Source organism: Marinifilum fragile JCM 15579, assembly GCF_001310955.1.
GTDB lineage: Bacteria > Bacteroidota > Bacteroidia > Bacteroidales > Marinifilaceae > Marinifilum > Marinifilum fragile.
This window is the reverse complement of sequence record NZ_BAZX01000003.1, coordinates 1-57,671: the sequence shown is the minus strand read 5'-3', so window position 1 is coordinate 57,671 and position 57,671 is coordinate 1. Positions and strand designations below refer to the sequence as shown.

Here is a 57,671-nt window from a genome sequence, read left to right as displayed (position 1 = left end):
GAATTCTTCCCAGGCCATCATTTCATTTTCAAGATCTTTCTTGGCATCCTCATATTTGATAAAAAGAGATTGATCTTGCATTTTCTCTGGATTTGAAAGTAGATCTTCCATTTCAGCAATTTGCGCTTCAAACTTGGCTATATTTTCCTCAGCCTTGGCAACATTGCGTTCCATTTTGGTAATTTTCTTGCTTAACTCTTTTCTTTCCAGGTAATTCAATTTATTTTCCGAAGGAGCCTCTTCAACTTTCTCTTGAACCATCGCTTTTTTCACTTCCAACTCCTGAAGGTTTTCCATGCGTTTAGCTCTTAAGAAGTCATAAATCCCACCCAAGTGTTCTTTTATTTTTTTGTTGCCAAACTCATAAACCTTCGATGCCAATCCATCCAAGAATTCACGGTCGTGAGAGACTACAATAACCGTTCCTTCAAATTGTGACAAAGCCTCTTTCAACACATCCTTTGATTTCATATCCAAATGGTTGGTAGGCTCATCGAGCACCAATAAATTCACAGGCTCCAAAAGCAATCGAATCATAGCCAATCGAGATCTTTCTCCTCCCGAAAGCACTTTAACCTTCTTGTCTACATCCTCGCCGCGGAACATGAAAGCTCCTAGAATATCTCTGATTTTGGTTCGTACATCACCAACGGCAACATCATCAATTGTATCTAAAACCGTTTTGTTTTCATCCAAAAGTTGAGCCTGATTCTGCGCAAAGTATCCAATTTTTACATTGTGACCAACCTTGCAGATTCCCGTATGCTCCAACTCTCCCATCAACACTTTTACCAGAGTCGATTTTCCTTCTCCATTCTTCCCTACAAAAGCAAGCTTCTCACCTCTTTCAATTACAAATTCCAGCTCGCTTAAAACCAAATGGTCGCCATAAGCTTTACTCAAGTTTTTGGCTTCGCAAACCAAATCACCAGAACGGGGAGCAGGAGGAAATTTCAAGTTCAATTTCGACATATCTTCCTCATCCACCTCAATTCTATCAAGCTTTTCAAGTTGTTTGATTCTAGACTGAACCTGAACCGCCTTCGTAGCCTTATACCTGAATCGTTCGATAAAATCCTCAGTATCCTTAATCAGCTTTTGCTGATTGGTGTAGGCTTTCATCTGCTGTTCTCTGCGCTCGGCATGCAAAACAACATATTCAGAATAAGGAACTTTGTAATCATATATTTTTCCAACCGAAATCTCAACAGTTCTGTTGGTAATATTATCCAAAAATGCACGGTCGTGCGATACCAATACCACAGCACCTGGATATACTTTCAAAAAATCCTCTAACCACTGAATTGACTCAATATCCAAATGGTTGGTAGGCTCATCCAGGAGAAAAACATCCGGACGACGCAAAAGAATTTTAGCCAATTCGATACGCATTCTCCAACCACCACTAAATTCGTTGGTCTGACGAGTAAAATCGCTACGCAAAAAACCAAGTCCCATTAAGGTTTTCTCCGCTTCAGCATCAACATTTTCACCCCCCATCATGTGGTAACGGTCATTTTTATCGCTCAATCGATTAATCAGCTTCATGTAATCTTCCGATTCATAATCGGTACGCTCAGCGATTTCAGCATTAATTTTTGCAATCTCTTTTTCAAGACCCAACACCTCTTCAAAAGCAGAAAGAGCTTCCTCCATCACCGTTCTGCCATCAAAGTGGTTCATTTGCTGTGGCAGATAACCAATCTTAATCTCGGAAGGAACGGAAACATTTCCTTTTGTGGCTCCCTGTAACCCCGCAAAAATCTTAAGCAAAGTTGATTTTCCAGCTCCATTTTTTCCAACAAGGCCAATTCTGTCTCTCGAATTCACAAGAAAACTCACCTCTTTGAAAAGAGTAAAACCACCAAATTCAACTGTAAGATTATTTATAGAGATCATATTAATTCCGTTTTAAGATGTGGCGACAAAAATAATGAAGAATGAGCAATTAATAATTAGTAATGAATAATTAAATCATCTATCACAAAATATAAATTGCTCTTCAGAAATTCTAATTCGATAACTGCACACTGTTCACTGATGACTGTTCACTGATAACTGCCTTTTTCAACATTTCCGACTGAATGATATTCTCCTTCACCTCAGTCATTACAATATTTTCAGCTTCAGCAAAAGAAATATCATAAACACGATTTACTTTTGCATATTCTTTAGGGAAACGAGCCAATAGTTTGTCGTACAATCGATCAAGATCTTGCTTTTTAGGATTATGAAACTCCATTTTCAGTTCGAATCTGCGAATCAAAGCCTCATCAATCATGTCAATTTGATTGGTTGCTGCAATCATTACTGAATTCTTTGGCAAGTGATCCATCATCTGAATCATACCATTCACAACACGTTTCATCTCACTACTATCGGTATTGTCATAGTTTCTTTCCTTTCCCAAAGAATCAAACTCATCGAAAAACAAAACGGCTTCTTGCGTTTCAATCATTTTAAAAGCCGAAGCAATATTTCTTGAGGTCTCTCCTAGTTTCGAAGAAATAATATTGCCAAGATTTATAGTTTTGATTTTCTTATTCAATTTATTGGCAATTGCCTTTGCTGTCATGGTTTTACCACAACCAGATTTTCCGTATAACAAGATCTTATTGACTACTGGCAATCCATACTTTGTCAGAATTTCAACATGTTCGTACTCTCTTAAAAACTGAGAAATCTGTGAAAAAAGTTGTTCGTCAAAAACAACGTCGTTCATATCAACTTTCCCTTGGTTGGGTATAAAAAGATGATTCATGCTTAAATTTTGTATTTGTTGTGTTTTGTTGTTGTTTAGTTTTATGCTGCAAACTTAGTATTTTATTCTTAATCATAAGCAAGAGCATTTTGAGAGTTTTATGCATCAATCTGATTTCGATTAAAAATATCACATTAAAGAAAGAGGAGAACATTTTAAGTCCTCCTCTTTCTTTTATTTCTTCTGCGAATAGTCTTTATGAATCGCTTTTTCAAATTCTATCCAATGCTCACTCGTCATCCTATCAGGTGTGAACAAGCAAATTCCTGTAGCACCATTCACCATCGATTGACGAATGCTTCGCCAATTTCCTCAGGCAACAAACCGTGATTTTCAGGATCAGCTTCTTTTGATTTTCTATCTGGATTGGGACAAATAAACAAACCACTGTAAACGGGTCTTTCACCATTCACACTCTCTACAGATTCCTTACACATTTTGCCTATCCATTCGGTTCCTTCCAAGTAAAAATCATTGTAATTCATTGGCAAAAATGCATCCAAATTCCACTGATTCCATTCCTGACGAACCATTTTAACCGCATGTGAATATGGTCCTGGAAATACTGCTGCCGTAATGTCTTTACCTTGGGCATGCACATCTTCAACCAAACGATTTACGATTTTTGTGATCAAATCCTGACGAAACTTTTTCCACTCTTGCAAATCTCTTGCCATAGCCTGATCAGTAATTTCAAGCCCTGTTTTTTCTTTAAAATCAGACTTACACTTATCGCAATAGCAATAATCAAATTCTGGATATTCCTTATCCATTACCAATCCGTACTTATCCCACAATCCTTTTGCAAGAATTACATCCGGGAAACGAATATAATCCAAATGCACACCATCAACCTCTGGCAATCGAGCAATAGTTACATATAGGTTTGAAAGATATTTGTATACCTCCTCCTTGTTAGGACACAAAAAAGTATAATGATCTACATAGGCTGGTTTGTCGTAGGCCGACTCTCCATTTCCATTTACGGCATACAATTCTTTTGGAATATTTTTATCTCTGCCTTGAACCATTGTTGGTATCCAGGTATGAAATTCCAATCCTACCTCTTTGGCAATCTTTCCCACTCGTTGATATACGGCTGGATCATGACCTCCATTGTACATCAAACCATCAATTCCTTTTTCTTTTAAATCAGTGAATTTTTGTAAAAGTTGGACATCGGTTTCTTCGCCCGGACCTCCAAGCCATGCAAAACATGGAACTTTAGTTGACTGTTGTGTACCGCACGACACCAACAACAACAAACTGATAACAGCAAGTAGCTTGTTCATAGTTAAATTATAAAAAAGATTTTTGGCTTTGGAATACTGGCTAAAGATAGCAAATTTAAAGTAAGAAGTATTTGAACAGAGTATCAGAAAATGTAATACGACTTTTTGACTATTTGACTTTTTGACTATTCGACTTTTCGACTATTCGACTTTTTATATCTTTGTGCCCAAATTAAAATTCTAAGACAAGTGGGAAGAAAAAGAAACAGAAAACCCCTTCTGCAAAACATTAAAATTGAGAAGTTAGCCGCCGAAGGAAAGGCCATCGCAAAAGTGGATGAAAAAGTATTGTTTGTAACAAACGTAATTCCAGGCGATGTAGTGGATGTACAGGTTACCAAAAAACGCAAAAGTTATATGGAAGGTAATCCTGTTTTCTTTCACGAGCATTCTTCATTAAAACAAGATGCTTTTTGCGAGCATTTTGGTGTGTGTGGTGGATGCAAGTGGCAAAATTTACCTTACAAAGAACAATTAAAGTTCAAGCAACAAGAAGTAATCGACAATTTGGAAAGAATTGGTAAAGTTGAATTGCCTGAGGTAAATCACATTTTGGCATCAGCCAAAACCGAATTCTACCGTAACAAATTGGAATATACTTTCTCTAGTAAAAGATATTTAACCAATGAGGAAATTGCCAGCGGTGAAGATTTAAACCGTACTCCGGCTGTTGGTTTTCACGTGCCTCGATTGTTCGATAAGGTTGTTGACATCAACAAGTGTCACCTGCAACCAGAACCATCGAATGCCATCAGAATGGCCATTAAGGAATTTGCTTTTGCCAATGATTTAAGCTTCTTCGATATCCGCAATCACGAAGGATTCTTAAGAACCTTAATCATTCGAACTGCATCTACAGGCGAGAATATGGTAATTGTTACTTTCTACCACGAAGATGTGGAAAAGAGAGAAGCATTACTGAATCATTTGGTTGAAAAATTCCCTGAAATCACATCTTTAATGTATGTGATCAACGAAAAGGCAAATGATACCATTACCGATCAGGAGGTAGTATTGTTTAAAGGACGCAATCATATCTTCGAGCAAATGGAAGATTTGAAGTTTAAAATTGGTCCAAAATCCTTCTACCAAACCAATTCCGATCAAGCTTACGAATTGTACTGCAAAACTCGAGAATTTGCTCAGCTAACAGGCGACGAAGTAGTTTACGATTTGTACACAGGAACTGGAACCATTGCCAATTTCGTAGCCAAACAAGCCAAGCAGGTTATTGGTATTGAATACGTACCTGAAGCCATTGAAGATGCTAAGGTAAACTCTGAAATCAACGGAATCAACAATACAAAATTCTTTGCTGGCGACATGAAAAAGGTACTGACCAAAGAATTTATCGAGCTTCACGGTCAACCTGATACCATGATTGTTGATCCACCACGTGCCGGAATGCATATTGATGTTGTGGAAACCATTCTACACGCAGCTCCAAAACGCATTGTTTATGTAAGCTGTAACTCGGCGACTCAAGCTCGCGATTTAGCACTAATGGACGAAGCCTACAAAGTAACCAAAGTACAAGCTGTCGACATGTTCCCACACACTCATCATGTGGAGAACATTGTGCAGTTGGAGAAACGTTAAGTTTTTCATCCTTAAAATATTAAAAGCTCGCAGAGATATTCTTTGCGAGCTTTTCTTTTTATACAGTATGATATAAAGTATCATCAGATACTTCCAATAATCTTACAACAGTATTTAGTTGAAAGGAGACTTTTATATTTCATTAAATTATCATTTTCAATTATTACAAAAATAATAAAAGACTAGCCCATGTTTATCACTGAATTATTAAATTTGATTCACACACTAAAATCCATAAGCAATGAATAATATTAAAATTGATTTTGCTCCTACCAAACAACATTTAAAAGAAATAGAAAATTGGTTAATCGATGAAGATTTAAAAACAGATGAAGGATTTTATTGCAATTGGGATACAATAGTTTATCATTTTGAAAACAATGAATTAATAATCGCAATATTAGACAATAAAGTTATCGGTTTCATTGTATATTATTTTAAAGAATATTCCGCATATATTGACATTGCTGAAATACATCCTGACTATAGAAAGAAAGGATACGGGACATTTTTAGTGAATAAATCATTAGAGTATTTTATTTCTAAAGATTCAATGTATGTGGAATTACATTGCAGCCCTGACTCATCAAATACATATTGGCAATCTATTGGTTTTACCATGTTCGACATGATAGGTAAAACAATGGCATTTAAACCTCTTATTAAAACTTTAGAGATAGCTAACGAAATATCAGATAACAGAATAGAACTATATTGTGTTAGAGGTTATAATCCAAACAGACATACAACAAATTTAATCTGGAATTTGGAATTTAAAGAAGGCACTAAACAATTAATAAATCCTATTATTTATCCAAGTATGAGTTTTTACGTTTTGAGATGGATTAAAGACGGTAAACCCATAGAAACTGATGAAGTTAAATATTTCCAAAACAGAAATATAATAGTTAGTAGTTGCGTGATTATAAAAGAATTGAATGAAAATTTAATCAATGACTATGCATACTAACGAAGAAATTTTTAAAAGAAGAAAAAAAATATTTTATGGTACTATGTTAGAGTTTGATATGCTACTTTCAAAACTTAAAGTTGTAACCGAAAATAACGATTTAAAAGATAAAAGAGTCGGCATATATAATCATTGCTTAAAATTTTATAATTGCATTGAAGACTTAATTGTTTTATCCGAAAACAACGGTTCTATTCAATCTCTAATAACCTTAAATAGAATGATAGTAGATAATTCTGCTATCTTATATTTATTGACTTCCCACTCTACTAAAAATGAACAATTACTAAGATATTATTTATATCTTTTTGATGCTTTAAAAACACGCTCACAATCATTATCTGATTTTTTCGAAAAGTGTAGTGGTTTGCCCCCAGAACCAATTTATAATAATGTAATATCAGCCTTAGAACAAGATTCAAAGGATATGAAACAAATTATTGAAATGCTAACAAAAGGTGGCATTTATGATATGGTTGACCCAATAATAATAGAAAAATTAAACTGGAAATTTAAACTCTCAAAACAAGAATAGTAGAAATCAATTTAGTTGGGTTGAACTGTACCAATTAGCAAGGATACCAGAAAACTTTTCATTAATGATTCAAAAGTACCACTCCCAACATGTACACGGTCTTGGAATTAGCTTAATGATGAAAAAAAATGATAACAATATTTCAATGTTAATCTCTGTTTTTGATGTTACAAATGCTTTATTATGGAATACACTTAAAATCCTTCTAAATACATATAGCGATATAATAAGCAAAGATATTCTACATGAAAAGACTGTTAGAATGATAAATACATTTTGGAATGATTCTTCTAATCAAAAATAAATCAATACGCCTAAAGACTCTGAAAGATTATACACCTCGCCTAAAGAATATTTAACCCATAAATATTGCACTCTATTATTTTTTTCTTAATTTAGTTTATCAATATCATTAACAACGCAAAATAACTACAAAACTAACCAACACTGCTACAATATTTACAAATGAAACACACAATTAACATAGAAAAATACACCTCCACCCCCAATCAAAGCATAAACTCAAATACTGTTTCCCAAAAACCATTCCTTGTATTACCAAACGAGCGTCCTCCAAACTTCATCGCTTAGTATTTGTACAAGGAAACACTGCCTTTTAGCATCATCACCTATCTTTTGCCCAAAAGCACACTGCCTTTGTACAAAAGAACGCTGCCTTTACCAAAGGGAACGCTGCCGCAATGCAAGAGCACCTTGCCTTTGTACATGGGAACGCTGCCTTTACACATGGGCACCTTGCCTTTACCCATGGTAACGCATCGTACATATACCTTTAAAAAACAACCCTTTAATCATACAATTACTAACCAGTTAAATGTTGAATTTAAAATTTTAAACAATGAACAAAAGAAAAACCCGTTCAGAAGTTCAGGTACTGGAATCGTACCGAATTGCTTTAACAAATGTTGAACTGCAACCAGAAATTGCTGCTACCATGGCAGAGTTTGGCTATACTACCGAAGTAATAGCCGAAGGGAAAACATTATTAAGCGAAACCCAAAATGCATGGAACTTTAACAAGCAAGAAGACAACGAAACCCTCGAGGCTTATGCCATTTTCAGCGAAAAAGACAGTGCATTAGATGGATCTTACAACCTACATCGCAAAAAAGCGAAAGTGGTTTTCCGCAACGATAATGTGATGCTACAAAAATTGGCCTTAAGTGGTCGTACTCCAAAAGCTTATGCCAGCAAAGTAGCTACAATGAAAACATTTTATTCTGAAATTATCGCTGATACCGAAATTCAAACAAAACTGGCTCGTTTAAAATTCCCAAAGGAAGAAGCAGATGCTGGAATGACAGCAATTTTGGAACTCGAAGCCTCACGCACAGCCTACTTGCGCGAAACCGGAGAATCGCAAGAAGCAACTCAAGCCAAAGATGCTGCTTTTGACAAACTAGATAAATGGATGCAGGAATTTTACGCGGTTGCGAAAATTGCCATGGATGACAAACCACAATTACTAGAAGCTTTAGGAATTTTAGTTCGAAACTAACAGTACATTTTTTTTTATTTTTCAGATAAAAAGTAAACCGAAACCTTCTGACAATTGTCATCTTGGTTTCGGTTTATAAATTTATTTTAATACCAAAGTTTTTATTCTCCCGCTCTTTTCGGGATTGTGAAACTAAATTTTGAACCTTGTCCAACATCCGATTCTACCCACAATTCACCTCCCAATAACTCAACAATATCTTTCGAAATAGATAGTCCCAACCCTATTCCACCATGTTGTCTGGTAAGGTGGTTTTCGATCTGTCTAAAACGGCTAAAAATAATCTTCTGATGCTCCGGAGATATTCCTATTCCTGTATCCTGCACATAAAATAGAAAACTATCTTTTAAACTTTCACAACCAATAATAATCTCACCCTCTTTGGTAAATTTAATGGCATTACCAATCAAATTATTTAAAACCTGTAACAGTTTACCTTTATCAGTATATATTTCCAAATCCGAATTAAACATGTAATCCAACTTTACACTTAACTTCTTTTTTTCAGCCTCAACAGAATGAAGATTTTTTAGCCCAAATAAAAATGGATCAAGATAAATACGATCTACATTGATTTGTAATTTCTTTGCCTCCAACAATGAAGCATCCAATATATCATCCATAATACTCATTAGCTGATTTCCACAATCTTTTATTATGGTAGCATATTCTTTTCGCTCTTCATTTGTTAAGTCTACATTACCAATAAAATCGGCAAATCCAAGCAAACCATTTAGTGGAGTCCTAACTTCATGACTAAGATTAGCCAGGAAAGCCGTTTTAAGCCTGTCATTTTCTTCTGCCTTAATCAGTGCTTGTGTTAATTTAGCTTCAATATGCTTTTTTTCAGTAATATCTAATCCAACTTTTAGATATCCTACAATACAATTCTCATCATCAAACACAGGTGAAATGGAAGCCGATTCCCAAAAATAACTAGAGTCTTTACGTTTGTTATAAAATTCTCCTTTCCACTTTTCTCCTGATGATATTTTCTGCCACAAATCTTTGTAAACAATAGCCGAATGTTTGCCTGATTTTAAAATCCTTGGATTTTCTCCTATTAGCTCTTCCAAATCGTACCCAGTTACCTTGCAGAATATCGGATTTACATATTCTATCTCCCCATTGGTGTTTGTAATTACTATTGCTGCCGGACTTTGCTCAACCGCATTTGATAGTTTAGTTATTTTAAGCAAGTTCTTATTTCTCTCAGTCACATCTCGTATTACAGAATGCAAAAGTTCTTTCCCATCAACCATTACAGCACCTGATGAAACTTCAACATCTTTAATTTCTCCCGATGCAATGCGATGTTGAGCTTTAAAAATTGTTTTTGAGTTCGTTTTAGCTTTCTCAATATTATCCCAAACAGAAATTTCTCCTGCAATATTTAAATCCCAAATTTTAAGATTTAACAATTCTCTTTTTGAATAGCCATAGAACTCACAAGCACTTTCATTCACATCTTTTATCAGCCCATTTTCTGGCGATACAAGCATCATTACAGATGAACTACCGTAAAAAATATTCTTGTACCTATTCTCCACCTCACTTAACTTCTCCTTTAATTTTACCTTATCAGTTAAGTCAACCGCCGAAATCACAAACTCCTTATCATTTATAGGGAAAGAATCTACGTAAATGTATTTTCCTATATCTGAATGATAAGAATAAAAACTAGTGCTTTTGAAATCATTGATCACCGATTTAAAGTAAGCAATCCATTCAGGTTCAGTATTTGGAAACAATTCCAACATAGTCCTTCCAATAGCATAGTCTTTAGAGATTTCTATAATTTCTTCATTTGCCTTATTCATATCCTTGTAAAGTAAATCCACCAATTCTCCTAATTCATTCCTAATTGGTTCAAAAATTGCTATAGCTGAATTTGCCGCTGAAAAAAGTGTTTTGTACTTCATTTCACTTTTTAGCAATTGCTCTACAAGTTTCTTGTTTTCTATTTTATATTCGTCTAAAAAGAACTTATTCTTTCCTTCCTCATACAATGTATTTAAATCAGATTCAATGAGCTTTCGGAATCCTCTAAACAAGTTTTTCATATAGGAATCCAATTTTATTTTCTCCTCATCTACAACATATAAAACTCCAAACAGATCTCCATTCGAAAATTTAATAGGATACCCCAGATAGTTTATGTTGTTATAATTTTCCCGTACAAAATCATCAAAACAAATTTCTTTTTTGAAACCTAAAAATTTGTCATGATTCAAAATATCCAACCATCTTTGAATTTCTAACCTTAATGCCTTGTTGTATAAATTGCTTTCTAATAATAGCTCGATATTTGATTTTTTAACCTGAACAATAATAACCTTTGAAATATTGAACGTATTTGAAATGAGATTCAACACATCTTGCCATTTGTTCAAAATACTACTTGAAATCTTATAATTTACAACTTCATACATAATGTATCATTCATTTTAGGAATAGAACAAACTGTCAAATAAGAATAATCACAACGGACACTCAAATCAACACAGACTCTAATTGCCGTCCTAACAATCAATAACAGAATAAAATTCTCATCACCAACAATAATAATTGACACCTAAAGTTAAATAAATACACATGCTATACAAACATAAATTGCAAATAAAATCTATCTGCAATTTACGTCGTATATGCCATTGTACCTTTAATAAATACATATCTCCACCCCAAAATACATTCAGATCCCTTCATTATAAAAGTTCAACCTACAATTTTATATTTTGCTGATTATATCGAGATTGCATTCTACACCTCTAAGTCTAAACCCTCTTCAACTTCCACCTTCCGGTTTTAAACCAATACAAAGCAATTAATGTTAAAATTGCTTCTGAAATAATGATGGCATAAAATACGCCATTTTGGTTCCAGGCAAAGTGAATTGCCAGCAAATAAGCAACAGGAATTTCTACAATCCAGAAACTAATCAGGTTCAATAGTGTTGGAGTTTGTGTGTCGCCAGCTCCATTAATAGAGTTCAGCAAAACCATCCCCATTCCGTAAAAAATAAATCCGCAGCTAATAATTTTTAGCGCTTGAATTCCATTTACTACAATCCCCTGATCATCGGTAAATAATTCAATAAAATAAGCTGGGAACAAGAAAAATATTATTCCTATTAAACCAAGAAACGCAACATTAATTCTTCCTGCAGCCCATACCGATTTTTCGGCACGTTCCGGTTGATTAGCACCTAGATTTTGTCCCACCAAAGTAGCTGCTGCATTGCTCAATCCCCAGGATGGCAAAAGAATAAATATCAAAATACGGATTGCAATGGTATAACCCGCAATGGCAGCACTACCAAACTCTGCCATAATCCTCATCAAACCAATCCAACTTGAGGTTGCAATAATGTTCTGTCCTATTCCTCCAAGCGACAGTTGAACCAGTTTCTTTATGGTTTTCCATCGCAAGCTAAAATGCTCTATTTTGATGTGTATCTTTCCTCTTCCTTTAATCAGGAGAACAAACTGGTATATCACAGCCAATCCTCTACCAATGCTAGTTGCAATTGCAGCTCCTTCAACGCCCATCGCAGGAATTGGTCCTAAACCAAAAGTCAATAATGGATCAAGAATGATATTTAAACAGTTGGCAATAATCAAAACACGCATGGAAAGGGCAGCATCTCCCGCTGATCGGAATATCGCATTGTTAATAAACAGCAACATGATAATCATGTTACTGCTCAGAATAATGCTTGCATAACCCGACATCTCATTCACAATGGTGGAATTTGCTCCCATTAATCGCAGCAAGTCTTTCGAAAAGAAAATTCCTACTATCGCGATAAAAACTGATGCTATCGCTCCGGTTACAATGGCCTGTGCTGAGACTTTTGCAGCTTTCTCGAACTTCTTTTCACCAACTCTTCGAGCTACCAAAGCTGTTGTTGCCATCGATAAACCAAATCCTATGGCATATACAATGGTGGTTATCGATTCAGTAATCCCTACAGTTGCGACTGCATCATCGCCAAGTTGGGATACAAAAAAGATATCAGCTATAGCAAAAACCGATTCAAAGACCATTTCCAATACCATGGGTATAGCCAGCATAAATAATGCTTTCCCAATTTTCCCATTGGTATAATCTCTTTCTTCGCCCGATATGGCATCCTTAATTATTTTCCACAATTGCCTCCCTCGGTCAATTGCTTTTACTCGTATATATTTCTCTTTTAAATTGCTATAATGTTGCATTTTCGTTTTCGCTTATGATGATGAATTAAACTCATTATTTTTACTTTTTCCTCGAAACATTTTCCTGTTTCAAATTTCACGAGCTCCACAAATGGGGCACAATAATTCATAGTTGTGCTCATAATTTTTCCTCCATTAAATTTTTAGGTGTACAAAATTCGTATCGGGCGGCTTACGCCTCCGTTACTTCTTAATTAATAATATCTATAGAATAAGGAAAGCCTAAGCTGTTTAGCTCAGATAATTGCAAGGTGAATTTGTGACAAATATATTCATAGCTTTCCTCCGTTTTTGCGTGAGTACCACAAATATAAATCAATTTATCCAAATCGCAACAAATATTTCTCCAATACTGTTAATTTCAGTCAGAAACATGACCTAAGCTAACAAATATTCTTTTTTATGCTCTAAATTTTATGTAGTATTGAGGTCTTGCAACAAACCAAATAAATCGTAATAAAAATGAACAAGATCATTGTATCAGCCTTGGCTATAATACTAAGTGCAAATCTTTGTTTTGCTTCCTCAACCAAGGATAACAAACAAAAAACAATTAAAAATTGGTTGATTTCGGATGCTATAGAACTACACCTTCCTGCATTCAACACTACCGAGGATTTTAGCGGAAGTACTTTCGAACTAAAAAATCTTTTACAGGAAAACCAAATGGACCTTTGTAAAATTGCTCCTAATGAATCGGACAAACTGAACTGGAACAATGAGCAATTGACCTGGAAAAAGAAAAGTGCCAATTCTAAAGGTTTTCTTTCTTTACCAAATAAGGAAAACAAATTGTACTATCTGGTTTCATACCTAAACACTGATCAGTGGAGTGAAGTTGAGCTATCGTTGAAAAGCTTCCCTATGATTGAGGTTTATGTGGATGGCGAAAAGCAATTGTCGCAATACAAGCATGAAGCCGATAAAGCCAAGGAGTCGAGCAAAAGTTTAAAACTGGAGCAAGGACACCACAAAATTGTTGTGAAAATTCTGAGCAGTTCTAAGAACAATCAGTTTCAACTTGCTTTAAAATCAAAAAATGATGCAAAAGTTGATCATTTTGAATTGAGCCTTTCTCCAAAGCAATTTATGGATATCAACAAAGTTTTGGATGGCACAAAAGTGCAAAGCACAGCTGTATCATTTGATGGCAAGTATGCCCTAATTTCTTACAGCCGCACCTTACCCCCATCAGACAAAAGTGAGAACTGGAAAGAAATCCAAGAAATTGAAACAGGTAAAATTCTTTACACCTTCAGAGGAACACAACTTTCAAACATCAACTGGTTACCAACCGGAAATCAAATTTCTTATACCCAGAAATACAACGACAAAGCATCTATTTTTGTTTTCGATTTTGAAAAGAATACCGAAAAGCAAATTGCTGAAAATATTGAAGATTTCTCTTCTTACACTTGGGCTCCAAACGGAAAATTTATTATCTACAGCGTAGGAAAAAGCAATTCTGAAGACTGGAAAATGAAGAAATTCCAAGGAATGGAAGACCGCTTACCATGGTACAGATACAGATCATTCCTGTACAAATTGGATGTTGCAAGTGGTGTAAAACAACGCCTAACTTACGGAACTTTAAGTACCGATTTAGCTGATATTAATGCTGATGGAAAGAACATCCTGTTCACAACTTCGCGTCCTGATTACAGTGGCTACCCATATTTTAAGCAGAATCTTTACCAAATGAATATTGAAACTTTTAAGGTGGAAAGCATTTGGGAAGACAAGTTGACCGCTGGTCAGGCTCAATATTCTCCTGATGGCAAACAATTGTTGGTGCAAGGAGGTCCTTCTTGTTTTGGTAAGATTGGTGAAAATATTGGCAATCATCCAATAGCAAACAATTACGATGGACAGCTTTACATTTACGATTTGACTTCGAAAAATGTAGATCCTATCACCTACAATTTTGATCCTGCAATTGATGCAGCAATTTGGAATAAATCTGATAATAAGATTTACATTAAAGCACAAGACAAAGACTACGTAAAACTATTCAGCTATGATATTGCGTCGAAAAAATTCACTGAATTGAATTCGAATTCGGATGTGGTTCGTGGTTTTGACCTATCGAAAAATGGAAAAACAATAAGCTATGTGGCATGTGGAATTTCAAGCCCATATAAAGCATTTACTTATGATATTGCTTCTAAGGCAAATCATGTAATCGCAAATCCTGAAAAGAATCATCTGAAGAATGTGATGTTCGGCAAAACCGAAGATTGGAACTTTACCAAAGAAGATGGAACTACGATTATTGGTCGTGTTTACTATCCTCCTAATTTCGATTCCAATAAAAAATATCCTCTGATTGTAAACTATTACGGCGGAACTTCTCCTGTAGAAAGAAGCTTTGGAGGTCGTTATCCTCTAAATATGTATGCAGCTATGGGCTATGTGGTATACCTACTACAGCCTAGTGGTGCTACCGGATTTGGACAGGAATTCTCGGCTCGTCACCAAAACAATTGGGGAATTATTACGGCTGATGAAATTATTAATGGAACCAAGAAGTTTATCAAAGAACATTCTTTTATCGATGCCGACAAAGTTGGATGTATCGGAGCTTCATATGGTGGTTTTACCACTCAGTTGCTACAAACCAGAACCGATATTTTTGCAGCAGCCATATCTCATGCTGGCATTAGTGATATTACTAGCTATTGGGGCGAAGGATATTGGGGATATTCCTACAGCATGAATGCTACAGGTAAATCATTCCCTTGGAACAGAAAAGACATTTATGTAGACCAAAGCCCATTGTTTAATGCAGATAAAATTACAACTCCAATGTTATTGCTTCATGGCAGCCAGGATACCAATGTACCATTGGGGGAAAGCATTCAAATGTATCAGGCTTTAAAATTGTTAGGAAAAGATGTGGAATTTGTACAGGTAAAAGGTCAGGATCACTTGATTCAGAACTACAACAAACGCATTCTTTGGAACAATACCATTTTTGCATACTTTGCAAAATACTTAAAAGATCAACCACAATGGTGGGATGAATTGTATCCTGATAAGAATTTATAAACCTTAATATCAAAAGAGATTGGCAAACGTTAATCTCTTTTTTTTTAACTCAACTGTTTTGGGGAAGTCATTTTTTTTTCAGAATTGCCTTCCCCAAGTTGGGGAGGGTCTCTTTTTTTTTTAAAACAAGCTTCCCCAAGCTGGGAAATGGCCATTTTTAAAAACGATACCCTTTCCCAGTTTGGGGAAAGGCCCTTTTTTCTACAATCACGTTTTCCCAGCTTGGGAAAGGTCTATTTTTTTTCAATTCTAGCTTTCCCAACTTGGGGAAAGCTTTTATTTTTCAGTTTGCATTTTCCCAGCTTGGGGATGGTTCTTTGATTAGGAGAGTAGGTTTCCAAAAATAAGAATACATCCATTTTCTCATAGACAGAAACTAAGTCATTATCAATAATGATAAACTCTATTGATGCTTATGTGAATAATACTTACTTTTAAGAATCAAAAATTAAAAGAACAGAATATGTTAATAGTTATATCACCTGCCAAAACATTAGACTTTGAATCTCAAGTAAAAACAGATATTTATTCGGAAGCAAGTTTTACGAAAGATGCTGAACAATTAATTAAAATTCTTCGCAAACTTAAAGTTGATGAAATTGGAGATTTCATGGGAATCAGCCCCAAGCTGGCTCAGTTGAATTTTGAACGTTTTCACCAATGGAACTTGCCTTTTACACCCGATAATGCCAAACAAGCATTACTGGCCTTTAAAGGCGACGTTTATACCGGAATTGATGCAGAAAGTTTAAGCGATACTGATTTTGAAAATGCACAATCGCAATTGCGTATTCTTTCCGGTTTGTATGGTGTACTAAAACCTATGGATTTAATTCAGGCTTATCGCTTGGAGATGGGTAAAAAACTCGAAAACAAAAAAGGGAAAGACCTGTATGAGTTTTGGGGAGATAAAATCACAAAATCCATTAACAAAGATTTAAAAGAATACGACCACAAGCATTTAATTAACCTGGCATCGAATGAGTATTATAAATCGATAAAGGCAAAACAAATAAATGCCAAAATCATTACCCCAGCTTTTAAAGATTTGAAGAATGGACAATACAAAATGATCAGCTTCTTCGCTAAAAAAGCACGAGGATTAATGACTCGATTCATTATTCAGAATGAAATATCCAATCCTGAAGACCTAAAAGCTTTTGATTTAGATGGATATATCTATAACCCAAACTTATCAAAAGATAATGCTCCTGTTTTTACTCGTGATCATTAGAGAAAATTTACATTATTAAAAAGAGTTTTAAGTCTTGTTTTTGCTCTCAATTTTTACTATGTTTAAGTATAAGACAATCCGAGTATTAACCCCATAATCCTTCTGCATATGACCACTGAAAACTATGTTGTAAAGTATGGTAGTCTTCTAAAAGAAGAAACCCTGGAAGTTATTGATGATAAAATATTGCCTAATACCATTGTTTTGGAAGCAACAAATCCGTTTCCTGGATATTATGAGTATTACGATGGTTTTCAGAAAGATGTTCAACCTCATTATATTTATTTGGTATTAGATAGAAGATATGATTTAGAAGAGTTTACTCGAGCTACGCAAAAAATAATGAGCTATTTCGAGGCAAAGTTCCACGCTGCAATTGGTAACATTACCATTTATAACAGTGTGTACTATGTAATTCGTATCAGAAGACTTAGTAATTACGATCAAGTTAAAGAATTACAGGAGTGTTATCAATCTGAAGGAATTATTTTTAAGACAAATGGTTCTATTCCTCACAATTCTAAAGCAATGATTCAATTGGATAAGTTTTTTGCTTTGGATATAATCGAGGATGGATACTTTAAAGATCATATTGAACCAAATCATGGATATTTTACCATTCCACAAAAGCTAAGCTGGAAGCAATTTGAGCAATTAACCAAAAAAGTGAAATACAACATGGAGATGATTCATTTCGATGTTTCTTTGGGCTTTATTTATGACCACTTTAAAGCTGTTGATATGATCAGAGTTTATGCTGAGAACTTGAATCTGGATTTAATGAAGAAAATTAGAGACAAATACATTGAAAGAATAAAATAGAGAATACAAAACAAAAAGGAGGTTTTCAAAATTGAAAACCTCCTTTTTTATACAATATTTTCTTAAAATACTGGTGCTCGAACTGCTTTAATTCTTTTTCGTCTATCCTTGGTGGTAACAAGCGGAAAAGAGAATGATATTTCATGCGCTCCAGTATTCGTATGAATTAACTTAGAAATGGCGTAATCGTAGCTGTAAGCAACTTTAAAGCGCTCGGTAACGAATCCTGCCATGGCAATAAAAGAGTCGTAATTTGGCTCAAAATTCTGATTAAACCACAATCCGAAAACTATAGAACTCTTACTTGCATACAATCCATAGTTCATCTGAGAAAAATCTCCTTGTTGCTGATAAAGCAATGCTGGGGCAAGAATCCAATTATCGGCATATCTTCTGCTTCTTCCTCCCAACACAAATTCGGCACCAGCATGAACTGTATATTTGGTTTGCAATTTGTCTTCCTGTTCGTCATCAAAACTTAAATCTGGTTTAGCCAAGTGATGAGCTGCAATACCAAAATAAAAATCTCTGTAGTAAGCTATCGATCCCAATGAGAAATCCCATCCATCTTTTCTCCTGTTTATAGGGTCACCTGAAGAATTGTGTGGAAATATGTTCCCATAAATAGGAGAAACCTGATCAGGAAATACAAGGTTCTGCCAATCTACCTTTTTTTGCATAAAAGCTGCCTGAATCGCTGGACGAATTACAAAATCATCAGTTATTCTCAAATAGAATGAGTACATCCCTGCAAAAGTGGTTGTTTTTAATGCTCCATCTCCCTGATCATCCTGAATAACCATAACGCCTACTCCCCCATTTAAAGTCTCGTAAAAGTTATCGAATGCTACACTGTAAGTAACGTACGGAAGATCTAAATTAGGCCATTGGTTACGATAGTTTAAGCTAACATTTGAGTTATTTGTAGATCCTGCCAAGGCTGGATTCAGATAAAGTTTATTTGCATAAAACTGAGAAAATCGGATATCTTGAGCAAAGCTTTGTACCAACGATCCAACAAATAATACGCAAAAAACAATCAGAGCTTTTTTCATCTATTCTCAATTTATAACTCTAAAGAGTTATTCAAGTTAAAAAGTGATTCGGACCATTGGTTATAAGTCCGAAATCACTTGTAAAATAAATTTATTTTATTGATAAAATAAAACCTTTTCCCAATTATCTGATCAACATGAAGGTTCCCTGGTTGGTAAGGTCGCCATTAATAAACACCATCCAAACATATGCTCCTGCCGGACAAAGCTTGCCTTTGTATTTACCATCCCAACCACCGTTGCGACCAACCTCGTTGGTCTTATACATTAATTCTCCCCAACGGTTATATATATACATTTCAAATTTCTCAATATCGTAATTGATATCTTTCAAATAAAATTTGTCGTTATCATTACTCGAATTTGGAGTAAATGCATTAGGAGATTCAATACCTACAGGTTTCACTTCCACATCCACAGAATCTTTGGAAATACAGCCTAAGTTATCTGTTACTGTCAATTTATATTTACCTGTTTCGGACACCTCATATCTTTGAAGAATACTACCTTCCTTGCCATCTTCCCATTCAAAGTTGTAAGGAGAATATTCCAAAGGAAGATTTGGAGCTAATGTTACAGTTTGTCCTTCAAAAATTGTTACTGGTCGGTCTTTGACAAGTTCAATCTCTCTAGGTCCAGTATAAATCAAATTATTCCTTAAATCTGGTTTTGGAGTTGGATTTATTACAAAATTTTGTTCATCGCCACAACCATATTTGTTCTCTACTGTTAACAAGTATTTACCTGGCTGATCAATTGTTCTATTAATATCCGTATAACCATCTTCCCAAATAGGATTTTCCATTCCTGCGATATTCACTTCGAATTTTTCACCCTCACAAGCAAACTTATCTTCTTCCAATTTAGGATCAGCTACCATATTTACAATAACCTCTCCTTCGGCATCACAACCATAAAGGTCGGTCACACTAATCTTATAAGTATACGTTCCTTCAGGAGCATTTACAATCTTTGGACTTCTTGTATTAGGATCATCTAAATGATCTGGATTCGTCCAGGTAATTTCACCTGCATCACCTACAATATCGGTTAGCAATTGTAATTGGTTACACTGACCAACTGTGGTGTCGGAAATCGTGGTTACAATAGGTAGAGGAGATACTGTAAGCTCAACTAAATCCATATTTGTACAACCATGTTCATCCATAACTGTTGCAACCAACACCTGCGATTTTCCGGGAGTAAATGTGGGAGTCATCGAATTCGCATCATCCAAATCTGCTGCCGGTGACCATTGAATATTACTTTCCTCCGTTTCTGCACTTAATTTAAAAGGCTTACAGCTACCAATTGTAATATCATCCGTAATGTTAACGGTTGGCAATGGATCTACACGTAAAATTGTTTTTGATGTTACATTAGAACATCCGTTTTCATCTGTATAAGAGTAATGAACATTATAGGTTCCTGCTCCTCTTTCTGCAGGATCAAATACTTCTTCTGAAATATCATCTACCCAATAAATACCACCTTCAGGGTATCCACCTGATAGAAGCTTACTTGGATTACAAACACCTCTTACTGGATCTACGAGAGCAAGATTAACATCTGGCAAAGCATGTAAGGTTACCAATGAATCAACTTTCGATTCACAACCTGTAACAACATCTGTAATCATGATGGAAAGTTCTCCATTATCCAGTTCACCCCAAGTTATGCGAGTACGTAAACCTTTATCTGGTCCGGCAAATATACCGCCTTCTACTCCCCAACCATACTCAATTTCAGGCATTGCATCGGTTGTATATGTAACTCTATCTTCCTTCGCACAAAGTACCATTCTACCTAAAATTCTTGAGTTTGGTAATTCATGAACTTTTAATTCTGTAGGTTTTGTTGATCTTGAATCTGTACATCTATCAGAAACAATACATGTGTAGTATCCACTATCGTCAGGGCTTGTTTTACCCAAATTCAATATCGATGCATTTTCTCCAGTTAAGTCAACCCCATCCAACTTCCATTGATATGTTACATCATTTCCTTCAACATCCGTTGTAAGAGTTACCTCTTCACCAGAACAAACCTCAACATCTACCATTTCAGATAAAATTCTCAATTGAGGAATTACCTTAAGCGTCATTTCATCACTAATGGCTTCTGCACATGAATTATAAACTTTGCAAGTATAATTGGCTTCATCATCAAGCTGAATGGATGTTAGGCTCAATACAGGTGAAGTTTTTCCTGCTATATCAGTTCCATTTTTTCTCCACTGATATTTCAGTTCTTCTCCAGTAGCACTTACACTAAATTCTACCAATGATGTATTTTCACAAATTTCTACATTGTCACTAACAGAAATAATTACTGGCAATTCAGTTACCTCTAAGCTTCCTCTTGTTGTAACATTACCACATAAACCTGTTACTTGTACTTCGTAATTTCCTTCATGCGTTAATAGTGTTGGATTGTAATTCAGAATTTTTTGATCTGAAATCTCAACCCCACCAAAGAACCACTTGTATTTAATATTGGCTGCTCCTTTTACATTTGGAATCCATTCTAGTCCCTGGCCTTCACATACTGTTTTAGTCCCAAGAGCAGCTAGAAGCGTTGTATTCTCGTATACGCGAACCGTTGTTTCTTCAACGATACCATTAACTGGAGCTCCTTCTCCTTCAATCTTACAAGTATAAACTCCTGCATCAGTTGCTTTAAGTTCTGCAATATAAAGGGTCAATTTTGTTTCACCTGGAATTTCAAATCCATCCTTGAACCATTTAATCGATGATATTTGACCAGTGGCATCTATACTTAAACTTAATGGCTCACCAACACATTTTTCTTCCAAACTAACCAATCCATCTATAATAACAACTGGTTCCTTAACGGTTAACTTACCTGTTGCCAATCGAGTTGCACAAGTACCTTCAATTTCGCAATTGTAATAACCTTCATCAGAAAATTGAATATTTGTTAGCGTTAGTGAATTTGTTTTTTCAGATAAGGTAGTAGTAACACCATCTTTTACATGAGTCCATGTATAAGTTAAATTGTGACCAGTAGCATCAACAGTCATTGTGTAATCTTGTCCAACAAATCGCACTACATTTTTTAAAGTAGCTAAAATTATTGTTGAAGGGTTCACTGTCAATTGAGCAGTCTCTACTAATGTTTCTCCACAACCATTATCGTTGGTAACAGTGCATTCTACAGTATATACTTTTGGAGTAAATTCATCTGCTGGAAGTACATCAGTACCACTAATTAATAGTGTAGCAATAGCAGAAGGTTGAGGGATTCCATCAATTTTCCATTGGTAATTTAAATCACGTCCTGTAGCTTTTGCTCTAAACACAACATCCTCATTCTCACAAACAGTTTGATCTGCGATTGGGCTTAATGTTGGTTTTGGATTAACAACCTGAGTTCCTACTGAAACATCAGATCCACATTTATTTGAAACTTCAACTTTGTAATTTCCTTCCATTGCTGTTGTTGCATCTCCTAAATTCAACTGAACTCCAGCAACAGTATTTGTCGATCCATTATTTAATGTCCATTCAATAGCATCGTATGATCCAGTCACACTTATCGTTCCTAATACCAAAGGATCTCCTTCACAAACAGCAATAAGCTTTTCAATACCATCTCCATCAATTGAAGGGGCATCCATAATTGTAATATGACTTGTATAAGTATAAGTATTACCACAATGATCCTCAACAATACATTGATAAGTTCCTGCATCTGCGTTAGTAACAGCAGCAACCAAATAGTTTGTTGTTGCTGTTATTGGATTTCCATTATGAGTCCATGTGTAAGATTTTACATCGCCTGTTACATCAACTTCCAGGTTCAGTTCACTACCAACACAAATATCATCTGGATCTACCCATTTATTTACAGTAGTAACCGATTCATATACATTTACATATCCAGACACAAATTTTGCAGAGCAGCCATCAGACACTTCTACTTTATATTGTCCTGATTCGCTCTTATCTACCGGAGTAAAAGTGTAATCAGCATTCGTTGCTCCTGGAATTTCTCCACCATCTTTATACCACTTGTATGATAAAGTTAAAGCTGGATCGAAACTCTTAACACTTACTGATAATGTTTCTAAACTACCCAGACAAAATTCACTACTATTTGACCAAGCATTCAAGCTTAACTGTGAACGATGAACAACTGTAAAATCATCACTTACGTCAGGACAAACTCCATTACCAACCGTTAAGTGATAATTTCCATTATCACCAGTTCCGATATTTACAATCGCAGTTGTAGAAACTTCTGTAGCATCTTTGGTCCATGAATAAGTCAATGGTGTAGTTCCTGCAGTAACGTCCAATTTTATTTGCTTACTCTCATCGAAACACAATATCTGATCATCGACAGGTGTGAATACTACTGGTTTAAAAACTTCTACTTTTACTTCATTTGAAATATCATCTGCACTTGAACCATCTTTTACAATACACCTTACTCCCCAGGCTTCCATTGTCTGACTTGCATTGGCAATTGTATAAGTTGAGACAGCGCCAACAGTTGATACATCTGCAATATTTGCATCCACAAATACATTATCACCCGTATGGTATTGCCATTGGTAAGTCAATCCTGTAGTCTTGCTTCCTGTTACTGTAAATACAATATCTTCTCCCTCACATACTACCTGATTAGTTGGCTGAACTGCAATCTTATTAACTGCTAATATTGTTAGTGTCGCAAAATCACTTTCATCAATTGCCGAACATGTGCTACTCCAGGCCTCACATTTATATTGATTGGCATTCATGGATAAGGATACCGGATCAATAGTTAAGTTTGCCGTACTTACTCCACTGTAAATTCCACCCTCTGCCAACACTGTCCATACTCCACTTGGTGTTTTCTCATACCATTTGTATTCAATTATTGGTTCACCTGTAGCACTTACACTAAAGGTTACACTCTCCCCATCCGATGCTGTCTGATCCCATGGATCCGTAATTACAACTTCTTCGTAAACCGTAAGATTAGCAACATTCGTAGTTGCACTATTACATACATCCCCTGATACTACACAATAATAGGATTGTCCATTCTCAGGATTTGATGCAATCGTCAATGTCTTAGTGGTTCCTACTAAATTGCCACCCTTATCGAACCATTCATAAGTAACCGTACCTTCTGCAGTTCCATCTGCTTCAAAGAATACCGGCACATCTGATGCACAAATTGCTTTATCCAAAGGATGCAATTTGATTTTTGCATTTTCCTGAACAGTTACATTATATACGATATTTATATTGTTACAATTCTGATCATTATAAACCTTGCAAGTATAAGTGCCTGATTCTGCCAATTCTGCATTACCAAGATTTAATACTGATCCGGTTTGTAAAACTGTTCCACTACCTGATTTTGTCCACTCATACTTAATTTTCTCTCCCGCCGTTGCATCTACCGTTAAACTTAAAGGTGAACCTTCACAAACAGTTAGGTTATTGGTTAAAGCAGTAGCTACAACTATATTTTCCCACACATCAACTCCAACTTCATTAGATGGCTGATCTGAACTTGAACCATCTTTTACAATGCATCTTACTCCCCAGGCTTCCATTGCCTGACTTGCATTGGCAATTGTATAAGTTGATACAGCTCCAACAGTTGATACATCTGCAATATTTGCATCCACAAATACATTATCACCTGTATGGTATTGCCATTGGTAAGTCAATCCAGTCGTCTTGGTTCCTGTTACTGTAAATACAATATCTTCTCCCTCACATACTACCTGATTAGTTGGCTGAATTGCAATCTTATTAACTGCTAATATTGTTAATGTTGCAAAATTACTTTCATCAACTGCCGAACATGTGCTACTCCAGGCCTCACATTTATATTGATTGGCATTCATGGATAAGGATACCGGATCAATAGTTAGATTTGCCGTACTTACTCCACTGTAAATTCCACCCTCTGCCAACGCTGTCCATACTCCACTTGGTGTTTTCTCATACCATTTGTATTCAATTGTTGGTTCGCCTGTAGCACTTACACTAAAGGTTACACTCTCCCCATCCGATGCTGTCTGATCCGATGGATCCGTAATTACAACCTCTTCGTAAACTGTAAGGTTGGCCACATCCGTTGTTGCACTATTACATACATCCCCTAATACTACACAATAATAGGATTGTCCATTCTCAGGATTTGCTGCAATAGTCAAGGTCTTAGTGGTTCCTACTAAATTACCACCCTTATCGAACCATTCATAAGTAACCGTACCTTCTGCCGTTCCATCTGCTTCAAAAAATACCGGAACATCTGATGCACAAATTGCTTTATCCAAAGGATGCAATTTGATTTTTGCATTTTCCTGAACAGTTACATTATATACGATATTTACATTGTTACAATTCTGATCATTATAAACCTTACAAGTATAAGTGCCTGATTCTGCAAATTCTGCATTACCAAGATTTAATACCGATCCGGTTTGTAAAACTGTGCCACTACCTGATTTTGTCCACTCATACTTAATTTTCTCTCCCGCCGTTGCATCTACCGTTAAACTTAAAGGTGAACCTTCACAAATAGTTATGGTATTGGTTAAAGCAGTAGCTACAACTATATTTTCCCACACATCAACTCCAACTTCATTAGATGGCTGATCTGAACTTGAACCATCTTTTACAATACACCTTACTCCCCAGGCTTCCATTGCCTGGCTGGCATTGACAATTGTATAAGTTGATACAGCTCCAACAGTTGATACATCTGCAATGTTCGCATCTACAAATACATTATCACCCGTATGGTATTGCCATTGGTAAGTCAGTCCAGTGCTCTTGGTGCCTGTTACTGTAAATACAATATCTTCTCCCTCACATACTAACTGATTAGTTGGCTGAATTGCAATCTTATTAACTGCTAATATTGTTAGGGTTGCAAAATCACTGGTTGCGCTTGAAGAACAAATTGTTCCATCGCTAATTACAACACATCGATATTGATTTCCATTAAAATCAGCTTTAAGTGCATTGGTAATTTTTAGTTCAGAAGTTTGAGTTCCTGAATATTTATCAACATCATTAATGTCTTTCCATGCTCCATCAAAAACCTGCCATTGATAAGAATAGTTTGGTTCACCAGATGCAACAACACTAAAGGTAGCATCAGCACCATCAGCGATAATTAAGTCTACTGGATTTGTAACGGCAACTTCCTTAATTACAGAAAGTGTTGCTTTTTCAGATGTTGCGGTTCCACAACTTCCAACTGTTCCAGTCACTTCACAATAATAATTTTCACCATCAACCAAAGTAGTTTCGGTATAAGTTGCAGATGTTGCTCCAGCAATTTCACCTGCACTATTGTACCACTGATAATTTGCTCCATCTTGCGCATCTCCTGTAACTGTAAAATCAACTGAAGTTTCGGTTTCACAAATTATTTTATCAGATGGATTTGTAACAGTTGGAGTTTTATTTACCACAACATCAAATGATAGTGTTTGATTACCACATCCCAAATCATTATACAATTCAACTTTGTAAGTTCCAGCTTGTGTTAAATCAATATTGCTGATATTATAAGTTGGTTGATCCGACAATGTTGTACCTGGTTCTGTTTCCTTATACCATTTGTAATGAATCTCATCTCCACCTGCATTTGCAGTAACAAATAAACTTACCTCTTCATTTTCACAAAATGTTGTTGTTGCAGGAGATTTACCTGTTACAGCAATATTATTTCTAACATCCAAATTAATAGAAACCTGATTATCACCACAATAATCAGAGCTTACCTTTGCAACATAAATTCCATCGTCATCAGGACTTGTTGCTGGATTAATTACAAAATCAGTTGCAACTGCATTACCATCAGTTACTAAAACTCCATCTTTCCACCAACTAATACCATTATGCTCTCCACTTTCTGTGATTTTTAACTCAATGAGACCAGCGCATTTGTTTACATTGTTATCAATGGTACTTAATATTGGCTTCTCGTGAACTTGAACAATATACTTTTTCTCCAAATTATCACAATTTCCAAGACTTGTTACTTTTGCTTTGTAAGTATAAGTTCCTGGTATATCGTGTTTACTTAATTGTACCTGATTTACATCGCCAAATCCAACTAGTGGATTATCAACATCATCGGTCCAACTTACAGTATAAATATCTGCATCTCCATTCACTTCAATATTAAGAACTGGTTGTTCTCCTTGACAAATATGGATTGTTTCATCAGCAGGAGAAACTATAGAAACATGTTCGTGTACAATAAGTTCTCTTTCGATATTAATTTCATCGCCACATCCTAAAATAACTTTACAGTAATATACTCCAGCATCACTTGTTGAAACTGATGGAATTTCATAGAAATCTGCATTACTAATAACTGCTCCCCAAGGGTCATTAAATCGCCATTCGAATATAGGTGTTCCAGTATAGGCAATATCAATTCTAAAATCGGTGTCGCCAACGCATTTTTCGATTTCAGTTCCAGTTTTAGAAGTCGTTACTTTTTCAATACTTAAATTGGCTGTTGCAGTTTTTGAATTTCCACACTGATCTGTTACAATACATGTATATTGTCCTAAATCTGCATCCTGAACATTAGTTAGACTCAAGTAGTCCTTATTTTCTCCTACAATGGTTGTATTTGTATTATCTTTCCATTCGTAAGTCAATTCTGACAAAGGTGAAACATCTTTAACATCAACCACAAAGTCAACATCTCTTCCAATACAGGTAGCAACATCATTCATCGAAACTGCACCAAAATCAGGAATCAGGTTCCATGTAAATTTATGAGTGAAATTATCTCCATTGCAATTTGGCACAGCAATAAATTCCCAGGCTCCTTCGGTTGTTGTATTCACTTCGAATGTGTATGGATTTGTGATTGCAATTTCAGAACCATCTGGTTTTTTAGCCCTATAGTCAGCAACGGCTCCATTATCATCAAAAGTCACCGTTACATTTGTTGGACTACAGAATGGACCAGTAGCACTGGTTGTTATGCCATTCACAATCATCTTTGGCACCACTGTTAAATTTGCAACAGACTCCTTAGAATCACATCTATTAGAAACAGCAACCTTATATTGTCCAGCATCTGCAAGCTTAATTGGAGTAATAATTTTCTGAGCAGTTACTCCATCGACATCTACACCATCTTTTTGCCATGAGAAATTATAGAATGATTCTGGTTGAGAAAGCGATACCGAAAAAGTATGATTTCCACTTCCTTCACACAGATTTGCATCTTCTAAAGGATCTGTAATTGCTACATTTGGATATATATCTAAATTATCAATTGGAATTGTTAGATCTGAAGGACATTCTACATTTCCATCAACAGTTGTATAAACACTAGTAGCACTTACCGAATAAGAAAGATCTCTGTGAGCCATTGTTGCCGGAAACTTTAAAATTGAACCATGCTCAGACAAATCCGTGGTTCCTTCTTTCCAATTGTAAGCTATCGTTCCATTTCCTGTTGCATCTGCGGTTAAAATAATATCCTTACTCTCGCAAAGATCAGGATTTACAATTAAGGAATTTAAAACAGGTGCAGACAATACTTCCAAGGTAACCTCATCAAATGCCAAACCACATCCATTTTCAGCTTCACATCTAACTGTATATGTTCCTGCATCATATCCCGAAAACACAAAAGGATTTTCCAAAGAAACAGGATCTTCGCCACCATTTACATACCACTTAACCTGACCGGCATCACCTGTTACTAATGCCTTTAAATTAGCTGATGTACCAAAGCAGAAATATGTTTTGTCAGCCTCAATATCTATTGTTGCAGGTTCATCTACTAAAACAGAAAGGTCAACATGTACATCATCTGTCGATGTTCCACAGTTTTTATATTCTTCTTTAAAACTAATTGTACATCTATAATCTCCTTCATCATCCTGTTGTGGATTTAAGAAAATTAACTGATGAGTTTTTGTTCCGGAGAACTCTCCAGCAATATCTTCCAGATCAATATAATTACCAGTCACATCTTCTTTTTTAGACCAAGAATAACTATACCAACTTGTATCTCCATTAGAAACATCAAGAGAGTTTTCAACTCCTTGACAGAATTGAAAGGTTTTGCCATTATTTGAATAGCTGTAGTTAGGAATTACTTTGGCTTCAAATAAATCCTTATCTTCTACTGCTTGAACAAAACTAATACTGTCAATAGCGAAAAAGGTACCCTCACCATTTAAGTTGTTATTTAATATTTTAATAGATGCATTTCTTGCGCCATTAGGTCTCCACAATGCTGATACTGATTGCCAATCATCCGAACGATCAATTCTAAAGTTTTCTACAATTGTCTCGTTATTAATTAAAATTTTAAGAGATTGATTCTTTGCAGCATCACTTTGCGCCAGTCGACCATACATTTTAAATATGTAATTAAATCCACTTTCTACTTCCATTTCTGCAGAACGGTAGATGGTATCATTCTGGTTTTTAGAATATGCCAATAACATCTTCCATCCACCAATAGGATTAAAATCATTTAATATCGGATTTTCATCCTTAGGTCTTCCCGTAATTGCAAATTGACCAGGATCTACCAAATTGTTGGTAACAAGCTCATAATAGGAATCAAAGCCATTGTATCCATCTAAGAAGTCCCCATTAAACAAGATTTCCAAACTTGGATCACGATAATACGCTCTAACTTCCCAAGTTGTATTTTCATTTGGTGCTGGAATTTTTAATGAACTATTTATAAAATTAGGCCCTTCCCACTCAATTTCACCTGAGCTATTTATAACTTCCTTATACCATTCGTAAAAATCAGGATTTCTTCCCGTATTATCTTTTATCGATACAATTATATCATCATCGTAACTTTCACAAATCAAACCTAAATCGGTATCAATATTTAAATCAGGATGAATTGGAGATACTGCTTTAGTAAAACCAGAATAATATCCAGCAGCTCCTAATGTATTCGAGCTTGCAGTCCAAGCAACATTAATGGCTTTATCTCCAGTAAAACGACAATCTCCTGAGATTCCTGAAACCTTATAGTATACCCATTCAGTTGACCCTAGGATATCATTAGGATTAGTTAGTGTAACACCATTATGCTTAACATTTACGTTCTTTTGTGCTAAAACTGTAACTGTAGGATTGATGTAATCTCCACTGGTAATTTGCTCAGCCTTAGGAATCACAACCTCCTTCATTCCTAGTGCAGTTAATGGAGGAATAAAATTAAGCCCAATATTTATCCAATCCTCATTTGTACCACACATGGTCTGATAAACATATACATCTTTGCCTTTGGAATTGATAAATAGAGTTGGAATATCATCAGGATTAACAATGTCATCCAGAATCATAAAATCTCCTGGTTCGGCTAATGTTCCTTTTAAAACTTCATTCACCCAAACCTCGGTATTGGCTTGAGTGGCAACTACAATCGTTCTTTCTTGACCTGCATGATAAGCTGTCGGATCAGGTTCAGCACTCCCCAGTCCTTTCATTACAATGTACTTGTCCCTAACCTGATCAACAGGAACAATCTGATCAAAACCTATATCTTGCGAAGGTTTAGCTCCTGCTGTCCAAGAGCCTGAATTTACAACGATATCCTTTGTTGATGTAATATGCGTACCATTCATTCCATTACGCACCTCTATCGATTCACTTCCAAATTGGTCACTGTGCAAATTTGTTCCAAGCGTATAGGTTTGTCCTTTATTTAAATTTACCGTAATTGTTTCATTTGGGGCAATTGACCTTAAAACCACTTTACCTCCTTCATACTTGGTAATATACTTACACTTTATACCAGAAAATGTAACCGTAGTTACACCATCTTCTACCGCCATTACCGAAATGGAATGACTTCTAATAGGCCTAGTATCTGGATAGTAATAATAATCTAAAGGATCTCCATTTAAAATCGTGTGACCATACAAGTGACCAGAATAAAATTCTTTCCCTTTGGCATAAGCTCCTTTGGCTGACAAAGAAAATCCATGAGTTAAAGCCCCACCTTCACCTCTATTGCTGTAACCATGTCGGATATTTGCAAAGAATGGACCATCGTAAGAGTAAATTCTTAAACCTTGTCCATCCAAGGGTTTATTTAATTCTTTTGGACCAATAATTCCTAATGAATAACTACATCCATCGGGATAGAATTTATTACTATGTTGACTATATGTAGCACCCCCAGGAGTTCTAAACACATATGTATCACTTTGATTTCTATTAATTGTAAATGGTCCTGCTATAGGATTTCCTTGCCCATCTTCAATATAAACATTGATATCTTTCTCTGAGTTTGTTGATAAAAACACCTCCTGCTTTCCAACCTGAGAAGAACAATAAAAGGGTGGTACATAATGCTCATAATCATACTGTGCAAATCCGGACAAAGGAATTGCTAATAGTATGAAAATTGAAATTGACTTTAAAATTTTTTTAAAACGAGTAAAGATTTTATCATTTCTCATATTTATAGATTCAAAGTTATATTCGTTAAGGCTAATAGAATTCTTTGCTAACATTTCAAATCACTTTTTTCCTATCATTTCGAGACAATCCAACAAAGACTATTTCAAGAAGTTAGGGGTAAAGTGTTCAATCCATACTAATTAAATATTTGTATGTACGTTTCAATTTATTACACAAATATACCTTTTAAACTGATAAAAGTACTTATTTGTTACATATTTGTATGAATATTTAGTAAAGCTATGGAAAAATAAACAAGAGGTCAAGAGTAAAAAAAACGGTCTCTCTAAAGAGAGACCGTTAAGTCCATAAAATTTAAAAAATTCATTTATTTCATGATAGCTTCTACCTCTTCAACTGAAATAGGAATTCTTTTACCAATTAACCTATTCCCTGTTTCTGTTACAAGAACATCATCTTCTAAACGAATACCTCCAAAATCACGATACTCGTTAACTCTTTCGTAATTAATAAATTCCGTATATAAACCTTCAGTTTGGAATTTATCAATTAAAGCAGGAATAAAGTAAATACCTGGTTCATTTGTTAAAACAAATCCTGGCTTTAATTCTTTACCCAATCTTAAATATGCTGTTCCAAACTGATCAATTCTTTGAACCTCATCATCGTATCCAACATAATTCTCGCCAAAATCTTCCATATCATGAACATCAAGTCCCATCATATGTCCCAAACCATGTGGCATAAATAAAGCATGAGCACCAGCCTTTACAGCTTCATCAACATCGCCTTTCATCAAGCCAAGTTTTTTCAAACCAGTTGCCAAAACCTTACAAACCTCAAGATGAATACTTTGATAAGTAACTCCAGGACGAATCAATTCATTCCCTTTGTTGATTCCTTCCAATACAATTTCATAGATCTCTCTTTGTTTTTGGCTGAACTTACCACCTACAGGAATTGTTCTCGTATTATCAGAAGCGTAATGAGTATCTGTTTCTGCACCACTATCAACCAATAACAAATCCCCTGTTTTTAAAAGATTTCCATGTTCATGATTGTGAAGTGTTTCACCTCTTTTGGAAACAATAGCTGGGAAAGAAAGCAATCCTCCTGCTCTTAATGCAATAGCTTCACATTCACCTGCAATTTCTCTTTCATAAACACCATCTTTCGCCATTTTCATAGCTGTGGTGTGAATTTCATATCCAATTGCTGCTGCTATTTCTAATTCTTTAATCTCGTATTCGTCCTTAATTTCACGCAATGCAACTACTGCCTTAATAAATTCAACAGAAGCATTTTCTTTTATAGCATCTAGAGGAGTACCAAGCATTTCATGAATTAATATTTTATTCTCAGCTCGATAAACAGGTAAAAAGTGAATTTTACGACCTTCTTCAACTGCATTTGCAACAAATGTTTTCAATTCATTAAATGGAGCTGTATTTTCCAAACCAAATTCTGCGGCTTGATCCACAACACTTGGTTGAGGTCCCATCCAAATGATATCATCAATGTCTACATCATTACCAAAAATATAGTCTTTATTGTTATCAATATCGAAAACACCTGCAAAACCAGGATGATCAATACCGAAAAAATATAAAAATGTACTATCCTGGCGATAATGATAAATATTACCAGCATAGTTCATTGGAGCGTCTGGATTACCAAGAACAATTGCAATTCCATCTTTCATTGATGCACGCAATTTCTCACGTCTGTTTATATAAACTTCTTTTGGAAACATGTTAATAGTATTTAAATTTTAAGATTTTGTAAGATACAAAAATAGCTCGCTTTTAAATTCTTTTTTATGTCATTTATCAGTTTAATACATAAAAAAAAGGCTTCCAAATCGGAAGCCTTTGAATTCTGATCTCAGATCATTATAACTTTATTTCTCTATCTACAGTTTGCTCCAAGGAAATTAGAGTTTCTGTTTTAGATACTCCATCAATATTCTGAAGAGTGTTTATTAATACATCCATTAGATGCTGGTTATCTCTACATAACATTTTTACCAAGAATGTATAATTTCCTGTAGTAAAATGACATTCCACAATTTCAGGAATTGCTTCTATACTATCAACAACCATTTTATATTGATGCGCATGATCTAAAATTATACCTACAAATGCACAAACTTCGTATCCAAGAGCGCGAGGTTTTACAATAAAACGCGAGCCATCAATAATACCAGCATCTTCCAGTTTTTTTACACGCTGATGAATTGCTGCTCCAGAAATCCCACATTCTCTGGCAATTTCAAGAAAAGGTATACGTGCATTTTTGATCAAATAAGACAATATCTTCTGATCTACTTCATCAATTTGAATTTTCATGTTCTAACAATTAGGGTCAATCTAAATGGCTTATAATCATCATCCATTAGATGAATTCTTTACAATTAACTTGCAAGCGTCTTACAAATCATTACAATATCAGCAAAATTAATAATAATTTATAACCATATAAAATCTATTCACCTTTGATTACAAATTTAGAATGATTAAACTCTACATGATTTTAAATCAAGAGTATCTAAATTTGACAATAGGTAATTTCAAATAGAATGTTTAAAAACCAATTCAACTCACCAATAAAAAGCTATTTTTGCCAAAACTAAGGGAAAAGATTGAGCTTAAGATTTTAAACATGAAAAAACTAAAACCTGTAATGTTCGTTGGAACAGGATCTGACGTTGGTAAAAGTATTGTAAACACCGGATTCTGTAGAATTTTAAAACAAGATGGATACAATCCTGCTCCATACAAAGCACAGAACATGTCTTTAAATTCTTATGCTACTCCTGAAGGTTTTGAAATAGGGAGAGCCCAGGCTGTTCAAGCAGAAGCATGCGGTATTGATTGTCATACCGATATGAATCCCATTCTTTTAAAACCAACTAATGATAAAAGTTCTCAAGTAGTTTTAAACGGAAAACCAGTTGGCACTCAAAGTGCATATGATTATTTCATGGGAAATAATAAATCTGCCTTGTTTGAGGAGGCCAAATCTGCTTTTTATCGATTAGAAAAAAGATTCAATCCAATAGTTTTGGAAGGTGCAGGAAGTATTTCAGAATTGAATCTTAAATCCAGAGACATTACCAATATGAAAATGGCAATGGAAACCGATGCGGTTACTTACCTTGTTGCCGATATTGATAAGGGCGGTGTTTTCGCAAGTGTTTATGGTAGTATTGCACTTTTGGATGAAAATGAACGAAATCAAATCAAAGGAATTCTCATTAACAAGTTTCGTGGAGACATCAATCTTTTTGAAGAGGGGAAAAAAATCATTGAAGACCTTACTGGCAAACCTGTGATTGGTGTTCTTCCCTATTTTAGAGATATACATATTGAAGAAGAGGACTCAGTCAGTTTAGAAAAGAAGTTTAGTAATGCACAAGAAGGAAAAATCAACTGTGCTGTTATTCTGCTTCCCAGAATGGCAAACTTCACTGATTTTTCAGTACTTGAACATGATCCTAGAGTCCATTTGTACTACACCAATAACATTCAGGAAATTGAGAATGCCGATATCGTAATTGTTCCTGGAAGCAAGAATACCATTTCCGATTTACAAGAGCTAAAAAACAATGGCGTAGCAATGCTATCATTAAAGCTCGTAAAAATGGTAAGAAAGTAATTGGAATTTGTGGTGGCTATCAAATGATGGGAAATGTAATTTCAGATCCAAAAGGGATTGAAGGAAATATCAAACAAATTAATGGACTTGGTTTACTTCCGATAGAAACCGTTATAACCGATGAGAAGCTAACTGAACAGTGCCAATTTTTGTTTAAAAATTACAGTTCTCATTGCGAAGGTTATGAAATACACATGGGACAAAGTACTGCATTGGTTCCTAACAAACACCTGAATATTTTATCATATGGAAAACAAGAAGGATTCATTTTAGATGATAAATGCTGGGGATCTTATATTCATGGAATCCTTGATAATTCAACCGTCATCAACGACTTGCTATCTGGATTTGAATCTATTGCCAAAGGCGAATTCGATTACAAAAAATTCAAAGAAGAACAGTACGATAAGCTAGCTAATGCAATTCGACAAAGCGTTGATATGAAACTATTTTACGAGCACTTATCTCAAGAATAATCATGACTACATTCAATAGATATATAATTACTGGTGGTCCTGGCTCCGGAAAATCAAGTCTTTTAAACGCATTGATCGACAAAGGATATCAAGGTTTTGAAGAAATATCGCGTATTGTGATTCGCGAACAACACGAAATAAACGGAGATAAACTTCCTTGGGAAAACCTTGCAGATTTTGCTGAAATCTGTTTCGAAAGAATGAGCAAACAACTGAAGGATTGTAAATCAATAAATAACTGTTTTTACGACAGAGGTATTCCCGATATCATTGCATATCTGCGTCGCGGCGGTCTGAAAGTTCCAGAAAAATACTTTGAAAAAAGCAACCAGTATAATCCAATTGTATTTATTGCGCCACCATGGCAGGAAATATTTATAAACGATGCCGAACGACCTGAATCTTTTGATGATTCAATGGAAATTTATCAGTTTTTAAAAGGAACTTATGATGAACTTGGTTTTAAAATTATTGAATTACCAAAGGTATCTATTAAAGAAAGAGTAAAGTTTATTGAAAATTACTTGTCAGCTTGCAAAGATTGAGTTATCCCTTCAATTACAGCCTTAGCCAACAATTCTCCAAATAAAACATGTTTTCCACAATAAATAACTTCAGGTCCATCACCACAAGCAATTGCTGCTGAATCGGTTCCTGTTCCTGTTGCAATATTATCAGAAACACGGCTTTTAACGTTCAAATCCTGCATGCAAGCAGCTTTGGCTTCAGCAACCATCATTACACACTCCACCATAGCTGCATCTGATAAACTAGCGTTTGTAACGATCAAAATATTAATGGTTCCAACCTTCTCACACTCCTCATTTATGAACTTATAATCAGCTATATCACCAGCCCTTCTGGCATTTGAAACTCCTGCAGTAACCAACGCATCTATCCAAACGCCTTGTTCCTCTAAGCGCACCCTTCGAAACGTTTTCATAATTGCTGCTGTCATCATGCCTACACAAACACCTCTCCATGAATTTGCTTCAGCCATTCTTGCAAGAGTTACCTGTGGCTTTTCAAATTCAGTTCGTTCTCCATTAAAATTGGCATCAACCTTTGTATTCAGAAAATGATATGCATTTTGAAATCCACCATTTAGAATTGCAGAACTAAGTATTTTACTTGGAGTATCAAATTCTACATGAAGAAATTGATCGTTATGCTCTATATTGTAATTCATCCTTTATCCACTTTCAGTTGCTGAGAAAAAGCAAATTCAACTGCTTGCTCATACTTTTTTATCCCTACCGATTTCTTTATTGCTTTAAGTACTTTTTTCTCATTTTCGAAATGCGATGAAAAATACTCCCAAAACGGCTTCATTTTTTGCATAATTTGAGTATCCCCTTGCAAATACGAGGAGTACAATTTGAAAATATCATTATGCATATTTTTAAGTTGATTTCTTCTTATATCAGAGCTCGGTAAAGCAATTCCCTTTATTTTATATGGCAGCCAGTAATCCTTCAACAAACCGCGTCCTATCATTACATGTTGTAATTCTGGAAATAAATTTTTAACCTTTTTAAAATCCTCCTCACAACCTATATCTCCATTGTATCCCAAATAAGATTCATATTTTTCATACAAATCATTAAATCGATTTAAGTTTACCGTTCCCTTATATAACTGCTTTCCAATTCGTGGATGAAGTATTATTTCTGAAATATTGTAATCTTTTAAGATAGGAAGTATTGCATCAACTTCAGTATCATCCAACAAACCCAATCGCAACTTAACCGACAATTTTAACTTGTTGTGAAATCCCTTTTCAAGAATTTCTTCCACCTTATTTGGCTTTGGCAACAATCCTGATCCTTTTCCTTTTTTTGTTACCATTGGATAAGGACACCCCATATTCCAATTCATTTTTGAATAACCCAATTCAGAAAAGTAAGCTTCAAAAAAACTTAATTCTTCCGAACTGCCACACAAAAACTGCGGAACCAAATTATTGCATTTATCATCATAAGGTTCTACCTCTCTTTTATGGGCTGTTTTTACGATACCATCATTCTGCAAAACAAGAAAAGGAGTATAGAATTCATCTATACCCCCAATATTTTTTTGATAGGCCTGTCTAAACACCCAATCGGTATATCCTTGCAAAGGAGCAAGCGAAATTTTCATAAAACCTTTTTATCGTCCAAAACTTAATACTCCCAACAACTGTTTTCGCTGACGATAATATCTTAAACCATCATCGGTTGCAATGCTTTTTACAAATTCATCAATCATTGTATCGTATATCGTTCCAAATTTAAATCGCTCAGGCGGATACAACTCAGGATTATGCATATCCTCCAAACGAGAAAGATACATGCGCCCAACCATCTCGCCACTTAAATCACTTCTATACATTCCTTGTGCAATTCCCTTTTGAATATTTATCTGAATTTTATCGAAAATAAATTCCATTCTAGCTTCCATATGTTTTGCATAGATTTCTGGAAAATATTGCTCAAGCTCCATAGTTATTGAAGGCGTAACCTGCTCAAATTTATCATTTATCTCCTGACTAACAATAAATAAGATATCAATTGCATTTTGCCCTTCGAAGTTATACTCAAGAAATATTGCCTCAAAACTCTTTCTCTCATACTCCAGAATCTTCTCTACTAATTCATCTTTAGAATTGACAAATTTCGAAATTTCTTCTTGTGCTATACCAAAATCTTTAATTTTTTCGAACGAAAAGTCCTTTAAACCATTCTTCAGCAGAAAGGTTCTTACTTTTTCTATAATCTGTACAAACTCCTTATCCATATACTCTTATCCCTATAAATTATTCGAAATCACATTAAAACAATTCCTCAATTCAATATAGCCATAAAATTAAGAAAATTCACATGGTATATCTAATACAACTTGTAAATGATTTAAATTTTCAAACAAAACTTCACTAGAGCAGTAACTCTCATCATCTATTGATAAGAATAAACTTTATGCTGAGACTGTTTAAATAAGCTCATATATTCATCAATTTAGGACTCTTCATTGATGAAATTGGTTTATTCGTAAAAATAGAAGTTGCAATGAGGTTGGAATTAAAAACAAATAGTATCTTTATTGAAGAATGGATACTTTTAATACATAGGGTGATTGAAAGTTCTTTTTCATAAGTAAATTTAAGTAGTAGTTTTTGGGCGGCTAGTCACCGCCCATTTTTTTATCCAAATTTTTGATATTTAATTTTATACTGTTTAATTCTAGCGATATCGACAAATTAAAAGAATCAAAAATAGAAAGAACACTACATCCCATCACTTAAATTTCAATACTCGTAAAATGATCTTAGCTAAGATAAACAATTTCATACCGTAATTTTCGAATATATGCCAGAACAACAAATAGGAGATCACTCCTAAAGTAATTTAATATTCCATTTCTAATATATTGAAGACAATAAAATTATCTTGTATCAAGAAAAAGCTGCAAGAATAATACTTGCAGCTTCTCTTTTATAATTTATCTAATTCTTGCTCTATTACTTTTTTCATAGCTGCAAACTCTTGAGGATTAAATAGCCTTGTTAGAAAAATAATTTTTCCTTCCCTATCAATAATAACATTTCGAGTTACCCCACTTTTACGATAGGCATATTTTGCAAAAATATTAGCTCCCTCATCTAAACCAATGGGATAGGTAATCCCTGTTGCTTTGATTAATTTATTGGCCTTTTCAATAGGTTCATCCCTATCAATACCAAATAAAGCAAAATCCTTATTGTTATGAGCCTTCCAGATATCATTTTCAATATGTGGCATCTCTTTTCTACAAACCCCACACCAACTAGCCGTAAATTGTAGCATTACCACTTTCCCTCTATAGTCTGATAATTTAATTGTTGATCCATCTGTTAATTTCATTTCAAAATCAGGAGCCATATCTCCTACTTTTACAATATACCCTCGATCATCCCCTTCTTGCGAAAAACATGTAAACACAAACAATCCCAGTAAAAGTGTAAGCAATGTAATTTTTTTCATTCCATTCAAATCTAATCTGTTTATAATAGGAAGTAAACCTATTCAATTTCAACACAATTTCAAATTTTTTAACGAAATTGAATAATGTTTGGCATAGTTCATGCCAAAATATCTATGAACTAAAAAGTAAAAACATGAAAAATATCAAATTAATAGTTGTAATAATTTGCCTGTTAGCCTCTGCAAACAGTTTTGCTCAGCTTAGCGGAAAAGCTAAAAGGCAACAAAAGAAAGAATTGAAAATGCAGGAAATAGAACAATTGGTAAACAATCAAAAATTCACATTCATTCCGCGTTCACTTACAACTAGTTCTGGGTACACCAAAGACTTAAACTTTTCGTATGAATTGGAATTAAATCAGGATTCTACAAAAGCTTACCTCCCATTTTGGGGAAGAGCCTACATTGCAAAAATTAATGATGAAGGAGGCATTCTTTTTGAAACAACAGCGGATGATTTAGAAATTAAAACTCTTAATGAAAAAGGCTTTGAGGTAAGGTTTAAAGCCAAAGGAAAGGAAGATACCTATCAAATAAAAATGGAGATCTCTAAACAAGGCTATACAAGTTTATTTATTACATCTAATAATAAGAGTCACATTTCCTATTACGGGCAAATAGAAGCAATTAAAAAGAAATAACTACTGCTTTTTTAAAGAAAACACACTTAACATTTTCTTTTTCACCTTATTCTTTTGAGAAGCCAAATACGAAGTTACCGCCCTACGCATCAGCTTATCTTTTACAAGAAATTTCCTGAGAAGATAAGCTGATTCGGCATATGGCAATGCAGCGATTAAGATATCCAAAGACTTTACTTTTCCACGTAAACTATGAGTTATATAAACAAGTTTTGCCATAATATTACCTATTAAAAAAAGAATGGGCGGTGTTAAAACTTTATAATCCACAGCCCCATGAAAAATTGCATATACAATGATTCCAGGAAACAATATCGAATCAATTATTCCAGCTACAATTGCCCAACCTGCAAGAACCGAACTTACATAAAGGATACCAGAGAAACCATTATTGGTAATGGTTTTAACCAGATAATCCTTTTCTGAACTTTCAAAATCTTGCGACTGACTCACATAAATACAGAAAGTACTTTTTGCACATGAACATTTCTCATCATAGCTTAACGAACCATTCATTTTACCTCATTCTTTTTTTTAAGGCATTCTCTATATAGCTGAGGAAAATTGGCTCTCCAAATGAGTATTACACTAAATACTAAAGCAGCAATAGCCATTGCGAACAAATGTCCATTATCCGAAACTCCATCCACAACAACCTTTATTCCCAAAGGTGTAAAAAGATGAAAACCTATAGCTCCTAGCATCAATCCAGCAGTAATTACGGATGCAAACTTCCAATAATTAGGCAAAAAGAAAAGTATTCCAGCAATCAATTCAATTGCTCCAACTCCATATCTTCCCCATGGCTCCATTCCAATGGTTGAAAAAATATGAATAGCCTGTGGATGACCAGAAAATTTAAAATGTAAGGTTTGAATTAAGATTATTGCCGTTACAATTCTTAACAACATCTCAACAGTTCTATATTTTCTTTTCTCTTTCATGATACGCCAACTTAAATTCAACTTAAAACTACAAAAATGAATCAGTTCTTGAAATTCATTTTGATTACAATTGCAAGATAGAACAATCATTATTACTAAATTGTGATTCAGATTACAAAATCAGAATTTCATAAAACCTTCTGAAAGTCCCGAGAAGACCACTTACTTTTGCGAAGGGCGACTTACTAACCAGAAGGGAAGCTTACTTTTACGAAGGACGGCTTACTTTTCAGAAGGTAAACGAACCAACCAGAAGGAATAGTTTTTTAAGCGAAGGACACCTACTTTATGTAAGGACAGCCTTATAGGCTCTCAGGAAAGCATACCATTGCCTAGCAGTAAGTTTAAGCTCTCTATTTTTAATAAATGGGATAAAATGTAAGTATATTTGAGTTTTGAAACTAAACCTAAAAGATGAATTTGAATAAGCTAAGAAAAGCAACTCTATTTCTGCTTACCGGAAGTATTTTTGCATGTAGCAATCCTGAAAAGGAGCTTAAAAAAGCCGAATCGGCTATTTCTACCGAAAGAATGGTAGAATACATTAAAGAATTGGGATCAGATGAGTACCAAGGAAGAAAACCATTCTCGGAAGGAGAAACAAAATCAATCAATTACATTGCCAATCTTTATAAAAAAATGGGATTGGAACCTATAAATGGAGATTCTTACTTTCAGGAAGTTCCATTGGTAGAAGTTACGGTTGATGTTCCTGAAGGTGCAAAATTACAATCTCCTAAAGGCAAATCAGAATTAAAATACCGCGACGATTTCGTGATATTCTCAAGAAGATTGCAAGATGATATTGAGTTAAAAAACTCTGAAATGGTTTTTGCTGGTTATGGAATTGTTGCACCTGAATATGGTTGGGATGATTACAAAGATTTGGATGTAAAAGGTAAAACTGTAGTTGTAATGGTTAATGATCCTGGATTTGGCTCTACAGATAAGAGCTTTTTTAAAGGAAATGAAATGACCTACTACGGACGATGGACCTACAAATACGAAGAAGCTGCAAGACAAGGTGCGGCAGGATTATTAATTATTCACCAAACAAAACCTGCAGGGTATCCTTGGTCTGTAGTTTTAAACTCAGCTTCGGTTCCAAAATTATACCAGCACCCCAAAGATAATTATCAATCACGTTGTGCTGCAGAAGGCTGGATAACATGGAATACTGCTGAAACTTTATTCGATGCTTGTGGTAAGAATTTAAATGAAGAGTTGGAAAAAGCTAAAAAACCAGATTATAAAGGCTTTGATTTCAACACCAAATTATCGTTAAAATTCCACAACAAAGCTCGTTTCGATAAAACCAATAATGTTCTGGGTATTTTGAAAGGAACCGATTTAGCGGATCAATACATTTTTTATTCTGCACATTGGGATCATTTAGGAATTGGTCCTAAAATGAATGGAGATTCAATTTACAACGGCGCTGTTGACAACGGAACTTCACTTGCATGGATGTTTGAGATAGCAGAAGCATTTAAAGCAATGCCACAAAAGCCAAGAAGATCTATCGTGTTTTTTGCCCCTTCTGCCGAAGAATCAGGACTGAACGGTTCTGGATATTATGCCGATCACCCGATTTTCCCATTGAAAAAAACCGTTGCCAATATCAATAATGACTTGATGTTACCATATGGTAAAATGAGAGATGTGATGATTACAGGTTATGGACAATCTGAATTGGAAGACTATGTTGTTGAAGCTGCTAAAAATCAGGATCGCTATATTTTGCCTGATCCAAATGCGCAATCAGGAATGTATTACCGTTCTGACCATTTTAGCTTTGCACGAGTTGGTGTTCCTTCATTATTTGTTAGAGGAAATAATGATCATTGGGAAAAAGGAAAAGAATTCATGTCGGAGAAAGAGCAATATTGGTTGGCAAACCACTATCACAAACCTTTCGATGAATATGAGGACTGGTGGGATTTGGATGGAGTTGTCGATGATGCCAAACTATTGTTTAGAGTAGGCTGGAAATTGGCTAACGAAGATAAATTTCCGAACTGGAAAGAAGGTTCAGAATTTAAAGCTCTCAGAGAAAGCTATATGAACAACTAAAAAATTAAAAGAATGGTTTCCAACCATTCTTTTTTTTGTTTAGCAAAATAAGAAACTGTTTTGTAAGCTTCACTAAAATTTATTATTTTAATAGTACATACTATTAATCAAATACCCGATGGATCAGCCATATACTAACAATACAGCTGAATTACATAAAATAATTGAAAAATTACGTAAACAGATTGATTCGCTAAATAATAGGGAACATGATTTCTTTGGCAATTATCATCATGTTTTATCCAAAGAAAAGATTGTTGCTTTCTCCTGGTCCTTCGATAAAAATCAAATTCATTGGTCGGATTCCGCCGAAACTGTATTCGGTTTAAAAAATACAATTTTCGGAAACACTAAAGAAAGCTTTTTACACTGTATTAAACAGGAGGATAAAGCAAGTTTTATAAACAAACTCTTTGAATGCTTCGGTAAGAAATCAGTAAATTGTGAATCAACCTTCAGGTTTTCCGAAAAAATCAACTCTACCATTTGGATAAAAGCTTCATGCAAAATAGAGTACAATTTAAAGGGAGAACCTAAAGAGTTAAGAGGCATTTTAAAAGACATTACCCCCATAAAAGAAACCGAAGAAGAAAGATACCTTAATAACCTCAGATACCAAACGCTATTCAATTACTCTCCTGTTCCCTTATGGGAAGAAGAGTTTTCTGAACTCTATCAATATCTTGATGAATTAAAGCAAAATGGCATAACAAACTTCAAAGATTATTTTAATGAGCATCCTGAATCCCTTTCTCTCTGTTCTCAAAAGGTTAAAGTAACTGACGTAAACCTAGCAACATTAAAACTGCATGATGCTGGTTCAAAAGAAGAACTATTGGGAAATTTAGATAAAATTTTCACATCAAAATCCTACGAGGTTTTTAAAGATGAAGTTATTGCTCTTGCAAATGGTAAAAAAGAATTTGAAACCGAAGGTGAAATTAAAACCCTAAGTGGTGTTGCCAAGCAGATTTACCTAAAACTATCGGTGGATTACAACTCCTTGAATCGAGCAAAAGCCATGCTTGCAACAATTGATATTACTGATAGGAAAAAATCAGATGCCGCACTTGCCGAAAGTGAAAGAAAATTCCGAACATCATTTGAAGCTTCCGATGTTGGAATGGCAATTGTAGGTGATGACAAAAAATTTCGATCAGTAAATTTCGCATTCTGTAAAATGATGGAGTCCACCTCTGAGGATCTAAAAAAAATTAATTTTATTGATATTACTCACCCAGAAGATATAGAGCTCAGCAAACAACGATATCAAGATTGTATAGACAACAAAAAGGCATTTACAATTGAGAAAAGATATCTAACACAAAATAGAAATCTAAAGTGGGGACTAACCAGCGTAAGTCCGATTTTCGATTCAAAAAGTAAATTTCTTTACACCATTGTTCATGTTCAGGATATCACAGATCGAAAATTTTCTGAAGAAGAACTTTTAAAAAGTAATAAAGAATACGAAGTTTTAGCCAAGGAGTATAAAGAGCAAAACGAAGAACTTATTAAAGCAATTGAAATTGCTGAAAGAAGCGATCGTTTAAAATCGGAATTCCTACAAAACCTATCGCATGAAATTCGGACTCCAATGAATGCAATACTTGGTTTTACAGATTTTCTTGAATTGGAAAGTATCACTCCAATCAAACGCAGACAATACATCAGCATTATCAAAAATAGTGGATTTCAACTATTACGGATTATTGATGACATCCTTGAAATTTCTGCGCTTGAAACTAAACACATAAAGCTATACGAAAGCGAATTCAACCTTAACAACATTTTAACTGAGTTATTTACCATTTTTCAGCCTCAAGCAAAAAAACAAAATCTATCTTTATATCTCCACAAAGATTTAAAGGACGAAAACTGCCTAATTCGTTCAGATGAAGTTAAATTAAAGAAGATTCTAATCAACCTTATTGAAAATTCACTCAAGTATACAAACTCAGGTTCAATTGAAATTGGATATCATGTTAATGAAAATATAATAGAGCTGTATGTGAAAGATACTGGCATTGGCATTGATACTACAAGGCACACACAAATATTTGAAAGATTTTCTCAAGCCGAAGGTAAAATTAGCAACAAACAAGGTGGTTTAGGATTAGGACTATCCATTGTTAAAGAAAATGTAAAGTTGCTCAATGGTGAAATTAAATTAATTTCAAAAATTGACGAAGGAAGTAAATTCATTATTAGATTGAAAAATTGTTTCATCCCAAATCAAGGTAACTACATAAAACCGGGTGAACATGAATACAGTTGGAATATCTTAATTGCCGAAGATGAAGAAATAAATTATCTCTATTTCAAATCTTTAATGGAAGAAATTGCTCCCGAATGCCATTTAGAGCACGCTAAAAATGGAATTGAAGCCATCGAAATATTTAAACAGAAAGAGTTTAAGATTGTTTTTATGGATATAAAAATGCCTGAAATGAACGGTTACGAAGCAAGCATGGAAATCAAAAAGATTAATCCAGAACAGAACATTATTGCTCAAACTGCCTATTCTACCAGCGAAGATAAAATAAAAGCCAGGTTAGCAGGCTGTAGTGATTTCATATCCAAGCCTATTAGCATGAAAACAATGAAAAAAATACTAGCAAAACATCTAATTTCTTAAAAAAGTGAACTGGATATAAAATAATTGGCTCACTTGAATAAAAATTCAAGTGAGCCAATATCTTTTTATCTGTAGGTAAACCCTTTTAAGCTAGCCAAACCTCCGAGAGAGGTTTCTTTATATGACAATGACAAATCTAATCCTGTTTTCATCATAGTCTCAGTTACCTGATCAAAACTAATTCGATGTCTTCCATCAGATAATAACGCGTAAGTATTGTGATTTAATGCACGAGCTGCCGCAAACACATTACGCTCGATACATGGAATTTGAACCAAACCTAAAACCGGGTCACAAGTTAATCCCAAATGATGCTCCAATCCCATTTCCGCCGAATACTCAACCTGATAAATAGTTCCACCATGCAGTTGAGTTGCAGCTCCCGAAGCCATTGCACAAGCAACACCAACTTCTCCCTGACATCCTACTTCCGCGCCAGAAATTGAAGCATTAAATTTTACGATATTTCCAATCAATCCAGCTGTAGCCAAAGCTTTTAAAATATCTTTCTTGCTAAACTTATAGAATTTCTTGTGGAAATAAAGAATTGCTGGTAATACACCACAAGCTCCGCAAGTAGGCGCAGTTACAATTCGTCCTCCTCCAGCATTTTCTTCAGACACGGCTAGCGCATATGCATACAGCATCGCTCTACGTTTCATTGGTCCACTAAATGTTTTGGCTTTTAAGTGGTACAAATGGGATTTACGTGCCAATTTTAAACCACCGGGTAAATTGCCATCACAATTCATTCCTCTCTTAATGGCGCTTTTCATTACCTGCCAAACTTCTTCCAGAAAATCCCATATTTCTTTTCCTTCACAAAGCTCAACAAATTCCCAGATTTGCTTATTATTTTTTTCGCACCATTCCAAAATTTGATTCATAGTGGTCAAATCATAAATCGATTTCGATTCCGTTACAGTCTCATCATCTATAATAGCTCCCCCACCTACACTATAAGCAGTCCATTCTTCTATTAAATTATTAGATGAATCAAATGCTTTAAATCGGACTGCATTGGGATGCCTTTTCAAAACCTCATCGGGCTTCCAAAGCAATTCCATCTCTTTTTTCAAGAATGCCTTCTCAATGGCAACTCCCGTTAAATGACCTTCTCCAGTCGCAGCCAGGCTTCCAAATAGTGTTACCTCATATTTGTCCGCATCCGGCTGACGCTTTAAAAATATTTCAGCAGCCTTTCTTGGTCCCATGGTATGGCTACTTGAGGGGCCACAGCCAATTCTATATAATTCTTTAATCGATTCCATTTCTGTTGTTGTTTTGTTTGCGGCAAATTTAATAAATGCAATGAAAGGAATTACATTTTGGGTAGGTATAAAAAAAGAGAAGCTCAATAATGAACTTCTCTTCTCAGTCGGGGTGGCAGGATTCGAACCTGCGACCTCCTGCTCCCAAAGCAGGCGCGATAACCGGGCTACGCTACACCCCGAAAAAATCCGGTACTCTTTTCGATAACAATGAGAAGTTTTTAACTCCTCAATTTTTCAGTCGGGGTGGCAGGATTCGAACCTGCGACCTCCTGCTCCCAAAGCAGCGCGATAACCGGGCTACGCTACACCCCGAAAATTAGCGGAGAGAGGGGGATTCGAACCCCCGGTACCGATTACTCAGTACGTCAGTTTAGCAAACTGGTGGTTTCAGCCACTCACCCACCTCTCCTGATTGCGGAAGCAAAAGTATGTAAAAATTTCTGATGTGCAAAATATTTTTTTCGCAATAATTAAAGATTTTTCAAGCTCTCATTATAGTAAATTATAAATCAATGAGATTAGATTTTATTTTTTTTGAAATTATTTTTTAAAAAAGCCGAAAAGGAAACAAATCCCTTTCGGCTTTTAAAGAAAATTCATTGAATTTTATTTCTTCTTCCCTTTATCTTTAGGGTTCGCGATATTTTCTCTCATGCTTGTATCAGCTTCAATATTCTTCATACGGTAGTAATCCATGATTCCAAGCTGTCCATTTCTGAAAGCTTCAGCCATTGCTCTTGGCACCTCTGCTTCTGCTTCAATTACTTTGGCACGCATTTCCTGAGCCAATGCTTTATTTTCTTGTTCAGAAGCTACAGCCATTGCTCTACGTTCCTCAGCTTTTGCTTGTGCAATTTTCAAATCTGCTTCGGCCTGATCGGTTTGAAGAACTGCACCAATGTTTTTACCTATGTCAATATCAGCGATATCAATTGATAAAATTTCAAATGCAGTACCAGCATCCAAACCTTTCTCCAATACTACTCTTGAAATATTATCAGGATTCTCAAGAACCGATTTATGAGTTTCAGATGATCCAATTGATGATACAATACCTTCACCAACACGTGCAAGAACTGTTTCTTCTCCAGCACCACCAACCAATTGACGGATATTTGCACGTACAGTAACTCTTGCTTTTGCTATCAACTGAATTCCATCTTTAGAAACAGCTGTTACAGGAGGAGTATTGATCACTTTAGGAATTACACTCATTTGAACTGCTTCGTAAACATCACGACCAGCCAAATCGATAGCTGTTGCCATTTGAAATGGAAGTTCAATATTTGCTTTAGAAGCGGAGACTAAAGCATGCGTAACTTGCGCAACATGACCTCCAGCCAAATAGTGAGCTTCCAATTCATCTCTATTAAGCTTTAATCCAGCCTTAGTTCCTTCAATTAAGGCACGAACAATTACATTAGGTGGTACTTTTCTCCAACGCATAAATACCAATTGAATCAAAGATATTCTAACTCCTGATAACAGAGCTGAAAACCAAAGCGCTACAGGAATAAAGAAAAACAGGATATAAATCCCGACTCCTACAGCAGCAAATATTAGAATTATAGTTCCAATTCCTTCCATTTGTATCGTTTTATATAGGTTTTACAATTACAATTTTATCCATTACGCCAATGACTTCTACTTTGCTTTTCTCATCAATATAAGCACCTGTAGATTTTGCTTCGACAACTGTTTTATTAATTTTTATTTTCCCCATAGGTGCAAGTCGAGATAAACAGATTCCTTTATCACCTACATGTATTTTCTCCTCCTCTAGCTTTTCTACTTTTGAATCTACCTCTGTCTTAAGCATTATTTTATTCCACGTATTAGATTTCAAGGCCAAGACTAAAGATATTCCACAGAAAATAATAGTAGCCAACACAGTTAAATGCCCAATGTTATTTCCATAATGATCATAGGCCAGGTAAATTCCTCCACCAATCATTAATACACCTCCAATTGCCGCCAAGGTAATTCCTGGAATCACCAAAAATTCTAGTAACAAAAGAAGAACCCCTAATAGAATAAGTAATACAATAATTAAAGCCGTCATTAAATTCTAAATCTAAAATTATACAATTGTGACCTTTAATCCCTTCTTCACCAAGCCCTCTCTCATTGGTCTGATAACACTCATTTTTCCTTTTTTTACATCACACTTGCCCTTGTAATGCGTTATATATGCACATTGTTCTGCCTGTTCCGGGTCATGTTGGCAAATATCAACAAGTGCATCTACAACAAAATCGAAAGTGTGATAATCATCGTTATGCAAAAGCAAAGTGTTACGATTTATGATATCATCCAAAACCTCATTTTCCTTACCCAAATATCCTTCATCGTAATTACTCATATCATCATTTTTTTTATTGTCGAAGAATTTCCAATGCTTGCTGAATGGTAACTTTTTCACTTCCAGAATAAGCAACAGTAAAGGCGTCACTTAATCCTGCTTCTCTAAGTTCCATTTTCAATTTACTCACTTTGCTATAAGAATCAAAGCTTCCAACCGTGCAAATTGTATATCCTCTATAATCATTGGTATATTCAATCTTATATTTCGAAAATGCTCTAAGTCTATTCTTCACATCTTGCGGAACATCTTCTGCAAAAGCCCCCACCTGAACCTTGAATACAACTTCTCCACCATTGATTTTTACCGCCTTAGGTTCTACAGCTGGTTTTTGTGTTGATTTTGCCACTACCGTAGGCTGATAATTTTGATCTGTTATTTTTATTGCCTGACCTAAATCAGCTTTCTTTCCATCCTTATAGGCAACTACAAATGCATTTGGGAACAATTGTTTAATTTCATGAATAGATGATTTGGCTGATGCAAATGTTGGATAATTTCCGACCATGTATTTGTATAGTTTACCATTACCTGCCAATTCCTCCTTAACTGGATTTAAACCTTCAAAAAACTTAGGATCTCTCTTACTTGAGAAAACTCCTACCTGTAAATGATAGACATATCCTGCAATTACATTCTCAGATTTTTCTGGAACTTTTTCCGAACTCATTACCAAATGTTCGTTCTTTTCTGTTTGTGCAACAACATCTGTTTCTATGGTTCCTACAATATGCTTGTTCAAATAATCAGATTCAATAGATCTTGCCTGTATCATTTTTTGCTTAGCTTGATTTCCCAAATCGTATGATTTGTCTTCCAAGTTTGAAATTTGCTTGCTTAAATTAGCTTTTACAGTCTCATTAGCGTCTGCCAACTTTGTTCTTAAATTTTCCGTTACACTATAAAGGCTATCAGAATTGAACTTATCATTTTTCGACTGCATAAAAATATTCTTTGCCTCATTCGATTTAAACTCCGTCAAGTAGTGGTAAGTTAATTCTTCACTAATTTGAAAATTAAAGTATGGTAAATTAGCGCTAGTGAATTTAGTCGTATATTTTATCGTATAGGATGGCATTTCAACTGCAGGTTCTTCTGACTGAACTTTTTTTCCTTTTTTTAGCACAGCCAATTCAGGTAATGATTCAGCATTCATTACCACTTTTTGCTCTGGATATTCCGACATCTTAATTTTATAAATCGTCACATCCTTTTTCCCATTCTCACGACTCGAGGCAAAACAAGCAAACTCATCATTTACATCTGTTGCAAAAAAGAAATCATTAGAAGTTGAATTGATTGGAAAACCAAGATTTTCTGGTTCAGTCCAAGTATCGGTTATTTCATTGTATATCGATTTAAAAATATCAAATCCTCCATACTTGTGTGCCCCTGAGAACAGAAATATAATGTTCGGCCATCACCTGCCATATAGGGGTAAATTTCATCCAAATCCGTATTCAAAGCAGTTAGTGTTTCCCACTCACCCCAGCTGCCATTTTTTAAACGCTTGGCACGATACAAATCCCTACCGTTTTTTTTATTTTTCCCATAACTAGAGAAATATACATACTGTCCTTTGTTTGCCAAACATGCCACATCTACATCATCTGTTCCATCATATCTTGATTTAATGCTCTTTGTTTTCTTTGACAATCGATCATCAAAACCATCAATTTTGTAGTATCTGAAAAACTCTTGCTTATCAACTACTTTTTTATCTCGAACATCAAGCACGTAATAAGAATTCACCAAAGGCAAACCATTCTGACACATCACAATCAATTGATCAATACCTGTTGATTTTCTCTTGTAATATTCCTGAAACTTTCTGTAGTAACGAATTGCTGAATTAAATTGATAATTCATATGGAAAGCACGCCCCAAATAATAAGCAACTGACACATTTACATTCTTGGTTGAAGCGATTTTCAGATGCTTAATTGCTTCTGGAATATTTTCATTCAACTCCACCTGGCAAACTCCAAGATAATAATTGTATTCAGGATCCTGAGGATATACATTCATAAGTTCCTGATACAAAGGCATCGCACTTCTGTAGTTCTCCTCATCGAAAAAAGCAAATGCTTCTTCTTCAATTTGCTGTTCAGTTTTTCCTCCGCTAAAGCTTTGGGCAAATGATATTTGGGCAATAAACAAAGCGATTAAAAGCAACGTGCTGCGTAATCTCATAGTATCGTTCATAGAATTAATGTCTTGCTTAAAAATAATCCGAGATATTAATTATTTTATTCATAGCCTGTTCTTAATTTCATCTCTTAAACTCCCTTAAAACAAGGCTTACAATTATAAAATATTAATATAGTAAATATTTATAACAAAGATAATATATAAAGTGTAAGTACGAAATAACCAGAGAAAGATTGAATTAACAAAATATCAGAGCGTAATCTTAAAAAAAAGATCCTTTATTAAATCCATTTCGGTCGCAATTTTTTTTAACTTCATGGGTTAATAACTTTAGCCGAATTAATTCGTTCTGATATTCGGATTAAGGTATATTTGTAATTCAAATTTCTGAAAAATGACACATTTAAAAGAAGGAGATAAAGCTCCCCACTTCAAGGGATTAAACCAAGATGAAAAAGAATTAAGCTTAGACAATTTCAAAGGCAAAAAACTAATTCTTTACTTCTATCCTAAGGATAATACACCTGGATGTACTGCGGAATCGTGTAATTTGAATGAAAATTACGATGCCCTTACAAATTTAGGTTTTGAAGTTGTTGGCGTTAGCCCCGACAAAATTGCATCACATCAAAAATTCATTGCAAAACACAATTTGGCTTTCAATTTAATTGCTGATACCGAAAAAGAAATTTTGGAAGCATATGGTGCCTGGGGAATGAAAAAATTATACGGAAGAGAATATATGGGAGTCATTCGAACTACTTTCGTGATTTCGGAAGAAGGTATTATCGAAAAAATTTTTACGAAAGTAAAAACTAAAGACCATACCAATCAGATTCTTTCTGAAATGAATTTACAATAGCTTAAAGCTTTAAGAGGAAAAATATTTAAAACACATATTATGAGCAAAGACATTGCAGAAATTAACAAGGAAAAGCTGAAAGCACTTCAGCTAACCATGGAAAAAATTGACAAAACCTACGGAAAAGGTGCTATCATGAAAATGGGCGATGCAGCCGTTGAAGATATACCTGCAATTTCTTCGGGATCTTTGTCGCTAAATATGGCATTAGGAGTTGGTGGATATCCTAAAGGTAGAATTATTGAAATATACGGTCCTGAATCTTCAGGTAAGACCACTTTGGCAATCCATGCAATTGCTGAATCGCAAAAAGCTGGTGGTATCTGTGCAATTATTGATGCGGAGCACGCTTTCGATCGTTTCTATGCGGAGAAATTGGGTGTAGATACTGAAAACCTATTGATCTCTCAGCCAGATAATGGTGAGCAAGCTTTGGAAATTGCTGACCAGTTGATTCGTTCTTCGGCTATTGACTTAGTAGTAATTGACTCGGTTGCTGCTTTGACTCCAAAAGCTGAGATTGAAGGTGAAATGGGAGATTCAAAAATGGGTCTTCAAGCTCGTTTGATGTCACAAGCATTGCGTAAGCTTACTGCAAACATCAACAAAACGAACACTACTTGTATTTTCATTAACCAGTTGCGTGAGAAGATTGGTGTAATGTTTGGTAATCCTGAAACAACAACGGGTGGTAACGCTTTGAAATTCTATGCATCGGTTCGATTGGATATCCGTAGAATTGGTCAAATTAAGGATGGTGATGAAGTGAACGGTAACCACACTCGTGTGAAGGTTGTAAAGAACAAAGTTGCACCTCCATTCCGTAAAGCTGAATTCGACATCATGTATGGAGAAGGAATTTCTAAAACTGGTGAAATCATTGACTTGGGTGTTGAATACAACATCATTAAAAAGTCTGGTTCTTGGTTCTCGTATGGTGAAACCAAACTAGGACAAGGTCGTGAGGCAGTTAAAAACTTAATCAACGACAATCCAGAATTGGCTGAAGAATTGGAAAACAAGATTATTGAAGCCATCAACAATCCGGTAGAATAAATTCTGATACCTAATATAAATGAAAGGCTCTCGCAATGCGGGGGTCTTTTTTTTGTAGGAACATCCCCCTATATCCCCCTTGAAAGGGGGAGTTTGGACTGTGAAATCTTGCAAGTAATGAATCCCCGTAGAGACGCATGGCATGCGTCTCATCCAACACAAATCCAACAGCATGCCATGCGTCTCATCCCTCGCTAACCATAACACAACACAAATACCTTTACACACCTACCACAAAAATGCTCCCCCAAACACATGCACACTAACAGACGCATGCCACGCGTCTCTACTGTTTTATAAATTGATAATTCTTAATTGATAATTGTTCATTCTTCCTTACATTTACGGTGCTGAAAATATCTAACAACAAAATATCTACAATCATGACAAACAAGTACTTTTTGTTAGGATTGGCTTTTGTAGCAGGATTAACATCATGCGAACAGAAAGCTGAAGAATCAAAAAAAGATTCATCCTACAAACTCCTGAAACCAAATTGGCATCAGACGTTATGACTCCGGAAGTATTATGGTCTTTCGGACGATTGGGTGGAGAAAGTATCTCGCCTGACGAAAAAACAGTTCTTTACGGAGTAACTTACTTCAACAAAGAAGAGGACAAATCGTACCGCGACCTTTATACAGTTCCTGTTGCTGGTGGCGATGCTATTCAGATTACTAACACTGCAGGTAAAGAGTGGGGCGAGCGTTGGACCAAAGATGGTAAAATTGCTTTCCTTTCTGCTGAAAGCGGATCGGTTCAGGCATGGGAAATGAATGCTGACGGAACAGGTCGCAAGCAGTTGACTGATGTTGAAGGTGGAATCAACGATTTCAAATTCTCACCAGATGAGTCAAAAATTGTTTACTCAAAAGAAGTTAAGCTAAGAAAAGATGTACACGACAAGCATCCTGATTTGAAAAAAACCAACGGTAGAGTAATTACCGACGAGTTTTATCGCCACTGGGATCACTGGGTAGAAACTTACACTCACCTTTTCGTTGCCAATTTTAATCGCGCAAGCATGTTAAAAGACGGTAAAGATATCATGGAAGGTGAAGAATGGGAAGCTCCTGTACGCCCATGGGGTGGAATAGAACAGGTAGGCTGGACTGTTGATGGCAAGAACATCGCTTATTCTTCTCGTAAAAAATATGGTGTTGAATACGCTCTTTCAACCAATACAGATATCTATTTCTACAATGTAGAATCAGGCGAAACCAAGAACATGACCAAAGGCATGATGGGTTATGACAACAACCTTACCTTCTCGCCTGACGGAAAATACATGGCTTGGGAAAGCATGGAGCGCGATGGTTACGAAGCAGATCAAATTCGTCTGTTCTTAATGGATTTAAAAACTGGCGAGGCAAAATACATGACCAAAGGTTTCGACCAAAATGTGGGTCACCTAACATGGACCAAGGATAGCAAGTCGATCTATTTTATTTCAGACTGGCATGCAACTGACGAAATCTACCGTATGGACATTGCTGATGGCAAGATTCACAAAATTACCGAAGGGGTTCACAACTATCAATCGGTTCATCCTATTGGCGACAAGTTGATCGCAAAACGCGTATCGATGAGCAAACCTGCTGAATTGTACAATGTTGATGCTAAAACTGGTGAGGCGAAAGAAATCTCGTTCGTGAACAAGCACATTCTTGATCAGTTGACCCTTGCTACTGTTGAAAAACGTTGGGTAAAAACTACCGATAACAAGCAAATGTTGGTATGGGTAATTAAACCTCCTCATTTCGACGAAAACAAAAAATATCCTGCTGTTCTTTATTGCCAGGGTGGTCCTCAAGGAACAGTTTCTCAGTTCTGGAGCTACCGTTGGAACTTCCAAATGATGCTGCAAACGACTATGTAATTGTTGCGCCAAACCGTAGAGGTCTTCCTGGATTCGGTCAGGAATGGAACGAGCAAATTTCTGGTGATTACGGCGGACAGAACATGAAAGATTACCTATCGGCAATCGACAATGTAAAGGCTGAAAAGTATGTTGATGAAGATCGTTTGGCTTGCGTTGGTGCATCATATGGTGGATTCTCAACTTTCTGGATGGCTGGTCACCACAACAAGCGCTTTAAAGCATTCATCGCTCACGATGGTATGTTTAATCTTGAGGCTCAGTATTTGGAAACTGAAGAGATGTGGTTTGTAAACTGGGATCTTGGTGGTGCATACTGGGACAAAAAGAACAAGATTGCTCAGCGTTCTTATGCGAACTCTCCTCACAAATTTGTTGACAAGTGGGATACGCCAATCATGGTGATTCATGGTGAAAAAGACTATCGCATCGTAGCTTCTCAAGGAATGCAAGCATTTAATGCAGCTCGCCTAAGAGGAATTCCTGCAAAATATCTTTACTTCCCTGAAGAAAATCACTGGGTATTGGGTTGCCAAAATGGAATTTTATGGCAGCGCGAATTCGCTAGTTGGTTAGACAAATGGTTGAAGAAATAAGCGAAAGCTATTTAAATATTAAATCCCTGCCAGCTTTGGCAGGGATTTATTGATGCTCTCTCTTTAAACTGAGAGAATCAATGTTATCAATTGAGAGCCTCACTTGAAGTGAGACCCTCAAAAGCTAAGTAATAGAAAGGATCTTTATTGACTTACAACCTCATCTGGTTGAAATCCATACATAAAATCATTAAGCTGACCATTCGAACTTTTTAAACCTACAATATCCATCAACTCTTCAACGTAAAGACAAATTCTTTCTCTATCTTCAGTATCCACACTAAGGTAAACATCAGAAAATCTTTTCAAGCCAACACCTATGGCATCCTGATATTTCTTTTTGGATGGCTTATCAGAACTAGCAATTTTCTTGAAATCATTAGCTATTGCATTTATTTTGCTTGATAAGATTGGTCTCATGGATTCATCACCAATTCCTGGGTAATGCAAAAAACTATCTTCTACAAACTTTTTCTTTTCTTTAAATGCCTCAATTTTCTTAATAGTTCCTTCTTTTGTTTTCAATGTTCTTGTTGTGCATGAAATGAATGTGATCACACATCCTAATATTAAGAGAATCTTCATTTTTAAATTGAATTTCATGTGTTATTTAATTACTTCCGTTCTATAAAGAACCAATTTGAGCATGGATTTTTTGATGCTCTCACTTTAAGCTGAGAGTATCAAAGTCATCAATTGAGATTCTCACTTGAAGTAAGAATCTCAAAAGCAATCGCACAATAGATTACATTTCTTTCGTTTCCTCTCTCCTCTTCGCCCACATGGTTCTGCGTGCCCTAATTTTCATATTAATTTCCTTCAACTCCAATTCAGCAATTCTAGCCAATTTACCGTAATTATCAGGATCAAGTTTACGAAGGGTAAACAGGAAAGGCAAAATCTCCTCATTCAATAATCGATGTACCTTATGAGCCTGAGCCGTGGTCTGTACTCGTTGTTTTCGTTTTACTTTCTCTTCAATACTCAAACGATGGGCAGTCTGCAGCTGATTAATCAAATCTCTTAAGCCAACAATAAACACCTTAAGGCCATCTATATTTTCTACCTTAGGTTTCAGGTCTCCCAACAATGTTACTTCTATCAGTTTTTGCAAGCTTGGCATCTTTTCTTCAAGACTCAACTTGTGAGAATTTACGCCAAGGGCAACAATTTGCTTCCAAATTTTCTTTGCGTCCCTTCTTTTATCCTCATCGGAATGATGCAAATACGATTTTACCAGGTACTTTACTCCCACAAACAAACTTGCAATTTGTTTATTCAACTCTCTCATGTTCCCTGTAAATGTACCTTTTCGCGACTTCCCAAAAGAATCCCGAAGAATAATACTTTGCTCATCTAATTCTTCAAGTCTGTTCAAAAATTGTTTGTCTACATCTATTTTCTCACCTTTCCAAAAGTCAACAATTGTTCTGGCAACCTCTCTAACTTCTGTTGCTTTGGCATGAGCTAATAACTGCTGATTTTTATTCATTATTTTGCGTAAATGATTATTGATCTTTAAGATAAGATATTTTTTACATTTTAATATTATATAAACCTTTTAATCTATCTATTTTTATTAATTATAAT

At 35.3% G+C, this 57,671-nt stretch carries 39 protein-coding genes, 3 tRNA genes and 1 pseudogene (1 of these 43 running past the window's edge); 17 read left to right on the top strand and 26 right to left on the bottom strand.

Translation table 11 applies throughout. The features are described from left to right. The 3 genes from JCM15579_RS03545 to JCM15579_RS03535 form a co-directional block, all read right to left on the bottom strand. On the bottom strand, nt 1–1,899 hold the 5' portion of the coding sequence (locus JCM15579_RS03545; protein ID WP_054715834.1) for an ABC-F family ATP-binding cassette domain-containing protein. Its footprint begins 42 nt before the window's first position; 1,899 of the gene's 1,941 nt are visible here — the first part of the coding sequence; the start codon lies at nt 1,897–1,899; its stop codon lies beyond the left edge, outside the window. A gap of 112 nt (nt 1,900–2,011) precedes the next feature. Then, a complete protein-coding gene (locus tag JCM15579_RS03540) occupies nt 2,012–2,761 on the bottom strand; it encodes an AAA family ATPase (RefSeq protein WP_054715830.1) in 750 nt (249 codons plus the stop codon). Nucleotides 2,762–3,039: 278 nt separating this feature from the next. Beyond that, nucleotides 3,040–4,053: a glycoside hydrolase family protein gene (locus tag JCM15579_RS03535; RefSeq protein WP_245625811.1), complete on the bottom strand. Its 1,014-nt coding sequence runs from the start codon at nt 4,051–4,053 to the stop codon at nt 3,040–3,042. A gap of 189 nt (nt 4,054–4,242) precedes the next feature. Here JCM15579_RS03535 and rlmD point away from each other — a divergent pair, with 189 nt between their 5' ends. The 4 genes from rlmD (at nt 4,243) to JCM15579_RS03510 (ending at nt 8,676) form a co-directional block, all read left to right on the top strand. Further along, nucleotides 4,243–5,652, top strand: a complete 1,410-nt coding sequence (rlmD, locus tag JCM15579_RS03530) for a 23S rRNA (uracil(1939)-C(5))-methyltransferase RlmD (protein WP_054715827.1) — start codon at nt 4,243–4,245, stop codon at nt 5,650–5,652. Nucleotides 5,653–5,893: 241 nt separating this feature from the next. Then, nucleotides 5,894–6,622, top strand: coding sequence for a GNAT family N-acetyltransferase (locus JCM15579_RS03525; protein WP_054715823.1), 729 nt, complete (start codon nt 5,894–5,896; stop codon nt 6,620–6,622). Next, the gene (locus JCM15579_RS03520) at nt 6,612–7,157 is read left to right on the top strand and encodes a hypothetical protein (RefSeq protein ID WP_157471313.1); all 546 of its coding nucleotides are present in this window, start codon (nt 6,612–6,614) and stop codon (nt 7,155–7,157) included. Before JCM15579_RS03525 ends, JCM15579_RS03520 begins: the two co-directional genes overlap by 11 nt. An 859-nt stretch (nt 7,158–8,016) precedes the next feature. Next, complete coding sequence (locus JCM15579_RS03510; RefSeq protein ID WP_054715815.1) at nt 8,017–8,676, top strand: PQLLE family protein; 660 nt, start codon at nt 8,017–8,019, stop codon at nt 8,674–8,676. Between the two features lie 101 nt (nt 8,677–8,777). Here JCM15579_RS03510 and JCM15579_RS03505 read toward each other — a convergent pair whose 3' ends face one another. Further along, nucleotides 8,778–11,108 carry a PAS domain-containing sensor histidine kinase gene (locus JCM15579_RS03505; RefSeq protein WP_054715812.1) on the bottom strand — a complete coding sequence of 777 codons (2,331 nt, stop codon included), beginning with the start codon at nt 11,106–11,108 and terminating at the stop codon, nt 8,778–8,780. 345 nt (nt 11,109–11,453) lie between these two features. Continuing rightward, entirely contained in the window at nt 11,454–12,896 is a 1,443-nt protein-coding gene (locus JCM15579_RS03500) for an MATE family efflux transporter (protein ID WP_083464512.1), read from the bottom strand. 462 nt (nt 12,897–13,358) lie between these two features. Here JCM15579_RS03500 and JCM15579_RS03495 point away from each other — a divergent pair, with 462 nt between their 5' ends. The 3 genes from JCM15579_RS03495 (at nt 13,359) to JCM15579_RS03485 (ending at nt 18,000) form a co-directional block, all read left to right on the top strand. Beyond that, on the top strand, nt 13,359–15,944 hold the full coding sequence (locus JCM15579_RS03495; protein ID WP_054715809.1) for a S9 family peptidase: 2,586 nt from the start codon (nt 13,359–13,361) through the stop codon (nt 15,942–15,944). 463 nt (nt 15,945–16,407) lie between these two features. Then, entirely contained in the window at nt 16,408–17,178 is a 771-nt protein-coding gene (gene yaaA, locus JCM15579_RS03490; RefSeq protein WP_054715806.1) for a peroxide stress protein YaaA, read from the top strand. A 108-nt stretch (nt 17,179–17,286) separates the two neighbouring features. Continuing rightward, nucleotides 17,287–18,000, top strand: a complete 714-nt coding sequence (locus JCM15579_RS03485) for a hypothetical protein (protein ID WP_054715803.1) — start codon at nt 17,287–17,289, stop codon at nt 17,998–18,000. 62 nt (nt 18,001–18,062) lie between these two features. On the opposite strand, the gene JCM15579_RS03480 is transcribed toward JCM15579_RS03485, so the two are convergent. The 4 genes from JCM15579_RS03480 to JCM15579_RS03465 form a co-directional block, all read right to left on the bottom strand. Continuing rightward, nucleotides 18,063–19,055, bottom strand: a complete 993-nt coding sequence (locus JCM15579_RS03480; RefSeq protein WP_054715800.1) for a PorP/SprF family type IX secretion system membrane protein — start codon at nt 19,053–19,055, stop codon at nt 18,063–18,065. Between the two features lie 124 nt (nt 19,056–19,179). After that, the gene (locus JCM15579_RS03475) at nt 19,180–31,512 is read right to left on the bottom strand and encodes an immunoglobulin domain-containing protein (protein WP_054715797.1); all 12,333 of its coding nucleotides are present in this window, start codon (nt 31,510–31,512) and stop codon (nt 19,180–19,182) included. A gap of 329 nt (nt 31,513–31,841) precedes the next feature. Then, a complete protein-coding gene (locus JCM15579_RS03470) occupies nt 31,842–33,227 on the bottom strand; it encodes an aminopeptidase P family protein (protein WP_054715794.1) in 1,386 nt (461 codons plus the stop codon). A 139-nt stretch (nt 33,228–33,366) separates the two neighbouring features. Next, entirely contained in the window at nt 33,367–33,822 is a 456-nt protein-coding gene (locus JCM15579_RS03465; protein WP_054715791.1) for an Lrp/AsnC ligand binding domain-containing protein, read from the bottom strand. Between the two features lie 313 nt (nt 33,823–34,135). Here JCM15579_RS03465 and JCM15579_RS03460 point away from each other — a divergent pair. Continuing rightward, nucleotides 34,136–35,607 (top strand): annotated as a pseudogene (locus JCM15579_RS03460) (cobyric acid synthase). Nucleotides 35,608–35,609: 2 nt separating this feature from the next. Next, nucleotides 35,610–36,152 (top strand): AAA family ATPase, encoded by a 543-nt coding sequence (locus JCM15579_RS03455; protein ID WP_054715789.1) that lies wholly within the window; start codon nt 35,610–35,612, stop codon nt 36,150–36,152. On the opposite strand, the gene JCM15579_RS03450 is transcribed toward JCM15579_RS03455, so the two are convergent. From JCM15579_RS03450 to JCM15579_RS03435, 4 genes are all read right to left on the bottom strand, one after another. Beyond that, the gene (locus JCM15579_RS03450; protein WP_054715785.1) at nt 36,128–36,796 is read right to left on the bottom strand and encodes an adenosylcobinamide amidohydrolase; all 669 of its coding nucleotides are present in this window, start codon (nt 36,794–36,796) and stop codon (nt 36,128–36,130) included. The two genes, JCM15579_RS03455 and JCM15579_RS03450, sit on opposite strands and share 25 nt — an antisense overlap. Continuing rightward, entirely contained in the window at nt 36,793–37,746 is a 954-nt protein-coding gene (locus JCM15579_RS03445; protein ID WP_054715781.1) for a tRNA-dihydrouridine synthase family protein, read from the bottom strand. Before JCM15579_RS03445 ends, JCM15579_RS03450 begins: the two co-directional genes overlap by 4 nt. A 9-nt stretch (nt 37,747–37,755) precedes the next feature. Beyond that, nucleotides 37,756–38,382 carry a hypothetical protein gene (locus tag JCM15579_RS03440; protein ID WP_054715778.1) on the bottom strand — a complete coding sequence of 209 codons (627 nt, stop codon included), beginning with the start codon at nt 38,380–38,382 and terminating at the stop codon, nt 37,756–37,758. Between the two features lie 695 nt (nt 38,383–39,077). Continuing rightward, entirely contained in the window at nt 39,078–39,605 is a 528-nt protein-coding gene (locus JCM15579_RS03435) for a TlpA family protein disulfide reductase (RefSeq protein ID WP_054716400.1), read from the bottom strand. 134 nt (nt 39,606–39,739) lie between these two features. Here JCM15579_RS03435 and JCM15579_RS03430 point away from each other — a divergent pair, with 134 nt between their 5' ends. Beyond that, nucleotides 39,740–40,246: a DUF4251 domain-containing protein gene (locus tag JCM15579_RS03430; RefSeq protein WP_054715774.1), complete on the top strand. Its 507-nt coding sequence runs from the start codon at nt 39,740–39,742 to the stop codon at nt 40,244–40,246. On the opposite strand, the gene JCM15579_RS03425 is transcribed toward JCM15579_RS03430, so the two are convergent. Next, a complete protein-coding gene (locus JCM15579_RS03425) occupies nt 40,247–40,762 on the bottom strand; it encodes a hypothetical protein (protein ID WP_054715771.1) in 516 nt (171 codons plus the stop codon). Beyond that, nucleotides 40,759–41,190 (bottom strand): DoxX family membrane protein, encoded by a 432-nt coding sequence (locus JCM15579_RS03420; protein WP_083464530.1) that lies wholly within the window; start codon nt 41,188–41,190, stop codon nt 40,759–40,761. The genes JCM15579_RS03425 and JCM15579_RS03420 overlap by 4 nt, the downstream gene beginning before the upstream one ends. 414 nt (nt 41,191–41,604) lie before the next feature. On the opposite strand from JCM15579_RS03420, the gene JCM15579_RS03415 reads away from it, so the two are divergent. Further along, nucleotides 41,605–43,263, top strand: coding sequence for a M28 family metallopeptidase (locus JCM15579_RS03415; RefSeq protein WP_054715767.1), 1,659 nt, complete (start codon nt 41,605–41,607; stop codon nt 43,261–43,263). Nucleotides 43,264–43,381: 118 nt separating this feature from the next. After that, a complete protein-coding gene (locus JCM15579_RS03410) occupies nt 43,382–45,901 on the top strand; it encodes a hybrid sensor histidine kinase/response regulator (RefSeq protein WP_054715764.1) in 2,520 nt (839 codons plus the stop codon). A 65-nt stretch (nt 45,902–45,966) separates the two neighbouring features. Here JCM15579_RS03410 and JCM15579_RS03405 read toward each other — a convergent pair whose 3' ends face one another. From JCM15579_RS03405 to JCM15579_RS03365, 9 genes are all read right to left on the bottom strand, one after another. Next, complete coding sequence (locus tag JCM15579_RS03405) at nt 45,967–47,172, bottom strand: L-serine ammonia-lyase (protein ID WP_083464529.1); 1,206 nt, start codon at nt 47,170–47,172, stop codon at nt 45,967–45,969. 107 nt (nt 47,173–47,279) lie between these two features. Continuing rightward, a tRNA-Pro gene (locus tag JCM15579_RS03400) sits at nt 47,280–47,354 on the bottom strand. A 59-nt stretch (nt 47,355–47,413) separates the two neighbouring features. Then, a tRNA-Pro gene (locus JCM15579_RS03395) sits at nt 47,414–47,487 on the bottom strand. Between the two features lie 8 nt (nt 47,488–47,495). Then, nucleotides 47,496–47,584, bottom strand: a tRNA-Ser gene (locus JCM15579_RS03390). 197 nt (nt 47,585–47,781) lie between these two features. Beyond that, the gene (gene floA / locus JCM15579_RS03385) at nt 47,782–48,762 is read right to left on the bottom strand and encodes a flotillin-like protein FloA (RefSeq protein WP_054715761.1); all 981 of its coding nucleotides are present in this window, start codon (nt 48,760–48,762) and stop codon (nt 47,782–47,784) included. Nucleotides 48,763–48,772: 10 nt separating this feature from the next. Further along, a complete protein-coding gene (locus JCM15579_RS03380) occupies nt 48,773–49,237 on the bottom strand; it encodes an NfeD family protein (RefSeq protein ID WP_054715756.1) in 465 nt (154 codons plus the stop codon). A gap of 18 nt (nt 49,238–49,255) precedes the next feature. After that, nucleotides 49,256–49,537: an ATP-dependent Clp protease adaptor ClpS gene (locus JCM15579_RS03375; RefSeq protein ID WP_054715753.1), complete on the bottom strand. Its 282-nt coding sequence runs from the start codon at nt 49,535–49,537 to the stop codon at nt 49,256–49,258. 13 nt (nt 49,538–49,550) lie between these two features. After that, entirely contained in the window at nt 49,551–50,723 is a 1,173-nt protein-coding gene (locus tag JCM15579_RS03370; RefSeq protein ID WP_054715750.1) for an SPOR domain-containing protein, read from the bottom strand. 152 nt (nt 50,724–50,875) lie between these two features. Further along, nucleotides 50,876–51,742, bottom strand: a complete 867-nt coding sequence (locus tag JCM15579_RS03365; RefSeq protein ID WP_054715747.1) for a tetratricopeptide repeat protein — start codon at nt 51,740–51,742, stop codon at nt 50,876–50,878. Nucleotides 51,743–52,082: 340 nt separating this feature from the next. Here JCM15579_RS03365 and bcp point away from each other — a divergent pair, with 340 nt between their 5' ends. From bcp to JCM15579_RS20590, 5 genes are all read left to right on the top strand, one after another. Next, the gene (gene bcp, locus JCM15579_RS03360; RefSeq protein ID WP_054715744.1) at nt 52,083–52,550 is read left to right on the top strand and encodes a thioredoxin-dependent thiol peroxidase; all 468 of its coding nucleotides are present in this window, start codon (nt 52,083–52,085) and stop codon (nt 52,548–52,550) included. 39 nt (nt 52,551–52,589) lie between these two features. After that, a complete protein-coding gene (gene recA / locus JCM15579_RS03355) occupies nt 52,590–53,606 on the top strand; it encodes a recombinase RecA (protein WP_054715740.1) in 1,017 nt (338 codons plus the stop codon). A 383-nt stretch (nt 53,607–53,989) separates the two neighbouring features. After that, on the top strand, nt 53,990–54,121 hold the full coding sequence (locus JCM15579_RS21750) for a hypothetical protein (RefSeq protein WP_262493479.1): 132 nt from the start codon (nt 53,990–53,992) through the stop codon (nt 54,119–54,121). Then, nucleotides 54,118–55,485 carry a S9 family peptidase gene (locus tag JCM15579_RS03350; protein ID WP_218186045.1) on the top strand — a complete coding sequence of 456 codons (1,368 nt, stop codon included), beginning with the start codon at nt 54,118–54,120 and terminating at the stop codon, nt 55,483–55,485. Before JCM15579_RS21750 ends, JCM15579_RS03350 begins: the two co-directional genes overlap by 4 nt. Beyond that, entirely contained in the window at nt 55,449–56,081 is a 633-nt protein-coding gene (locus tag JCM15579_RS20590; RefSeq protein ID WP_218186044.1) for a S9 family peptidase, read from the top strand. The genes JCM15579_RS03350 and JCM15579_RS20590 overlap by 37 nt, the downstream gene beginning before the upstream one ends. A gap of 144 nt (nt 56,082–56,225) precedes the next feature. Here JCM15579_RS20590 and JCM15579_RS03345 read toward each other — a convergent pair whose 3' ends face one another. Beyond that, entirely contained in the window at nt 56,226–56,684 is a 459-nt protein-coding gene (locus tag JCM15579_RS03345; RefSeq protein ID WP_083464511.1) for a DUF4844 domain-containing protein, read from the bottom strand. A 142-nt stretch (nt 56,685–56,826) separates the two neighbouring features. Further along, nucleotides 56,827–57,573: a hypothetical protein gene (locus tag JCM15579_RS03340; RefSeq protein WP_054715737.1), complete on the bottom strand. Its 747-nt coding sequence runs from the start codon at nt 57,571–57,573 to the stop codon at nt 56,827–56,829. Between the last annotated feature and the right edge of the window lie 98 nt (nt 57,574–57,671).

Bases quoted from the DNA above. Each gene is read 5' to 3' on its own strand.
- JCM15579_RS03540 (WP_054715830.1), bottom strand. From the start codon at position 2,761: ATGAATCATCTTTTTATACCCAACCAAGGGAAAGTTGATATGAACGAC.
- JCM15579_RS03535 (WP_245625811.1), bottom strand. From the start codon at position 4,053: ATGAACAAGCTACTTGCTGTTATCAGTTTGTTGTTGTTGGTGTCGTGC.
- JCM15579_RS03525 (WP_054715823.1), top strand. From the start codon at position 5,894: ATGAATAATATTAAAATTGATTTTGCTCCTACCAAACAACATTTAAAA.
- JCM15579_RS03520 (WP_157471313.1), top strand. From the start codon at position 6,612: ATGCATACTAACGAAGAAATTTTTAAAAGAAGAAAAAAAATATTTTAT.
- JCM15579_RS03510 (WP_054715815.1), top strand. From the start codon at position 8,017: ATGAACAAAAGAAAAACCCGTTCAGAAGTTCAGGTACTGGAATCGTAC.
- JCM15579_RS03505 (WP_054715812.1), bottom strand. From the start codon at position 11,108: ATGTATGAAGTTGTAAATTATAAGATTTCAAGTAGTATTTTGAACAAA.
- JCM15579_RS03500 (WP_083464512.1), bottom strand. From the start codon at position 12,896: ATGCAACATTATAGCAATTTAAAAGAGAAATATATACGAGTAAAAGCA.
- JCM15579_RS03495 (WP_054715809.1), top strand. From the start codon at position 13,359: ATGAACAAGATCATTGTATCAGCCTTGGCTATAATACTAAGTGCAAAT.
- yaaA (WP_054715806.1), top strand. From the start codon at position 16,408: ATGTTAATAGTTATATCACCTGCCAAAACATTAGACTTTGAATCTCAA.
- JCM15579_RS03485 (WP_054715803.1), top strand. From the start codon at position 17,287: ATGACCACTGAAAACTATGTTGTAAAGTATGGTAGTCTTCTAAAAGAA.
- JCM15579_RS03480 (WP_054715800.1), bottom strand. From the start codon at position 19,055: ATGAAAAAAGCTCTGATTGTTTTTTGCGTATTATTTGTTGGATCGTTG.
- JCM15579_RS03475 (WP_054715797.1), bottom strand. From the start codon at position 31,512: ATGAGAAATGATAAAATCTTTACTCGTTTTAAAAAAATTTTAAAGTCA.
- JCM15579_RS03470 (WP_054715794.1), bottom strand. From the start codon at position 33,227: ATGTTTCCAAAAGAAGTTTATATAAACAGACGTGAGAAATTGCGTGCA.
- JCM15579_RS03465 (WP_054715791.1), bottom strand. From the start codon at position 33,822: ATGAAAATTCAAATTGATGAAGTAGATCAGAAGATATTGTCTTATTTG.
- JCM15579_RS03455 (WP_054715789.1), top strand. From the start codon at position 35,610: ATGACTACATTCAATAGATATATAATTACTGGTGGTCCTGGCTCCGGA.
- JCM15579_RS03450 (WP_054715785.1), bottom strand. From the start codon at position 36,796: ATGAATTACAATATAGAGCATAACGATCAATTTCTTCATGTAGAATTT.
- JCM15579_RS03445 (WP_054715781.1), bottom strand. From the start codon at position 37,746: ATGAAAATTTCGCTTGCTCCTTTGCAAGGATATACCGATTGGGTGTTT.
- JCM15579_RS03440 (WP_054715778.1), bottom strand. From the start codon at position 38,382: ATGGATAAGGAGTTTGTACAGATTATAGAAAAAGTAAGAACCTTTCTG.
- JCM15579_RS03435 (WP_054716400.1), bottom strand. From the start codon at position 39,605: ATGAAAAAAATTACATTGCTTACACTTTTACTGGGATTGTTTGTGTTT.
- JCM15579_RS03430 (WP_054715774.1), top strand. From the start codon at position 39,740: ATGAAAAATATCAAATTAATAGTTGTAATAATTTGCCTGTTAGCCTCT.
- JCM15579_RS03425 (WP_054715771.1), bottom strand. From the start codon at position 40,762: ATGAATGGTTCGTTAAGCTATGATGAGAAATGTTCATGTGCAAAAAGT.
- JCM15579_RS03420 (WP_083464530.1), bottom strand. From the start codon at position 41,190: ATGAAAGAGAAAAGAAAATATAGAACTGTTGAGATGTTGTTAAGAATT.
- JCM15579_RS03415 (WP_054715767.1), top strand. From the start codon at position 41,605: ATGAATTTGAATAAGCTAAGAAAAGCAACTCTATTTCTGCTTACCGGA.
- JCM15579_RS03410 (WP_054715764.1), top strand. From the start codon at position 43,382: ATGGATCAGCCATATACTAACAATACAGCTGAATTACATAAAATAATT.
- JCM15579_RS03405 (WP_083464529.1), bottom strand. From the start codon at position 47,172: ATGGAATCGATTAAAGAATTATATAGAATTGGCTGTGGCCCCTCAAGT.
- floA (WP_054715761.1), bottom strand. From the start codon at position 48,762: ATGGAAGGAATTGGAACTATAATTCTAATATTTGCTGCTGTAGGAGTC.
- JCM15579_RS03380 (WP_054715756.1), bottom strand. From the start codon at position 49,237: ATGACGGCTTTAATTATTGTATTACTTATTCTATTAGGGGTTCTTCTT.
- JCM15579_RS03375 (WP_054715753.1), bottom strand. From the start codon at position 49,537: ATGAGTAATTACGATGAAGGATATTTGGGTAAGGAAAATGAGGTTTTG.
- JCM15579_RS03370 (WP_054715750.1), bottom strand. From the start codon at position 50,723: ATGTCGGAATATCCAGAGCAAAAAGTGGTAATGAATGCTGAATCATTA.
- JCM15579_RS03365 (WP_054715747.1), bottom strand. From the start codon at position 51,742: ATGAACGATACTATGAGATTACGCAGCACGTTGCTTTTAATCGCTTTG.
- bcp (WP_054715744.1), top strand. From the start codon at position 52,083: ATGACACATTTAAAAGAAGGAGATAAAGCTCCCCACTTCAAGGGATTA.
- recA (WP_054715740.1), top strand. From the start codon at position 52,590: ATGAGCAAAGACATTGCAGAAATTAACAAGGAAAAGCTGAAAGCACTT.
- JCM15579_RS21750 (WP_262493479.1), top strand. From the start codon at position 53,990: ATGACAAACAAGTACTTTTTGTTAGGATTGGCTTTTGTAGCAGGATTA.
- JCM15579_RS03350 (WP_218186045.1), top strand. From the start codon at position 54,118: ATGACTCCGGAAGTATTATGGTCTTTCGGACGATTGGGTGGAGAAAGT.
- JCM15579_RS03345 (WP_083464511.1), bottom strand. From the start codon at position 56,684: ATGAAATTCAATTTAAAAATGAAGATTCTCTTAATATTAGGATGTGTG.
- JCM15579_RS03340 (WP_054715737.1), bottom strand. From the start codon at position 57,573: ATGAATAAAAATCAGCAGTTATTAGCTCATGCCAAAGCAACAGAAGTT.